The sequence below is a fragment of the Pantoea sp. Tr-811 genome (assembly GCF_011752535.1).
Classification (GTDB): Bacteria; Pseudomonadota; Gammaproteobacteria; order Pseudomonadales; family Pseudomonadaceae; genus Aquipseudomonas.
In genome coordinates this window covers 1-57,671 of the sequence record NZ_VWXJ01000027.1, presented here as the reverse complement: position 1 = coordinate 57,671, position 57,671 = coordinate 1, and the positions used below count along the sequence as shown (strand labels likewise).

Genomic DNA, 57,671 nt, shown 5'->3' with positions numbered 1-57,671 from the left:
GTGCAGTGTGATGCAGCCCCAGGCCTGCCTGATTTGTAGGGGAATACGGCTGAGCGGGCAACTAGCAGAAATGCTAGGTGGCCCGCTGCCGTTAGTCGCGGTAGAAAGTTTGCACCAGGTGATAGCCGAACTTGCTCTTGATCGGCCCGTGCACGACCCGCAGCGGCTTCTTGAAGATCACCTGGTCGATTGCGCCGACCATCTGGCCTGGGCGAATCTCGCCAAGGTCGCCGCCGCGCTTGCCCGAAGGGCAGATGGAGAACTTGCGGGCCAGCACGTCGAAGGCCTCGCCGTTGGCGATGCGCTGCTTGAGCTTTTCGGCTTCATCAGCGGTTTTGACCAGGATGTGGCGGGCTTGAGCTTTCATGGGGCACCTGTACTTCGGGGGCAAAAAAAGGCCGGTATTATGCCTGAACGCAGGGGTTTGTGCGGTTTCAGGCTTGGCCGTCACTGGGCCAGCCAGCCGCCATCGACGTTCCAGGCGGCGCCGCGAACCTGGCTAGCGGCCTCGCTGCACAGAAACAGCACCAATTCGCCCAGGTGCTCGGGGGTGACGAACGCCAGCGAAGGCTGTTTCTCGGCCAACAAGTCATGCTGCGCCTGCACGGCATCGCCGCCCTGGGCGGCGCGGTCGTCGATCTGTTTCTGCACCAGCGGGGTCAGCACCCAGCCAGGGCAGATGGCATTGCAGGTGACATTGCTGGTGGCCGTTTCCAGGCCCACCACCTTGGTCAGGCCAACGACTCCATGCTTGGCCGCCACATATGCGGCCTTGCCCGTGGAACCCACCAAGCCATGCACCGAAGCGATATTGATGATCCGCCCCCAATTGCGTGCGCGCATGCCGGGCAGGGCCAGGCGGGTGCCATGAAACACCGCCGAAAGGTTCAAGGCGATGATCTTGTCCCAGCTTTCCACCGGGAACTGTTCCACCGGTGCCACGTGCTGAATGCCGGCATTGTTGACCAGGATGTCGACGCCGCCGAACGCCTGTTCGGCCAGGGCGAACAGCGCTTCGATCTGCCCCACGTCGGACAGGTCGGCCGGATGGTGCAAGGCTTTTACCCCATGGGCACCGATTTGTGCCAAGGCCGGTGCCGGGTCGCCGAAGCCGTTGAGCAGGATGTTCGCGCCAGCGCGGGCCAGTACCTGGGCGATGCCCAGGCCAATGCCGCTGGTGGAGCCAGTGACGAGTGCGGTCTTGCCTTTGAGGGTCATGCGGTTACTCCTTAGCGTCTAGGGTCGAATGCCTCGCGCAAGGCATCGCCGATAAATACCAGTAGCGAGAGGATGACCGCCAGCGCGAAGAAGGCGGTGAAGCCCAGCCACGGTGCCTCCAGGTGCTGTTTGCCCTGGGTCACCAGCTCGCCCAGCGAGGCGCTGCCGGCCGGCATGCCAAAACCGAGGAAGTCCAGCGCCGTCAGCGTGGTGATTGCCCCGGTCAGCATGAACGGTACATAGGTTAGCGTCGCATTCATCGCATTGGGCAGAACATGGCGCAAGAGCACCTGTGTATCCGGCAAGCCCAGCGCCCGCGCCGCTTTCACGTATTCCAGGTTGCGCCCACGCAGAAACTCGGCGCGCACCACATCCACCAGGGTCAACCAGGAAAACAGCGCCATGATGCCCAGCAGCCACCAGAAGTCCGGCTCGACGAAGCCACTGAGGATAATCAGCAGGTAGAGCACGGGCAGCCCGGACCACACTTCCAGCAAGCGTTGCCCCAGCAGGTCGACCCAGCCGCCGTAGTAGCCCTGCAGCGCGCCGGCCGCAACGCCGATCAGTACGCTGGCCACGGTCAAGGCGAAGGCGAACAACAACGAGGTGCGGGTGCCATACAGCACCCGGGCAAGCACGTCGCGGCCCTGGTCATCGGTGCCCAGCCAGTTGCTGCTGCTCGGCGGGCTAGGGGTTGGCACCTGCAGGTCGTAGTTGGGGGTGTCGGCGCTGAACGGGATGGGCGCGAACCACATCCAGCCGCCCTGGCCCTCGATCAGCTGGCGCACGTAGGCGCTGCGGTAATCGGGCTGGAACGGCAGTTGGCCGCCGAATTGCTGCTCGCTGTAGCGTTTGAGTGCCGGCACGTACAGCTGGCCCTTGTAGCCCAGCAGCAGCGGCTTGTCATTGGCCACCAGCTCGGCGCACAGGCTAAGCACCAGCAGGCCGGCAAACAACCACAGCGACACCCAGCCCAGGCGGTTGCGGCGAAAGCGTTGCAGGCGACGACGGGAAACCGGCGACAGCATCAATGCGCCCTCGTGTCGAAGTCGATGCGCGGGTCGAGGACGGTGAAGGCCAAATCACCGATCAGGCGGAACAGCAGGCCGGCGAGGGTGAAAATGAACAGGGTGCCGAACACCACCGGGTAGTCGCGCGACACCGCGGCCTCGTAGCTCATGCGCCCCAGGCCATCGAGGGAAAAGATCACCTCGATCAGCAGCGAGCCTGCGAAAAACACCGTGATCAACGCCTGGGGCAGGCCGGCCAGCACCAGCAGCATGGCATTGCGCAGCACATGGCCGTACAGCACCCGGCGCTGGCTCAGGCCCTTGGCCCGGGCGGTCACCACGTACTGGCGAGAAATTTCGTCGAGGAAGGCGTTCTTGGTCAGCAGGGTGAGGGTGGCGAAGCCGCCAATCACCAGCGAACCCACCGGCAGTACCAGGTGCCAGAAGTAGTCGGCAAGCTTGCCCAGCAGGCTCAGCTGGGCGAAATCTTCCGACACCAGGCCGCGCACCGGAAACCAGTTCAGCGAGGTGCCGCCGGCGAACAGCACGATCAGCAGCAGGGCGAACAGGAACGAGGGCAGGGCATAGCCGACCACGATCAGCGCGCTGCTCCAGGCATCGAAGCGGCTGCCGTGGTGCACGGCCTTGCGAATGCCCAGCGGGATCGACACCAGGTAGGTGATCAAGGTCGCCCAGAAGCCCAGTGACAAGGTGACGGGCAGCTTGTCGAGAATCAGGTCGGTGACCTTGGCACCACGGAAAAAGCTCTGGCCGAAGTCCAGCCGCGCGTATTGGCCGAGCATCAGCCACAGGCGCTCGGAGGCGGTTTTGTCGAAGCCGTACTGGCGCTTGATCTCTTCGATCAGCTTGGGGTCCAGGCCCCGGGTGGCGCGCGATTCACCGTGAACCACCTCGGCCCGTGCGCCAGGGGCGCCGGCGCCGATGCCCTGCAGGCGCGCCACCGCCTGTTCCACCGGGCCACCCGGGGCAGCCTGGACGATGGCGAAGTTGACCAGCAGGATCGCCAGCAAGGTGGGAATGATCAGCAGCAGGCGCCGCAGGATATAGCGGGTCATGGCGTGCCCTTGAGCCGTTCGGCCATCTGCGAGTTGGTCAGCGCCTGGGGGCTGATTTCCCACCAGCTGTCCAGGCCTTCGTCATAGGCGGGCTGGGTGCGCGGCAGGCCGAAGCGGTTCCACCACACCGTCGAGCTGCCTGGCGGGTAGTAGTTGGGAATCCAGTAGTAGTTCCATTGCAGCACCCGGTCCAGGGCATGGGCGTGGCGCAGCATGTCGGCCTGGGAGTCGGCGCGCACCAGGCCGTCGATCAGGCGGTCCACGGCGGGGTCCTTGAGCACCATCAGGTTGTTCGAACCGGGGTCGTGGGCGGCTGCCGAGCCGAAGTAGCTGTACAGCTCCGTACCCGGCGACAGGGTGACGGGGTAGCCGGTGACGATCATGTCGTAGTCGCGGGCCATGACGCGGTTCACGTACTGCGCCGCATCGACGTTGCGGATGTTCAGGGTGACGCCGATCTGGGCCAGGTTGCGCTTCCACGGCAGCAGCAGCCGTTCCATGCCGGACTGGCCGTTGAGGAAGGTGAACTGCAGCGGCTCGCCCTGGGCATCGACCAGACGATCGCCTTCAGGCCGCCATCCGGCTTGCTGCAGCAGGGCCAGGGCTTGCAACTGCTGCGGGCGAACGATGCCTGAACCATCGGTCACCGGCGCCTTGAACACCTGGTTGAACACTTCGTCCGGCACCTGCCCACGCAGCGGTTCAAGCAGCTTCAACTCGGCGGCATCCGGCAGGTCGCGGGCGGCCAGTGGGGTATTGGAGAACAGGCTCTGCTGGCGGATGTACATGGAGCGCATCATTTGCCGGTTGCTCCACTCGAAGTCCCACAACAGCGCCAGCGCCTGGCGCACGCGGCGGTCCTTGAACGGTGGTTTGTCCAGGTTGAACACGAAGCCCTGGGCCGCTTGCGGCTTCGCCGGGCCCAGGTGGGCGCGTTGCAGGCGCCCGTCGTCCAGTTGCGCGCCGTTGTAGCCGAGGGTGTAGGCGGTGGCCGAGAACTCGCGGTTGTAGTCGTAGCCGCCGCCCTTGAGCACCTGGCGGGCAACCTCGGTGTCCCCGAAGTATTCGATGCGGATGCGTGCGAAGTTGTAGCGGCCACGGTTGACGGGGAGGTCTTTGGCCCACCAGTTCGGGTCGCGCTCGAAGGTGATGCTGCGGCCATTGTCGAGGGGGCCGATGCGGTAGGGGCCGCTGCCAACCGGCTTGTCGAAACCGGCGCCGTTGGCAAAATCGCGTGTGGCCCAATCGTGTTCGGGCAGCACCGGCAGGCTGGCCACGTCCAGTGCCAGGGTGCGGCCGTGGGGCTGCTTGAAGTCGAAACGCACCTGGCGCGGCCCTTCTACCGTGACATTGGCCACGTCGGCGAACTGGGTGCGGTACTTCAGGCTGCCTTGGGCCATGAGCGTGTCGAAGCTGAAGCGCACATCTTCGGCGCGCACAGGCTGGCCATCGGCAAAGGTGGCGCGTGGGTCGATTTCGAAGCGCAGCCAGGCATCGCCTGGGCCGCGTTCCATGCGCCGGGCGATCAGGCCGTAAACGGTAAAAGGCTCGTCGAACGAGCGCTGGGCCAATGGCGCATACAGCCAGCCGTCAACTTCACTGACGCCGGTGCCTTTGTCGATATAGGGCAGGATATGGTCGAACTGGCCGATCTCGATGGCCGAACGGCGCAGCAGGCCGCCCTTGGGCGCGTCGGGGTTGGCGTAGTCGAAGTGCTGGAAGGTGTCGGGGTAGCGCGGCGCTTCACCATAAACGGTGAGGGCGTGGGTGGGGGCTGCCTGGGCGATGCCGGCCATGCACAACAGCATCAGCCCCTGTAGGAGATCACCCAGCCCTTGCGGGCTAGGGACCATTGCTCGCAAGCGCGCCGCAATTACCTGTAGAAGCGGGCTTGCCCCGCGAACACCGGCGTAGCCGGTGCCATGCACCGCGGTGCTGGCTTCGCGGGTCAAGCCCGCTCCTACAAGGGGCATGATCAGCGGATCAGTCCTGGCGGCTGGTCACTTCCAGCAGGTGGTAGCCGAACTGGGTCTTGACTGGGCCTTGCACGGTGTTCACCGGGGCGCTGAATACCACGGTGTCGAATTCCTTGACCATCTGGCCCGGGCCGAACGAACCCAGGTCACCACCTTGGCGGCTGGATGGGCAGGTGGAGTTGGCCTTGGCAATTTCGGCGAAGTCGGCGCCGGCTTCGATCTGGGCCTTGAGTTCGTTGCACTTCTCTTCGCTATTGACGAGGATGTGGCGGGCAGTGGCGCGTGCCATGGGTACTACTCCTTAGGGTGAAAAGCGCAAGCCTAGCGCACTTGGTCGGGTCATGTCTCGCCAGGCTTGCCACGGCGCATCAAAGACGGGCGGCAGCCTCGCGCAGCAAGGCTTCGGTCGAGTCCCAGCCCAGGCAGCCATCGGTGATCGACACCCCGTATTTCAGTGCCCCCTTGCCCAGTGCCTGGCAGCCATCGAACAGGTGCCCTTCGAGCATTACCCCCACCAGCGAGCGGTCACCGGCCAGGCGCTGGGCCAGCACGTCCTCGAACACCGCCGGCTGGCGCGCCGGGTCCTTGCCGCTGTTGGCATGGCTGCAGTCGACCATGATCCGCGCCTGCAGCCCGGCCTTGGCCAGCCCCTGGCGGGCCTGGGCGACGCTGGTGGCATCGAAGTTCGGGCCCTTGTGGCCGCCGCGCAGCACCAGGTGGGTGTCCGGGTTGCCCAGGGTTTCGATGACCGCCGGGTAGCCTTGGGCATCCATGCCGAAGTGGCGGTGCGGGGCTGCGGCGCTGCGCATGGCGTCGCAGGCGATGCCCACGCCGCCGTCGGTGCCATTCTTGAAGCCGACCGGCAGCTCCAGGCCGCTGACCATTTCCCGGTGGACCTGCGACTCGGTGGTACGCGCACCAATGGCAGCCCAGCCCAGCAGGTCGTCGAAGTAACCGGCGGCCATGGGTTGCAGCAGTTCGGTGGCAATCGGCAGGCCGCGTTCGAGCATGCTCAGCATCAGGCCACGGGAAAGGGCGATACCTGAGTGCATGTCGTCGCTGCCGTCGAGGTGCGGGTCGTAGGCCAGGCCCTTCCAGCCCACCGTGGTGCGGGGTTTTTCCACGTAGGCGCGCATCACCAGCAGCAGCTTGTCATCGACGTCGCGGCTCAGGGCGGCCAGGCGGTCGGCGTATTCAAGGGCCGAGCGCGGGTCGTGGATCGAGCACGGGCCAACGATTACCAGCAGGCGCGGGTCGCGGCCTTCGAGGATGGCGCGGATGGCCTGGCGGTGCTGGTGGACTTGCTGGGCGAGTTCGGCAGACAGCGGCATTTGCTGCTTGAGCAGGTGCGGGCTGGGCAGGCGCTTGCTGACGGTGGTGTTGGCAGCGTGCGGCTGGGTCAGGGGCAGGGCGAGGTTCGAGGCTTGCATGGCGTAATTTCCCTGGGCGGACGGCGGGTTCTGGCCCGCGCGGTCGGCCCTATCGAGGTGTTCGACTATTCGTTGATTGATTCGCAGCATTGCCACCAGTGATGGACCGAACGGAGGCGGCAGGCTGGCCCGAACGGGATTGGCTAAATCGCCAGGCATAGGTGCTTGCGTAGTAATAAGTGGCGTAGTTCATGAATCTGTCCTCGGTATGAATCGGTAAAAGTGCTATGGCCTGAAAAGCAAAACCCCCGGTCGGGGAGCCGACCGGGGGTTTGAGTATTCTCATGTTCGGCGGCCCCTCGAAGGTGGGCGCCGTGTGGGTATTCGGCGCCTAGTGGCTAAACCAATACCCAAAATAAAAGCTGGCGGCAGCCTGGCAGCCGGCAACGGCCAGCACAGGGCGCAGGGTGCGACCGGTGTGGTTGGCGAGGTTGCGGGGGCGGTTAGACATGTTGCTCTCCAGTGAATGAGCCCGAGCTTACTTCAGGCGATGCTCGCTGTTCAATGGATAAATGCTATTGCCGCGATAATTGCAGAAAACGGATAGCGCTGTGCAGCCATTGGATAGTGCCACGCTTGGGCAAACCCTAACCTGACCGGGCCTGAACAATAACAATTGGAGACCCTGGCCATGTCCCTGGGATTCGACTACCTCAATGCCATGCTCGAGGACGATCGCGAAACCGGCGTGTATCGCTGCAAGCGCGAAATGTTCACCGACCCGCGCCTGTTCGACCTGGAGATGAAACACATCTTCGAAGGCAACTGGATCTACCTGGCCCATGAAAGCCAGATTCCCGAGAACAACGACTTTCTGACCTTGACCATGGGGCGCCAGCCGATTTTCATTGCGCGCAACAAGGACGGGGCACTCAACGCCTTCCTCAACGCCTGCAGCCATCGCGGCGCGATGCTCTGCCGGCACAAGCGCGGCAACCGCGCCAGCTACACCTGCCCGTTCCACGGCTGGACCTTCAACAACAGCGGCAAGCTGCTCAAGGTCAAGGACCCAGGCAATGCCGGCTACCCGGCCAGTTTCAACTGCGACGGCTCCCACGACCTGACCAAGGTTGCACGCTTCGAATCGTACCGGGGCTTTTTGTTCGGCAGCCTCAATGCCGAGGTCAAGCCATTGCGCGAGCACCTGGGCGAGTCGGCGAAAGTCATCGACATGATCGTCGACCAGTCCCCGGAAGGCCTGGAAGTATTGCGTGGGTCCAGTTCCTACATCTACGAAGGCAATTGGAAACTCACTGCCGAAAACGGCGCCGATGGCTACCACGTCAGTTCCGTGCACTGGAACTACGCCGCCACCCAGAACCAGCGTAACCAGCGCGAGGCGGGGGATGCGATCAAGACCATGAGCGCAGGCGCCTGGGCCAAGCAGGGCGGCGGCTTCTATTCCTTCGACCATGGCCACCTGCTGCTGTGGACCCGCTGGGCCAACCCCGAGGACCGCCCGGCGTTCGAACGCCGCGACCAGTTGGCCGCCGAGTTCGGCCAGGCCCGCGCCAACTGGATGATCGAAAATTCGCGCAACCTGTGCCTGTACCCGAACGTGTACCTGATGGACCAGTTCAGCTCGCAAATTCGCATCGCCCGGCCGATTTCCGTGAACAAGACCGAAATCACCATCTACTGCATCGCGCCCAAGGGTGAGAGCGCCGAGGCACGGGCCAAGCGTATTCGCCAGTACGAAGATTTCTTCAACGTCAGCGGCATGGCCACCCCGGACGACCTCGAAGAATTCCGCTCCTGCCAGACGGGTTATGGCGGCGGTACCGGCTGGAACGACATGTGCCGTGGTGCGGCGCACTGGGTAGAGGGGGCCGATGAGGCCGCGCGGGAAATCGAACTCAAGCCGTTGTTGTCGGGCGTGCGTACAGAGGATGAAGGCCTGTTCGTGCTGCAGCACAAATATTGGCAAAGCATGATGCTCAAGGCCCTCGAACAGGACGCGCAGCGCATTCCCGTGGAGGCCGTGCAATGAGCCTGCATGACACCGTGCGCGATTTCCTCTACCGCGAAGCGCGCTACCTGGACGATGGCCAGTGGGACCAGTGGCTGGAACTGTACGCCAGCGATGCCACGTTCTGGATGCCGTCCTGGGACGACGACGACACCCTCACCCAGGATCCGCAAAGCGAGGTATCACTGATCTGGTACGGCAACCGTGGCGGCCTGGAGGACCGGGTGTTCCGTATCAAGACCGAACGCTCCAGTGCGACCGTGCCCGACACCCGCACCTCGCACAACATCAGCAACATCGAGGTTGTCGAGCACGGCGAGGGCAGCTGCCAGGTGCGCTTCAACTGGCACACCTTGAGCTTTCGCTACAAGACCACCGACAGCTATTTCGGCAGCAGCTTCTACACGCTCGACCTGCGCGGCGAACAGCCGCTGATCAAGGCCAAGAAGGTGGTGCTGAAAAACGATTACGTGCGTCAGGTCATCGACATCTACCACATCTGATCCGAAGTCACGCAAGCCGCCCCAGTGCGCCATGAAAGGCCCACTGCGGCCAGGCTCGCCTGCGAGGTGCACCATGAGCTTTCAAATTGCGCTTAATTTCGAAGACGGGGTAACCCGCTTCATCGAGGCCAGCGGCCATGAAACCGTGGCCGACGCTGCCTACCGCCAGGGCATCAACATTCCCCTGGACTGCCGCGATGGTGCCTGCGGCACGTGCAAGTGCAAGGCGGAATCCGGGCACTACGACCTGGGCGACAACTTCATTGAAGACGCCCTGAATGACGAGGAAATGGCCGAAGGCTATGTGCTCACCTGCCAAATGCGCGCGATGAGCGATTGCGTGGTGCGTATTCCGGCCTCCTCGCAACTGTGCAAGACCGAGCAGGCCAATTTCGAGGCCGCCATCAGCGAAGTGCGGCAACTGTCCGCCAGTACCATTGCCTTGTCGCTCAAGGGCGAGGGGTTGGCGCGCCTGGCCTTTCTGCCGGGGCAGTACGTCAACCTCAAGGTGCCGGGCAGCGGCCAGAGCCGCGCCTATTCCTTCAGCTCGCTGCAAAAGGGCGGTGAGGTGCGCTTCCTGATCCGCAATGTACCGGGTGGGTTGATGAGCCACTTCCTGACCAGCCTGGCCAAGGCGGGCGACAGCCTGAGCCTGGCCGGCCCGCTGGGTAGTTTCTACCTGCGCCCCATCCAGCGCCCGCTGTTGCTGCTGGCTGGCGGTACGGGCCTGGCACCGTTCACGGCGATGCTGGAGAAGATTGCCGAGCAGGGCAGCACACACCCGCTGCACCTGATCTACGGCGTCACCCACGACTTCGACCTGGTCGAGCTCGACCGCCTGCAGGCCCTGGCCGCGCGGATTCCCAACTTCACCTTCAGTGCCTGCGTGGCCAGCCCCGACAGCCAGTACCCGCAGAAGGGCTACGTGACCCAGCACATCGAGCCGCGCCACCTCAACGAGGGGGATGTCGATGTCTACCTGTGCGGGCCACCGCCGATGGTCGAGGCGGTCAGCCAGTACCTGCGCGAGCAGGGCATCACCCCAGCGAATTTCTACTTCGAGAAGTTCGCGGCGGCAGCGGCCTGAGCGCGTCCAGCGCCTGCAGAGGCCTGTTGAATTATGGAGAAACAACCATGATGGCAAGATTCCACAACAAGGTTGCCCTGGTCACCGGCGCTGCCCAGGGCATTGGCCGTGGTGTGTGCTGGCGGCTCAAGGCCGAAGGTGCACGGGTGGTGGCGGTGGACCGTTCCGAGCTGGTTCACGAATTGGCCGGGGAAGGCATGCTGACCCTAACCGCCGACCTTGAACGCCACGATGAATGTGCGCAGGTGATGGCCACGGCAGTCGAAACCTTCGGCGGCCTCGATATCCTCGTCAACAACGTTGGTGGCACGATCTGGGCCAAGCCGTTCGAGCATTACGACGTGGCCCAGATCGAGGCCGAAGTGCGCCGGTCGCTGTTTCCCACCTTGTGGTGCTGCCACGCGGCGCTGCCTTACATGCTCGAACGCGGCCAGGGCGCCATCGTCAATGTCTCGTCGGTGGCCACCCGTGGCGTCAACCGCGTGCCCTACGGCGCCGCCAAAGGCGGTGTGAACGCACTGACGGCCTGCCTGGCCTTCGAAACGGCAGGCCGCGGCATTCGCGTCAACGCCACCGCACCGGGCGGCACCGAGGCGCCGCCCCGGCGGGTGCCGCGCAATACCGATGCACAAAGCGAGCAGGACAAGCGCTGGTACCAGCAGATCGTCGAGCAGACCCTCGACAGCAGCCTGATGCACCGCTACGGCAGCATTGACGAGCAAGTGGGCGCCATCCTGTTCCTGGCCTCTGACGAGGCTTCCTACATCACCGGGGTAACCCTGCCCGTGGGCGGTGGCGACCTCGGCTAAGGGCACCGATCTCGGCGTTGATCGGGCGGCGCTTGCAATATGCAAATTCGCACCCATCTAAGCGGGTCTTCCGTCAGCCCTGGACCTTGCCATGGAACCCAACCGCTTCGGCGACATCGCCGCCTTCGTCAGTGCCGTGAAGGCTGGCAGCTTCACCGCTGCCGCAGCCAGCCTGGGCCTGACCCGTTCAGCGGTGGGCAAGAGCATCGCCCGCCTGGAGGCGCGCATGGCCGTGCGCCTGCTCAACCGCACCACACGCAAGTTGAGCCTGACCGACGAGGGCCTGGTGGCCTACGAGCGCTGGCGGCAGATTCTAGATGACCTGGACGAGGTAGAAAGCACCATGGCCCTGCGCCGTGGCAAGCCCACGGGCACGTTGCGCCTGACTGCGCCGCTGTCGCTGGGGCAGCGTCATGTGCGGCCGATCCTGGATACCTACCTCAAGCAGTGGCCGGAACTGCGCGCCGATATCCGTTTTACCGACCGTTTCGTCGATTTGGTGGAGGAGGGCGTGGACGTTGCCGTGCGCATCGGCGCGCCAAAGGAAGACTCTCAGCTGCTCACCCGCACCGTGGGCTGGCAGCAGTTCGTGACCTGCGCCTCACCCGATTACCTGCGCCAGCACGGCACGCCAACGGTGCCCGCCGACCTCTACGGGCACGACAAGATTGCTTTCCTGGCCGGCGAGAAGTCGATGCCCTGGCGTTTTCACACCGCTGAAGGGCTGCACCTGTGCGAGGAGCCGGGGCGGCTCAACATAGACAGTTCCGAAGCGATGTTGGACGGCGCGCGGGCAGGTTTCGGGCTGATTCACCTGCCTACCTATATCACCGGCGACGACCTGCGCGCAGGTACGTTGGTGGAGGTGCTGCAGGAGTACCGGCCCCCGGCAGACCCAATTCGCGTGGTTTACCCGAGCAAGCGGCACTTGTCGCCACGGGTTCGGGGGTTTATCGACCTGCTGGTGGCGAGTTGGGAACAGCGGGTGCCTTGGGAAGATTGATAGACCTGCGGCCGAGCGCCGCTCGCACAATCCCGTAGGAGCGAGCGTAGCTCGCGATGCGGTCGCGCAGGTCAGGCGCGCTTGAGGAACGGGTAATCCGTGTACCCCTCAGGCCCGTTGGCATAGTCGAACTGCGCCCGGTGTTCGTTCAGCGGCGCCTGCAACCGCAGCCGCTCCACCAGGTCAGGGTTGGCAATGTAGCTGCGCCCGAACGCCACGGCATCGATCAGGCCACGGGCGATCAAGTCTTCGCCTTTCTCTGCGGTGTAGGCACCCGCTGCGATGATCACGCCCGGATAGGCCTCACGAATCTGCTCACGGAACGCCTCACGCAGCGGCTTGCCACCCGCCCAGTCCGGCTCGGACAGGTGCAGGTAGGCGAGGTTGCGCTTGGCCAGCTCACGGATCAGGTACAGCCCGGCGGCCTCCTGGTCTTCGCCGTTGTCCACGCCATTGAACCCACCCAGCGGGAACACCCGAATACCCACGCGCTCGGCGCTCCACTGGGCAACGGCTGCGTCCACCGCTTCAAGCACGATGCGCGCGCGGTTCTCCACGCTGCCGCCGTAGCGGTCTTCGCGCTGGTTCGAACTCGGGGTGAGGAACTGGTGCAGCAGGTAGCCATGGGCGGCGTGCAGTTCGATGAAGTCGAACCCGGCTTCGCGGGCATTGACCGCCGCCTGGCCGAAGTCGGCCACGATACCGGCGATCTCTTCCTCGCTCAGGGCCCGTGGCGTGGAGGTTTCCACCCGTACCAGGTTGCCTTGCTCGTCACGCAGGGTCGTGCGGGCGTTGGCGGGCAGGGCAGACGGCGCCACCGGCGCTTCACCACCCGGTTGCAGCGAGGTGTGCGACACCCGGCCGGTGTGCCACACCTGCACCGCACTGTGGCCGCCGTCGGCGTGGATGCCTTCGTTGATCACTTTCCAGGCAGCGATCTGCTCGGCGCTGTGGATACCCGGCGAGCCGGAGTAGCCCTTGGCCTGGAAGGAAATCTGCGTGGCCTCGGTGATGATCAGGCCGGCGCTGGCGCGCTGGCGGTAGTACTCGGCCATCATCGGCGTTGGCACGTCGCCCGGCTCCAGGCTGCGCAGGCGGGTGAGGGGGGCCATGAATACACGGTTGGGCAGGGTCAGGGGGCCGATCTGCAGGGGTTGCAAGAGTTTCATTGCTGCTCCGAAGGTGGGAAAACCAATGGGGCGCACGATACGCGGAAGATTGGGGAAAGGGGGGACCGGGACCCCGGCGTAGAGCTCCCCAATGGCGCTTGCATGTACCGGCCTGTTCGCGGGGCACAGGAGAACCTCCAGCGCCGCAATGGCTGACACACCTGTGTCACCCCTGCGCCAGCTGTGCCATCGCTGCACCAGCCCCGGCACCCCGCAGCCATTCTCGCTTTCGCCGCAACCCCTCTGTTCAGCGCCTCGCAAGCCATTCTCAGGCCCCTGGCACAGCGGTTGCTCTGTGCATAGCCGACGCCTGCCGCGGTGTCGCCATAACAAGAACGGAGAACCCAGCATGAACCGAACCGGCCCGTACCGCCTGCTAATGAGCTGCCTGGCCCTGGGCATGGCCTGCAGCACCCCTGCCTTTGCCGCCGAGGTCGATGGCCAGCGCATCATCGCTGCCGACAAGGAACCCGGTAACTGGATGAGCCATGGCCGAACCTACGACGAGCAACGCTTCAGCCCGCTCAAGGCCATTGACCAAAGCAACGTCAACCAGCTTGGCCTGGCCTGGAGCTACAAGCTCGATCTCGACCGGGGCGTGGAGGCAACGCCTATCGTGGTCGACGGGGTGATGTACACCACCGGGCCGTTTTCCGTGGTCTATGCCCTGGACGCCCGCAACGGCAAGCTGCTGTGGAAGTACGACCCGCAATCGGACCGCCACCGCGCCGGCGAGGCGTGCTGCGACGCAGTCAACCGCGGCGTGGCGGTGTGGCAGGGCAAGGTGTATGTCGGGGTGCTCGATGGCCGCCTGGAAGCCATCGATGCCAAGACCGGCCAGCGCGTGTGGTCGGTAGACACCCGTGACGATCACAAACGCAGCTACACCATCACCGGTGCGCCGCGGGTGGTCAACGGCAAGGTCATCATCGGCAACGGCGGCGCCGAGTTCGGCGTGCGCGGCTACGTCACGGCCTATGATGCCGAAACCGGCAAGCAGGCCTGGCGCTTCTTCACCGTACCGGGTGACCCGAAGCTGCCGCCGGAAAACAAGGCCATGCAGATCGCCAGCAAAACCTGGCACGGCGATGCCTTCGTCGAATGGGGCGGTGGTGGCACGGCGTGGGACTCGTTCGCCTACGACCCGGAACTGAACCTGCTGTACATCGGCGTGGGCAACGGCTCGATGTGGGACCCGAAATGGCGCAGCCAGGCCAAGGGCGACAACCTGTTCCTGTCGTCGATCGTGGCCGTGAACGCCGACACCGGCGAGTACGCCTGGCATTACCAGACCACGCCCGGCGATGCCTGGGACTTCACCGCCACCCAGCACATGATCCTGGCCGAGCTGCCGATCAACGGCAAGCAGCGCAAAGTGCTGATGCAAGCGCCGAAGAACGGCTTCTTCTACGTGCTCGACCGCGCCACCGGCGAGTTGCTGTCGGCCAAGAACATCGTGCCGGTGAACTGGGCCAAGGGCATCGACATGAAAACCGGCCGGCCGATCCTCGACGAGCAGGCAGCGGCCTACTGGAAGGACGGCAAGCGCAAGCTGGTGACCCCGGCATTCTGGGGCGCCCATGACTGGCACCCGATGTCCTACAACCCGCAGACTGGGCTGGTGTATATCCCGGCGCACATCATGTCGGCCTATTACGAGCACATTCCCGAGGCGCCCAAGCGCAACCCGTTCAAGAGCGTGTACCAGCTGGGCCTGCGCACCGGCATGATGCCCGAAGGGGCCGACGGCCTGCTGGAAATGGCCAAGACCTGGTCCGGCAAGCTGATCGCCTGGGACCCGGTCAAGCAGGCGCCGGCCTGGGAAGTGCCCTACATCACCATCTTCAACGGCGGCACCCTGAGCACGGCGGGCAACCTGGTATTCGAGGGCAGCGCCGATGGCCGGGTCATCGCCTACGCCGCCGATTCGGGCAAGAAACTGTGGGAATCGCCGGCGGCCAGCGGGGTGATGGCGGCGCCCATTACTTACTCGGTGGACGGTGAGCAGTACGTGACCTTCATGGCCGGCTGGGGCGGCGCGTTCTCCACCTTTGCCGGGGCCTTGTCGCTGCGGGCCGGGGTGCAGCCGTTCGCCCAGGTGCTGACCTACAAGCTCGGTGGTACCGCCCCGTTGCAGGAGCCCGCGCCACCTGCCGATGCGCCGGAACCGCCTGCGCTGACCGCCGATGCCAAGACCGTTGCAGCCGGCGCCGCGTTGTACGACGGCAACTGCTCGCAATGCCACGGCATCCATGCGGTCAGCGGCGGGGTGTTGCCAGACCTGCGCAAGCTCAGCAGCGAAAAGCACCAGATGTTCCTCGGCATCCTCTACGGCGGCCGGGTGCCGGACGGCATGCCATCGTTCGCCGATAACCTCAAGCCCGAGCAGGTCGAGCAGGTGCACCAGTACCTGATCAAGCGCGCCCATGACCTCAAGCGCGAAGGCAATGCCTGGCAGCAGTTCAGCGCCAAGCCGGCCGCCCAGTCGCCGCTGGCCGACAACCACCCACAGGAGTGACACGACCATGACCGATTCGGTTTACCAGAACTACATCGACAACGCGTTCGTCGCCAGCGAAGCGCTGATCGAGGTGTATAACCCGGCCAACGGCCAGTTGCTCGGCCGCGTGCCCGAGTCCCCTGGCGAGCAGGTCGAGCGGGCCATCGCCGCAGCGCGCAAGGCGCAGCAAGGCTGGGCGGCGAAGACGGCCATCGAGCGGGCCGGTTACCTGCGCCAGATCGCTGCCAAGGTGCGGGCCAACGCCGACCGCCTGGCCCGCCTCATCGTCCAGGAGGGCGGCAAGGTGCCGGGGCTGGCCCAGGTGGAGGTCAACTTCACTGCCGATTACCTGGATTACATGGCCGAGTGGGCACGCCGCCTGGAAGGCGAGGTGCTGACCAGCGACCGCGCCAACGAACATATCTTCTTGATGCGCAAGCCCCTGGGTGTGGTGGCCGGGATCCTGCCGTGGAACTTCCCGTTCTTCCTGATCGCCCGCAAGATGGCTCCGGCCTTGCTGACCGGCAACACCATCGTGATCAAGCCCAGCGAGGAAACCCCGCTCAACTGCTTCGAGTTTGCACGGCTGGTGGCCGAAACCGAGCTGCCTGCCGGGGTGTTCAACGTGCTCGGCGGCAAGGGTGCGAGCGTGGGCCATGGCCTGTCGAGCCACGCCGGGGTCGACCTGGTGAGCTTCACCGGCAGTGTCGCCACCGGCGCAAGGATCATGGCCGCAGCGGCGCCGAACATCACCAAGTTGAACCTGGAACTGGGCGGCAAGGCGCCTGCGATTGTGCTGGCTGATGCCGACCTTGCGCTGGCGGTGAAGGCCATCGTCGCTTCGCGGGTAATCAACACCGGCCAGGTGTGCAACTGCGCCGAGCGGGTGTACGTGGAGCGCAAGGTGGCCGATGCCTTCATCGACAAGGTGGCCCAGGCCATGGCCGCCACCCGCTTTGGCGACCCGTCGCTGCAGGCGGACCTGGACATGGGCCCGTTGATAAACCAGGCCGGGCTGGACAAGGTGGCGCAGATGGTGCGCACGGCGACCGGGCAGGGCGCCCAGCTGGTGACGGGGGGCAAGGTGGCCGACTTGGGAGCGGGGTTCCACTACCAGCCCACCGTGCTGGCCGGTTGCAAGGCGGACATGGAAATCATGCGCAAGGAAATTTTCGGCCCGGTGTTGCCGATTCAGGTGGTGGATGGCCTGGATGAGGCGATTGCCTTGGCCAACGACAGCGAATACGGGCTGACCTCGTCGATCTATACCCGGGATTTGAATGCGGCCCTGAAGGCTTGCCGCGAAATCGACTTTGGCGAAACCTACATCAACCGCGAAAACTTCGAGGCGATGCAAGGGTTCCATGCCGGAGCGCGCAAGTCGGGGATCGGCGGGGCCGACGGCAAGCACGGGTTGTATGAATACACCCGGACCCAGGTGGTGTACATCCAAGGGTAAAGCCGGTAGGAGCGAGCGCAGCTCGCGATGGGCTGCAAGGCAGCCCCGACACTGTGAGCTGCGAAGCTAAAACCGTGGGGCCGCTACGCGCCCCATCGCGAGCTGCGCTCGCTCCTACCAGGTCGGCGCAAAATCCGTAGGCTTGGGAAGAGGCCGGCCTGTTCAACCTCCCTGGTTCGGCTGAACGATCCCATACCGCTTCATCTTCCGGTACAACGTCGAGCGCGAAATCCCCGCCGCCTCGGCCGCGGCGCTCATGTTCCAACGCTCGCGCCGCAATACCTCCAGCAGGTGCCGGGCCTCGGCATCTTCGACCTGCTGTTCCAATGCCAAGGGCCTGCTCAACGCCACGCCTACCTGCAGGTCTTCCGGCAGGTCGTCCAGTTCGATCACGCCACCCTCGGCCAGCGCCACCGCCTGGCGCAAGGCATTGAGCAACTGCCGCACATTCCCGGGCCAGGCGTTGCCCAGCAAGCAGTCCCGCGCCGCGTCGCTCAGGCGCATCCCCGCCGACAAATCCGCCAGCAGCCGCTCGATCAACGCGCGCCGGTCGCTGCGCTCACGCAAGGCCGGCAGTTTCATGCGCAGGCCACACAAGCGGTAGTACAAGTCTTCGCGAAAACGCTGCTGGGCAATCATCGCCGGCAGGTCCTGGTGGGTGGCCGAGATCACCTGCACATCCAGCTGCACGGGGGTTTCGCCACCCAGCGGCAATAGCTCGCGTTCGGCCAGCACCCGCAGCAGCCGGGTTTGCAGGTGGGCGGGCATGTCGCCGATCTCGTCGAGGAACAACGTGCCGCCGTTGGCCTGCTCCAGCTTACCCTTCATGCCCTTGCGGCTGGCACCGGTGAAGCTGCCGGCGCGGTAGCCGAACAACTCGCTTTCGATCAGCGACTCAGGGATGGCAGCGCAGTTCAGCGCCACGAACGGCTTGGCGTGGCGCTGGCTGGCCTGGTGCAGGGCACGGGCGAAGGCTTCTTTGCCGGTGCCGGTTTCACCGGTGAGCAGAATGGCAATGTCCTTGTCCAGCACCTTGCGCAGCCGGCGCACGCCTTGTTGCAACTGCAGGTCCTGGCCGGCCAACTGCTCCAGGCATGGGTGCGTCTTGGCTGCAGCGCCGCCAGTGGCCCGCGGCGCCTGGCGATAGCCTGCCGGTGCCCGCAGGCCGACATCCAGCAACTGGCGTTCGTCATGGCTGCGCAGCTGCGTGCCACGCGCGCCACCGCGGGTAAGTTCCAGCAACTGGTCGATATTGGCGGGCAGCAGGCAGTCGATGCGCTGGCCGAGCAGGTCGGCGCCCTGGGCCAGGAACGCGGCGCGGTTGGCACCGATCACCCGGCCGCCCTCGTCCAGTGCCAGCAATTGCTCGGCGGCAAGGTCGGCGAAGCCGTCGTGGGTTTTCAGCGCCAGGGTCAGGTGGCCCCGAAAGCGTTGACGGAAGTGGCTGTTTTCGATCAGGCGGGCATACAGGTTCACCAGCTGCAGGGTCAGGTGCTGGGCCTGCTTGGGGCCGTCGTTGTACAGGCAGGTGGCGTTGAGGCAGCCCAGCAACTGGTTGTGCGCATCGAAGATTGGTGACACTGAACAGCTCAGGCGGGCGTTGGCGGCCAGGAAGTGCTCCTGGCGGTGGATGGTCAGCGCCTGTTGCGAGGCCAGGGCGGTGCCAATGCCGTTGGTGCCGGCGATGGACTCATCCCAGCGCGCGCCAACGATCAGCCCGGAGCGCGTGTAGCGCTGGGCGTCGGCGGGCAGCCGGGCGTCGAGGGTGATGCCGTCGGCGTCGCTGAGCAGCACCGCGAACCCTGCGTCGACCACACGCCGGGCCAGGCCGCTGACGCCCTGGCTGGCAATGGCCAGGTACGCTTCGTGCTGGGCCTGGTGCTGGCGGATTTCGGCGGCGCTGAGGATGTTGTCGACGTGGCGCAGTTCGGGGTCCAGGTGGTGCTGGGTAATGCTCCGGTACCAGGATTCGGCGATCACGGTTTCTGGCATCAGGCCACGGTCGGGGAAGTGGCAGTCAACGAAGGCGGCCAGTTCACTGGCGCGGGATTGAGCGGGCATGGGCGCTCCTTGGGTTCTTGTTATTCGATGTGGGGGAAACCATAGCTGGTTTTGCGAAGGCAGGGCCGGCCCTTCGTTTTGTATGCCCGCAATCGCACCGCCACCCTCAGTAGGAGCGGGCTTGCCCCGCGAACACCGGCGCAGCCGGTGCCATGCACCGCGGTGCTCGCTTCGCGGGTCAAGCCCTACAGGCGAATGGGCCGCAAATCTAACCAATCAACACCAAGGCCTCGTCCAGCCGCAACGCCCGCTTCATCCGCTGCGAAAGCCTTGCCATGGCATCCGAGTACCCGGCAGCCACCACCGCCACGACCTGGTCCCCTACACACTGCAACGCCACGAAGTCGCCCTGCTCCGGCGCCCCGACGAACACGATCCGCTCCCATGCCCGGGCATGCCCCAGCACCTCATAGGTGTGCCCATGCTGGTAAGTCCAGAAAAACGGCACGTCGTTGTAGCGGCGCTGTTCCCCAAGCATGTTCGCCGCTGCGATCACTCCATGCTGCTGGGCCAGGCGCCAGTGTTCGATACGCACCGGCTGCCCGGCAAGCGGGAAGGTGGCAATATCGCCAGCTGCCCACAGGCCCTCGGCGGCCTGCAGCTCAGCGCTCACCGGCAGCGACTGGTCGTTGGCCAATGCCACGCCCTGCACGAACGCCGTGGTGGGCTTGACCCCGGTGCCGAGCAGCACCAGCGATGTGGCCAACCGCTCACCATTGGCCAGCTCCACAGCCTCTACCCGTTCGCTGCCGACCACGCGCAGTACCTCGGTCGGGCCATGGAAAACCACGCCCTTGCGTTCATGCAGCGCGCGGATGCAGCGCCCGATGCGTTCACCCACCTGCTTTACCAGCGGCACTTCGTGGCGGCTGACCACATGCACCTGCGCGCCATAGCTGCGCAGGGCCGCTGCCGCTTCCAGGCCGATGAAGCCATCGCCGACGATCACCACCGGTTGCCCCGGTTCCGCCGCATCCAGCAGGCAGGCGGCATCTTCGCGCGAGCGCAAGGTCATCACGCCCGCCAGGTCGATACCCGGAATGTTCGGGCGCAGCGGTTTGCCGCCCGTGGCCAGCAGGGCGGCGTCGTAGTGCAGGTGCTGGCCATCGGCAAGGGTGATCTGGCGCCGTTTGGCATCCAGCGCCCGCACCTTGCCCAGGCGCCGGTCCAGGTGGCCTTTGCGCAGTTGGTCTGGTTCCAGCAGCGCTGGCACTTCGTCGGGCGGCATCTCGCCGGCAATGACGAATTTGCTCAGGGCAGTGCGGTCGTAGGCCGGCTGACGCTCCTGGTCGAGCCAGATCAGGTGCCCGCCAAACCCGTGGTCGAGCAGGGTGGCCACCGCCGCCGAACCCGCGGCGCCGGCACCGACCACCACGAAGGTGCGGGCGTCGCTGTGGCGTGGGAGTTCGCTGTGCACCTGGGGCTGGTCATCAACCCAGACTTCACCGGCCTTTATCCAGGTGCGATAACGCCGCAGCCCAACCAGCGCTGGCGGCTCGCACACCGCGCCTTCGTCGACCGCAAAGGCCGCCTTGTGCCACGGGCACACCAGCAGGCCATTGCAAATCACGCCTTCCTCAAGGGGCGCGCCGGAATGTGGGCAGTTGGCCTGGTAGGCATGCACCAAGTCGCCCTGGCGGATGAGGATGATTTCTTCGTTGCCAGCCTGGGCGCGCAGGGGGCGGTTGGGGTCGAGCTGGTCGAGGCGGGCCACGGCGTGCTGGGTCATGGGGCTGCTCCAAAGGGGGCCTTTGGAATCATTTGACGCCGAGGGAATGGGAGGGATGCGTCGGGCTGACGATCGGCTCACAGGGTTAACGCCAGCCTTGTAGGAGCGGGCTTGCCCGCAATGAGGCCGGCCCATGCAGCACAACCGCCAAATGGAAACATGCTGAAAGAAGTGAACAAGAACCAATAGATATGTAACGCAATCGACGACGTTCGAAACATCAGCCTGAGCCCTACAGAGAAGGAGAATCTGTATGGCTCAAAACACACTCAACGACAATTCCACGGGTGAAGTCGTCATCACCCCAGGCTCCTCGGGCTCCAGCAGCGGCGGGGGTGGTTTTTTCAGCATTGGCGGTGGCGGTGGCTTCGGCGGCGGTTTCGGTGGGTCCAGCCGCCGGCGCCGCAAGAAGCGGGCGAGGGCTCGCGCGGCTGCGCTTGCACAAGCACAGGCCGAAGACCAGGCACGCCAGGCGGCGGCAGCTGCTGCACATGCCCAAGCGCTGGCCCGCTCGCAGCAAGAACGCATGGCGGCCTTCAACCAGGCGCGGGATAACCGCCGCGCTCAACTCGACACCCACTACGCCGCCCAGGCGCAAGGCCTGGCCCAGGCGCTGCAGAGCGAGATCGATGCCGCCCGCACACGTCCGAACCATGAAGGTGGCGAGCGCTGGCAACTCTACCTGCTGACCAAGGCGCGTAACGAAATACAAGGGCTGATTGCCGCCAAGCAACCCGCGCTGGCCGAGTATCAAGCCCTGGCCAATGCCTTTGCGGGTGTCGATGCAACCGCAAGCAGCTATGCCTCACGGCTGGCTGGGCTGGCCACCGCCGAGCAGATGCAGCAACTGCATCGTGACTGGGAAGCAGCCTACACGGCAGCTCATCAAGCGCGGCTGCTGGAGGAGGCCATCCGGCAGTTGTCGCAGCGCTCGGCCGACTTGCTGGCTGAGCATGCCACGCAGACGCAGCTATGGCGGCAGCGAGAGGCACTTTGGGAGCAGCAGCGCCAGTACGCGGTACAGCGCGAAGCACGGGTTGATCACAAGCAAAAGGCCGACGAGGATCGGCGCCTGCAGCGGCTGGCTGAGGCTGCGACGCTCAGCGCGCCCGTTGCCGCAGCTAACGCCGGCGGTGTTTTGCTGACCCATAGCGGAGCGCGGGTCGCGCTGGAGCTCGCCAACGCCATTTCCCAGGCCATGCTCAATGCGCGCATCGAGCTTGCCAGGGTTACTGCGATCCGGGTTGGGCCAAAGGCACGCCTGTTCGTCTCGGCCATGGTGTATTCACCGAGGCTGGGCGATGGCGAGCTGACCGCCGAGCAGCGTCGGCAGCGCCTGGAGGGTGTGGGTGTAGGTGCCGACCTGCTAGGTGTGGAACCCGGGCAGGATTTGCAGGCCATTGCCGATGCGGGCGGTTCGGCGCGCCTTGCCAGTCGCATCAGGGTTGAGCAGCTGGCGGCAGGCACTGGCATCGCGGTGGCATCGACAGGCAGCGAGATTTCCCCCGAAGTTCGGGTCAGAAATGCCGTTTTCGACCCGCTTACCGAAACCTACCGAGTACAGGCCGAGACACCCGCAGGCAAATCCATCGTCCTGGGTGGCCCAGCGGCGCCTGCGGTAAGCGCTCCCGCCGGCAGGGTGCTTGCACTTGAGCCGGAGGTAAGCGCTATTGGCGCGGGCATGGACCTGCGGTTTGACGACTGCATTGTCTGCATACCCGGCCAACCTCCTCAGTACTTCTCGTTCACAGTGCCAGCGGCCGGAACCGGTGTCGTCAGTGGCAGGGGCGAGGTGGCGGCAGGTAACTGGTGGCCCGGCAACAGGGCCGCTGCCGGGGTTGCCCTGCCTGAGCAGGTTGGCAACCAGTTGCGTGGTCGGTTGTTCACGCAAATGGACGCCTTTGAAAGCGCGGTCTGGCGGGCCATTGCAGCGGACCAAGGCCTGCTCGGGCAATTTGATGAGCTGAACCAGCGCCGAATCTTGAGCGGATTTGCGCCCATCGCAGCGAAGGCGAGTTGGAGCGGCGCACGGCGCGCGTTCGAGTTGCGTCATGTGGCAGCAGTGGGTGTTGGCGCCGGGCTGTACAACCTCGACCAGATCAGGATTCACCCGCCGGCTGACACAACTGGTGTGCTGACGGCGATCCAGCCGTTCCAACCCTGGTTCAGCACCCAGGTGGCCTTGGCGTTCGATTCAACCGCCGTTCCAGGCCAACCCACCCGCACCTGGACGCCGCTGGTAGCGCCAGGCGCTGAACTGCTCGGCCCGACGGGGTTGCCGCAAGCGCCGCAGCTGCCCGGGATGCTGCCGGGCACAGCCACCGATCCGGTGGGGCCAAGTCTTGAAATACTTCCGGGCGAGAATCCGGGTGAAACCGGAGCCATAATCCCAGGATTCGGCGGCGACACCGATCTGCCCGCACCTGGGGTGGTGAATAATGAGCCTGCGAAGCCTTTGGAGGTTGGAGAGTACAGGGATCTTGCGCGTAGGAGCATTAATGATCGAATGGATGTGGATCATATTGTATCGCGGAAAGCATACGAACGATTTTTGGTTAAAAATAATCGCATGTTGGAAGCGCATGAGATCAAGTTTTTGCTGGAAACCGCCCCGAGTGTAGTGATTCCTGCAGCGGTACATAGAAAATATAGTGAGACTTATGGCGGTAGGAACAGTGTAGAGAGACAGTTAAAAGATGCTTCAGATTTGCGTGCGGCTGTTGATAGTAATATAGATGCGCTGAGGCCTGGGCTATTGGAATATGGTTTCAGTGAGCACGAAATAGAACAGGTTCGAAGGGAGCTGCACGCTCTTCACCAAAAGAAAGGAATATCCAAATGACACCTGAGAAACTGAGCGCATACTTAACAGGCCTGGGTAAACCTCATGACGAGCTGGTCCGGCAGGGGGGCCTACCGCCTGGTGAGTTCATCGAGGTGTATCCTGGAGCCTTATCCATTTATAGGGAAATTATGCCAGGCCTGGAACTACGTTTCTGGGCCGAAGATCAACGCTTTGAGGCATTGACGATTTCGCTCGCCGAGAAGGCTACTTCGTCATCAGTCTATTCGCATGAGCTCCCCGAGCCTTATGCTAAGTGTTTAAGTCGGGCAATGACATTGAGTGTTTTTGGTGAGCCAATTCAGTCGCAGTCCCCCTATGAAAAACCAGCGTCCCTGGGCAAAAGCGGCGGCTGGGATGAGTTTGATATAGCGGGCGGTGAATACGAAAAGCTGTGTGTTATCTTTGAATATGATGTGCTCATGAATGTAATTAGGCTGTGTTTTTCTGTGAAGGAGACTGGTTACGATCGGGACCGTAATGAGTTTCAGTGGTCTATTGATAGCTGAAAATACCCTTTAAAGTAAAAAAAGGTAAAAATTATGGATATCAGACCCCACCTGAACCAGTACGATGAACCTGCCTTTCTCGGGTTTGTAGAAGCCATATGGCAGCTTGAGGCCGACCAAGCCTCACATAATGAGTGGATCACCCACTTCAACCAGATTGTCGGCCACCCCGACGGTAGCGATTTGCTGTTCTATCCGAATTTGCTCGATGACGTCGCGCGGAACTCCCCCCAGCACATCGTCGAGACGATCAAGTGGTGGTATCGGCAAAATGGCCAGGCGGCCTTCAAAGATCAGTTGTTGCAACCCCCGGTCGTTCACCAAACCCTCAGCCGCGAGCAGCGTGCCAACCAGTTGTCCACCCGCAACTTGGAAAACGGGCGCAAATTGATAGCAGAGGTCCATGCTGCCGAGTTGCAGACCAGTCAGCAACTCGATGCTTTAGAGCGGTCCCTGGCCGCTGACCCGGCAGGTAGCACGCCAGAGCAACAGTTGGCCCTAAGCGTAGAGGCTCTGCGTACGCTGGTCACGGTCCAGCACCAGGCCAAGCGCGCCGTGTATGAGCTTCAGCGCTTGGAGATGGGGGTGAGAAACGCCCATCAAGCTGCCGTTCGCGAGGCCACGAGCCCGTTCTATAACGCCGCTATCCAGGCCGTGCTATTGCAAGAAATCACTGCTGGCAGCCAGCGTCATGCCGGAGCCCTGGCCGCTGCGCAGGCACGCCACCCGGGCATGTTCGCCCGTGGCGTAGAGTTGATCGAACGCCTGGAAGCCCGGGTTGCCCAATTGGCCAGAGCCACGGGCACCGGCCCGGGCCATGGCCCATTGACCTTGGCCGCTGCAGCTGCGACGGCAACGCTTCATCCGGCACTGCTCACGGCGCAGGGCTTGTCTCGTGAAATTTCCGAGCAGCAGCACCCGTTGATAAAGAGCGTTCGCTCCGCTGTGGCAGAAATGGAATGGCAGGCAACTTCCGCACACGGTGAACATCCAGGCACCCATGCCGATATCCTTCAGTTCGTGCTGGGCACCCCGAGCGACGACCCTCGTTTTGCGGTAACGGTGCCATTGTATGAAATGCTCGACAACGAGCGCTCGGACTGGGAGGCGTTGGCGGCGGAGCGGGCCGAGGTGGATTTGCCGGTACGCCTGTGTAGCGCGTTGCGCCCAGCCAGCGGCCCAGCCACTACCGGCGTCAAGCCGTTCACCCGTTACTCCCACGTGCTCATTACCTCTACCCAGGGAAGCACTGTTGCTTCGCGGGTAAGGGTGCGCCCGGCGGATTGGGATGCTGCGCGTCAGGCATTCGCCTTCAGCACTGACGGTGGCGGGCCGGTAACTGTGTTATGGCAGAAAGGGCGCAGCCCTCACAAACTGCTGGACCACTGGCAGCCCCCGACAATTGGGTTTCTGCGCATTCCCGAGGTGCCCTCGGAAGCGCGTTTCGCAGACCTTGCGCAGGTGCAGTTCGATGATTACATCGTCGTATTCCCTGCAGACTCCGGCCTGACGCCCCTCTACCTTATGTTCAGGGACCGTCGAGAGCTTTAGCCCCCCAGTCTGACGTGGTCAATGTAGGCGCGACAGGCTGTCGCGCCTACATCAATCCTCAATCGGCCCTTGCAGTGCTCAGTGCACCGGCCCGCGATACCCGCAAGGCCACCAAGCTACCCACCACGATCAATGCCGCCAGCGAATACAGCGCCGCGTCGGTCGAACCGGTCTGGTCCTTGATGAACCCGACCAGGTACGGGCTGAGGAAGCCGGCCATCTGGCCCACCGAGTTGATGATCGCCAGGCCCGCCACGGCGGCACTGGCGCTGAGCAGCGCGGTTGGCATCGGCCAGAACATCGGCAGGCCGGTGAGGGCGCCCATGGTGGCGATCGACAGGCCAAGAATGGCGATGGTCGGGTTGCCAGCGAAGTTGACCGCGATCAACAGGCCGACGGCCCCCATCAGCATCGGCACCACCAAATGCCAGCGGCGTTCGTTACGCAGGTCTGCCGAGCGCCCGCAGAGAATCATGAATACCCCCGCCAGCAGGTACGGGATGGCGCTCAGCCAGCCGATCAGCAGCGGGTTGTCGAAGCCCATGCTCTTGATGATCGACGGCAACCAGAAGTTGATCGCGTATACGCCGCTCTGGATGCAGAAATACACGAAACCGAAGGTCCAGATCAGCGGGTTGCTGAGCACCGCGAGCACGCTGTCGCCCGTGGTATTGGGCTTGCTGGCAGCGTCGGCGGCAAGGTCGGCGGCGATCAGCTGGCGTTCGGCAGGGCTCAGCCAATCCGCTTTCTGGTAACCGTCGCTGAGCAGTTTGATCGCCAGCACGCCCAACGCCACGGTTGGCAGGCCCTGGATCAGGAACATCCACTGCCAGCCGGCCAGGCCATGCTGGCCGGCGGCGAAGTGTTCGAGAATCCAGCCGGAGAATGGCCCGCCAAGCAGGCCCGATACCGGGATCGCCGACATGAACAGGGCCATGATGCGGCCACGGCGGTCAGCCGGGAACCAGCGCGAGAGGTACAGCACCACGCCAGGGAAGAACCCGGCCTCGGCGGCGCCGGTCAGCAGCCGCAAGGTGTAGAACTCGGTCGGAGTGGTGACGAACAGCAGGCAGGTCGACAGGCTGCCCCAGGCGATCATCATCGCCGCAATCCAGCGCCGTGGGCCGAAGCGGTTGAGCGCCAGGTTGCTGGGCAGGCCGCACAGCACGTAGCCGATGAAGAAGATGCCGGCGCCAAGGCCGTACACCGTTTCGCTGAATTTCAGCGCGTCGAGCATCTGCAGCTTGGCAAAGCCGACGTTGACGCGGTCCAGGTAGTTGAACAGGTAGCAGATGAAAATGAACGGAATCAGCCGCAAGGTGATGCGCCGGTACAGCGCGTTGCGGGTGGTGTCCGTGCCTTGGTCAGGGGCTGGGCTGTGTGCCATGATCGGGATCTCTGTTGTTATGGTTGTTGCCGCGTCGCCTGTGCCGGCGCTCGCTCCGTGGAGTCTCAGGGAGTACGGCGCACCTGTCTTTGTGCGTTTGCACAGCGTATGCTGCCGGGCGCTGTGCCGCAGAACAAAACCTCACCGTACAAGGATCGCCGCATGTTCGAACTGGACCACGACCTGGCACAGGAAATCGTCGACCGGGCGATGGCTATTCTGCCATGCAACGTCAACGTCATGGACAGCCAGGGGTTGATCCTGGGCAGTGGCGAGCCTGAACGCATCAATACCCGCCATGAGGGCGCACAGCTGGTGCTTGCCAATGGCCGGGTGGTGGAACTGGATGAGGATGCCGCCAAGTGCCTGAAGGGCGTGCAGCCGGGGGTTAACCTGCCGCTGATGCTCGATGACCGGCTGATCGGCGTGCTTGGCCTGACCGGCGAACCGCAGCAGTTGCGCACCTATGGTGAGCTGGTGCGCATGACCGCCGAGATGCTTGTGGCCCAGCGCCACTTGCAGGTGGAGCAGCAATGGCGGCGCCAGCGCTGCGACGACTTGCTGGCCTTGCTGTTGGGCGGTAGCGGTGATTCGCCACGGCTGCTCGACGAGGCCCGGCAACTGGGGCTTAAACCCCAGCTGCCACGGGTGCCGTGCCTGTTCGAGTTGCGCAGCGGCCCACCTGCCGAAGCGCTGTCGGCCTGGCTGCTGAACCGTTACCCCGACAGCTGGTGCGTAAGCCCCGCACGCGAGTCGTTGTTGTGGTGCCGCCCGGCAGGGTTGGTGCTGGACGAAGCGCGCCTGGTCGAGCGCCTGCAACGCCATGGTTGGGAGGTTGAGCGCCTGGCGCTGGGCTGCGCGGCGCATAGCCTGGAACAACTTCGCCGGGGCTACCGGCGGGTGCGCGACCTGTTGGCGTATGGCCGCGAAGTGTTGCCCCAGGCGCAGTTGTTGAGCTTGAGCCGCTATCGCCTGCCTGCGCTGCTCTGGCGCCATCGCCATGAAGATGCCCTGGACGAACTGCTCGAACCGCTGCAGCGCATCCGCGCCAGGGACGCCAGCGGCCAGCTGCTGGCCACCCTGCGTGCCTGGTGCGCCCACGACGGCCAGAGCCAGGCCTGCGCCGATGCTTTGGGCATCCACCGCAACAGCCTGCGCTACCGCCTGGAGCGGGTGGCCGAACTGGGCGAGGTAGACCCGCTGCGCCTGGAAGGCATGCTCAGCCTGTACCTGGGTTTGCAGTTGCTGCCGGCCGATTGATCCGCAAAAAGGCAATTGCCCAAATAACGCTTCCTGGCTTTTGTGCATTCGACTAAGGCCTCTACGCCAGACAGCTGTCAGCATGCCGCTTATCTGGACAGGAGAACCCCATGAAGATCGTCATTGCCCCCGACTCGTTCAAGGACAGCCTCGATGCTGCCGGCGTCGCCCGTGCCATCGCCAGCGGCCTGGCCGAGGCGTGGCCGGCGGCCACGCTGGTCGAGTGCCCAATGGCCGATGGTGGCGAAGGCACCATGGACGCGATTCTGGCCGCAAGCCACGGTGAGCTGCGCCGGCAGACCGTGCGTGGGCCCCTGGGGCAACGTGTCGAGGCCGGCTGGGGGTGGCTGGCAGAGAGCCGCACCGCCGTGATCGAGATGGCCCAGGCCAGTGGTATCCAGCTGGTGCCCAGTGGCCAGCGCGACGCCTGCCGCAGCAGCACGTGGGGCACTGGCGAGTTGATTGAGGCAGCGCTCGATGCCGGCGCCCAGCGTATCGTCCTGGCCATTGGTGGCAGCGCCACCAACGACGGCGGCAGCGGTATGCTGCGCGCCCTGGGCATGCGCTTGCTGGATGCCGACGGCCAGGCGCTGGAAGAGGGTGGCCTGGCCTTGAGCCGGCTCGCCCGTATCGACGCCAGCGCGCTCGACCCGCGCCTTGCGCAGGTTCAGGTCGAGGTGGCCGCCGATGTCGACAACCCGCTGTGCGGCCCCCAGGGTGCCTCGGCGATCTTCGGTCCGCAGAAGGGCGCCAATGCCCAGCAGGTGCAGGCCCTGGACCAGGCCCTGGGCCACTTTGCCGACCACTGTGCAGTGCTGCTGGGTGAGGACGTTCGCGCGTTTCCCGGTTGCGGTGCAGCCGGCGGCATGGGCTTCGCCGCCAAGGCTTTCATGGGCGCGCGCTTTCGCCCTGGGGTGGAAGTGGTGGCGGAACTGGCCGACCTCGACACCCTGGTGCAGGGTGCTGACCTGGTGATCACTGGCGAAGGACGCTTCGATGCCCAGACCCTGCGCGGCAAAACCCCGATGGGTGTGGCGCGGGTGGCCAAGCGCCATGGGGTGCCGGTGGTGGTGCTGGCGGGCACCTTGGGCGAGGGTTACCAGCAGCTGTATGCCCATGGCATCGATGCGGCGTTCGCCCTGGCCAGCGGGCCGATGACGTTGCAGCAGGCCTGCGCCGATGCCGCGCAACTGTTGCAGGCCAGGGCATGCGATGTGGCGCGGTTGTGGCGCTGCGCAAAGCAGGTTTGACTTGTAGGAGATCACCCAGCCCTACGGGCTGCGCTGTCGCGCAGGGAACAGTGCCAGCAGCCGCGCCGCAATGCCCTGTAGGAGCGGGCTTGCCCCGCGACCACCGGCGCAGCCGGTGCCATACACCGCGTTGCCTGCTTCGCGGGACAAGCCCGCTCCTACAGAAATACCATTTGAATCAGATAGTTACGATTTGTTCCGTAGGAGCGGGCTTGCCCCGCGAACACCGGCGAAGCCGGTGCCATGCACCGCGTTGCCTGCTTCGCGGGGCAAGCCCGCTCCTACAGAAATATGCGTTAAATCATAGCGTTATGATACGTGCTGGGCTTTGTGGGGAAGCCGGCCTGCCGGCGATGCCGCCGGAAGCGCCAGCACAAAGGCCACCAGCGCCGCCGCCACGCTGGCCAGTGGCAGGTAGCCCAAGCCCAGCCGCTCGATCACCCAGCCGCCCAGGCCACCGCCCAGCGCCGTGCCCAGGTTGAACGCCGCGATGCTCAGGCCCGAGGCCACTCCGGTGGCGTGGGGCGCCATCTGCTTGGCAAGGCCGATCAGGCGCAGGGTCGACAAGGTAACGATGGCGAAGAACAGCGCCCCCAGTAAGCCGATCAGGGCGACCACTGCCCAAGGCGTTTCCCGGCCCACGTAAAGCAGGGCCAGGTTGGCCGCAAGCCCCGCCAGCGCTACCTGAAGGCAACGCCCTGCCTCGAAGCGGTCTGCGCCAAGCCCGCCAAGCAGGTTGCCGAGCAGGGTGGCTGCGCCGAACATCAGCATCGCCAGGCTCAGCAAATGCACGCTGCCTTGGGTAACCTCCAGCAGGAACGGCGACACGTAGGTCAGAAACGAAAAGGTCGCCACGCTGACCAGCATGGCGATAGCCGCAGCCGCCAGGACGGGCCGCCGCATCAGCGCGGCAAGGCCCGCCATGCGCCCACCGGCGGGTACTCGCGGCGCCGCCTCGCTCGGCATCAGGCGCCACAGCCCCAGCAGGCTGAACAGGCCAAGCACGCCGAGGGCGACGAAGATCGCCCGCCACGACCACAGGCTGCCCAGCAGCGTGCCGGCCGGTACGCCCAGCGCCAGGGCCAGGGTCAAACCGAGCCACACCAATGACAGGGCGCGGCCTGCACGCGCAGCATCGACCCGCTTGACCGCCACATCCGCCGCTACCGCCATGAACACGCCGTGGGCCAGGCCAATCACGAAACGCACCAGGTTCACGGCCCACAACGGCTCGATCCAGGCGAACGCCAGGCTGCCGGCGGCCAGCACCGCCAAGGTCAGCAGCAGGCTGCTGCGCTCACGCCAGCCCAGCAGCACAGCTGTCAGCAGGGGCGCGCCGATGGCGGCGCCCAGGGCATAGGCGGCGATCGCCGAGCCCACCGCGGTGGTAGAAAGGCCGAGGTCGTCGGCCATGGCCGACACCAGGCCAGCGACCACGAACTCCGACAGGCCGAAGGTGAAGGTACACAGGGAAAACACATAGATGACGATAGGCATGGTGGCTACTGATTCTTCCGTGATCGTAGGGTTCAAGGGTGCTGTTGCCAGTTGCTGGCATCCAGGCTGACGCGCAAGGCCAATTCCATGGCCTGGTCGGCGTTCAACCGTGGGTCGACCTGGCTCAGGTAGCGCCGGCCAAGGTCGGCTGGCTGCAACCCGGCTGCGCCGCCCAGGCATTCGGTGACCGCATCACCGGTGGCTTCCAGGTGCAATCCACCGAGGGTCGAGCCGTGGCGGGCATGCACCGCAAAGGCAGCGGCGATTTCCGCAAGAATGTCGTCAAACGCTCGGGTTTTGGTGCCGCAGGGCAGGGTACGGGTGTTGCCATGCATAGGGTCGCACAGCCATAGCACCTTGGCGCCGTGCAGCTTGACGGTATCGATCAGTGCGCCAAGGCGTTGGTGCAAGCGCGGGCCCATGCGGTGGATCAGGGTCAGGCGGCCCGGTTCGTTGTGCGGGTTGAGCCGTTCAAGCAGCTGCAGCAGCTGCGTGGTGTCGGTGTCGGGGCCGACTTTTACGGCCAACGGGTTGGCCAGGCCGCGCAAGTATTCGACGTGGGCGCCGTCGGGTTGGGCCGTGCGCAAACCGATCCAGGGCAGGTGGGTTGCAAGGTTGAACCAGCGGCCATCGGCGTGCTGGCGGGTCAGTGCCCGTTCGTATTCGAGCAGCAAGGCTTCGTGGGAAACGTACAGCTCGCGGTACAAAAATTCCCCTGGCTGGGAACTGGCCAGGGTGCGCATGAAGCGCAGCGTGCCGTGCACCTCGTCCAGCAGGGCGCGCAGGCGTGGCGCATCCGCCGCCTGGTCGAGCCAGCCCAGTGACCATTGCCCGGCCTGCAGCAGGTTGTCGATGCCGGCTTTGTGCAGGGCCTGCAGGTGCTTGAGGGTGAGGGCCGAATGCGCGTGGGCCTGCAGCATGCGCTGGGGGTCGGCACGCCGGGCATCGGCGCTGAAAGCGGCATGGTTGACGATATCACCGCGGTACGCCGGCAGGCTCACACCGTTGCGCTGGTCCATATCACTGGACCGTGGTTTGGCATATTGCCCGGCCAGGCGGCCGATTTGCACGACGGGCAACTGCAGGCCATGCATCAGCACCTGGCTCATCTGCTGCAGCAACGCCACTTGCCGGGTAGTGCGCACCAGGGTGTTGTCGGCGAAGCGCTCGGCGCAATCGCCCATCTGCAGCACGAAGCGCCGCCCCTGCTGGGCTTCGGCGAGCAGGCAGCGCAGTTGCAGGATGCGTTCGGCACCTACCAGTGCCGGTTGTTGCCCAAGCGTGTCGAGCACTTGGCGTACGGCGGCCGGGTCATCGTAGGCCGGTTGCTGAAGGGCCGGGCAGCCACGCCACGAATCAATGGCCCAGGTGGCCTGGGCAAACGGCACGGCAGCGGAAGGGGGCAGCATGGTGTGTCACTCCTGAGAGGGTCATCGCTCGTTCTGGCCGAGGAGCAGGTGAGGGCGATAGTGCGCAGGGCGAACACGGCTTGGGAAATACCAAATATATCTTTGTCTGATATGTCACCGAAAATTGGGAACGATTCCTCAGTTCTGGGCAGAATAGGCTTACTGAGCGGTGCGTATTTGTCCGTTTCAAGGGGTGATTAATACCTTGTGACTCTCACCGCTGGTTGCAAATTAGTATTTTACTTGGCCCCGTCGCTCGCCAATTCTCTGCCCTGTTTATTCGAGAGGGCGAGTCGATGTTAGTTCACAGCGACCAGGATTACGGCGTGCTGAAAGACGCGGAACGCGAGCTTCAGCTGCACGTGGGGCACATCCCCGACGCCGCATTTTATGAACGCAAGTTGCAAGCTGTATGGATGCGAGCACAACAGAGCGCCCACTACAGTGATATTGGCCAATACAGCTTTGATGCATTCAGGGCATTGCCGCCGACGGCAAAGTCGCTGCTCAAGCGCGAGCCATTGAAGTTCTGCACCGTGGAACTGGGCGATGCTGCCAAGTACTACGCCACCACCGGCACCACAGGTGAACCAACGCCCACCCCGCGCTTGAAAGAGGACATCATCTGGAACGCCGTGAGCGTTGCCAGCCATTGGCGTTCGGTATTGCGCCCCGGTGCGCGGGTGGCCAACCTGATGCCATCGGACATCGTGCCGGTCGGCGACCTGATTGCCAACGTGTGCGAGTACCTGGACGTGTCCCATGTGCGGTTGTACCCGTTCACCACGGGTATCACCGACTGGGAGCGCGTGTGCAAGACCTTCGACACCTACCGCCCGACCGTGCTGTTCATCGCCCCGGGGGTACTGGTGCAACTGACCCGCTATTTGAAGCAGCGCGAGCTGTTGCAGGTGTTCGCCGCGTCGGTGCGCTCGATCATGCTGCTGGGCGAAGTCAACACCCGGCCGTTTCGTGAGCGGCTGGCGCGTTGGTGGCAATGTGAGGTATTCGATGCCAGTTACGGCAGCACCGAAACCGGCACCCTTGCGGCAGTGGGGGACGACCAGCAGATGCGCCTGGCCACGGCGACCAACTATTTCGAACTGCTGCTGCCCGACGGCAGCCTGGTCACCCCGGCCGAAGGCCTGACCGGGCGCCTCGTAGTCACCCCTCTGAACCTGCACGCACGGCCCTTGCTGCGCCTGGACACCGGCGACAGCGTGACCATCACCGCACCTTGGGACCCCGGGCGCGCCAGCCCGAGCCTGCTGATCAATGGCCGCGACAGCGACAGCATCGTGGTGGCCGGGGTCGACCTGGAAATCCGTGCGGTCGAGGAGGTGGTGTATGGCACCTGCGACGCCACCGGGTATGTCATCGAGGTGGATCGGCAAAGCGACAGTGCGGCGCTGATTCTGGAACGTGACGTCAACTGGGACAGCAGCCAGGAGGAGCACTTGCTGGCGCGCCTGCTGGAACGCTCCGAGCAGCACATGGGCCTGCGCTGGAGCCGGGTGTTGTTCGTCAACAACCTGTCGGCGCTGAACAAGAGTGGCGCTTCGCAAAAGAGCTGGAAGAAGACCAACCTGCGTTTCGTGGGAGGCCAGCCATGACGGCGCCGCGTTTTCCCGGCGGCCAAGGCCTGGGCAATGGCCAGCCAGACCTGTGGTGCACCTATGCCGCGATCCGCAGCCTGGCTTGGGTCGAGCGCCTGGACGGTGCCGACGCCCCGGCCTTGCAGGCGTACATCCAGTCGCGACGCAACCGCGACGGTGGCTTTGCCTGGAGCAAGGGCATGCCATCGGATGCCTGGGCCACGTTCTATTGCACCGAAACGCTCCACGACCTGGGCGTGGCGGTCGAGCGCCGCGAAGACACCGCCGAGTGGATCCACACCCTGTTCGACGGTGACGCCTATGCCATGTGCCCGGGCCAGACCGCCGACGTCTGGGCCAGCCACTATGCGCTGCGCACCTTGATCGAGGTGTGCCAGGGCCGGGTGCGGGCTGCCGAGCCGTTGTACACCTGGCTCGACGGTTTGCAATGTGCCAACGGCGGGTTGAGCTGGTCTGCCGACTTCGCCCGGCGCGACCTGGCCGATACCCGTGCCTGTTTCTACGGCGTGATGGCGGCCCGCGCCTTGGCCCGCCAGGGTTTGCCGGCACCGCGCTGGGATGTGCCACGCCTGGTTGGCTGGCTGCAAGCGCAGCAGCAGGATTGCGGCGGTTTCCGTTTCAGCGAAGCGGCGGATGTACCGTGCCTGTGGGCGACCTATCGCGCCACCGCCAGCCTTGCGGCCTTGCAGGCGCAACCGTTGCAGCGCAGCCGCTGCGTGGCATGGATCGACGGCCTGCGCGGCCCGACCGGCGCCTTCGTGCGCTGGGCCGGTTATGACGGTGAGGATGTGTGGGCGGCGTTCTGTGCCGTGGGCTCGCTCAAGGCCCTGGGTGAGCCGGTCGCGCACCTGGCAGACAAGGTGGCCGCCTATATCGCCACCCTGGCGATGCCCCAGGGTGGCTACACCTACCGCCGTGCCGACAGCGCCGCCGATGTGCTGAGCAGCGCCGCTGCCGTGTTGGGCGGGGCGCTGACGGCGGCGCAACAGGCCGCGGCGCTGGGCTGGATCGAAGGCTGCCAGATGCCCAACGAGCCGGGCATCATGTACATGCCGGGCCGTGGCGCAGAAGTGCGCTGCACCAACTGGGGCCTGGCGGCCGGTGCGTTCGCTGGGCAGCCGCGGCCGCGCCGGGCGATCGGCCAATGGCTGGCGTCGTTGCAGAACCCCGACGGTGGTTTCGGTTTCTGGGAAGGGCGCGGCTCGGACATGGTGTCCACCGCCTCGGCGGTGTCGATCCTGCGCCAGTTGGGCGACGCCAGCGGTGTCGACCTCAAGGCCCTGGAAGGCTATGTCTCAAGCTGCCGACAAGCACAGGGTTACGCCTCGTTCCCGGGGGGCGACAGCTCACTGCGCGCCGGCCTGCAGGCCCTGAGTTGCCTGGCCCATGTGGGCCATGACGTGCGCGAAGCCGCCGCCCAGCTACTGGCCGCGCACAAGGTGCGCCAGGGCGGTTTTGCCAACCAGGGGCAACGCATTCCCGATTTGCTCAGCACTTACCAGGCCGTGGCGCTGGCCAGCGACCTCGGCTTGCCGGTGGACCTGGCGCACCTGGGCGTGTTCCTCGACAAGGTGCACAGCGAGGCAGGCCACGCCTGGTCGCCGCTGTTCCTGCAAGGGGTAGACGCGCTGTCAGCCTGCCTGGGGCGCCTGCTGCAGGCGTTCGCCAGCGGCCAGCGCCAGCAGTTGCCCAGCCTGCAGCTGTCGTAAGGAGGCCCCATGCCAACCCTCACCGTTTCCTGCGCACCGCTGCAACCCCTGGACCGCAAGCGCCTGGCCTTGGCCTTTACCCGCCAGCTCAAGGCGCTGGGCGCCGACACCGCGCACTGCATGGTGTTCTTCACGCCGCTGGCCCAGGGCTGCGTATTCAGTGCCGGCATGCCACTGCCGGTCACCGACCGCGAAGGCCTGCCCGCGCAGTTTCATGTGCGCATCAACGTGGCGGCCAGCCGCGACCGGCTGGCCCATGAAAGCCTGGCCAGCGGGCTTACCCAGTGCCTGCGCACGCAATTCCCGCAGGCCTTCATCTACCTGCAATTCGACCCGATTCTGCCCGAGCACGTGTACTTCAGTGCCGGTGCGGACTTGATCAACGCTGCCAACCCACAAGGAATGACCGGCTCGTGAGCGACCTCAACATTGAACACCGTATTCGTCAGGCCCTCGGCCAACTGCTGGGCGAGGAAGTGACCCTGATCGACAAAGACGCCAGCTTTCGGGATTTTCTCGGTGAACGTTTCGACAGCCTGATGGCCGTGGAGGTGATCACCGTAATCGAAGGCAGTTTTGGCTTTGAGGTGGATTACCTGAGCGACGATGTGCGCTTCTGGTTCGAAACCCTGGCCAAGATGGAGCGCTTCGTCACCCAGAAGCTCGAAGACCAGCTGACCCTGCAGGCCGCCGAGTGAGCGCCGAGCACTGCTTTACCACCTCAGGCTCCACCGGGGCGCCACGCCAGTGGTGGCGCAGCGTGGCGCAAATGGAGCGCGAAGCGGCGCTGATCCTGCGCCGCTGGGCGCCCGAGGTGCAGGAGATTCTGGCGTTCGCCCCGGCCAGTCACAGTTACGGGATGATCCTTGGCGAGGTCGGTGCACGGGTAATGAATGCCCGGCTGCAAGCATGCTCGCTGGAGCAGCAGCGCCTGCCGCTGCTCGATGGCCAGGGGCCGTGCGTGATCCTCGCCATCGCCAGTACCTGGCGCCTACTGCCGGCCTTGCTCGGCCGCTTGGCACCCCGGCGCCAGGTGCTGGTGCTGCACAGCGCCTCAATGCTGCCGCCAGGGGCCTTGGCCACCGTGCGCCAGCATGCCGGGCCGCAGGTGCGTTTCGTCGAGTTGCTGGGCTCCACCGAGACGGGCGCCATGGCCTACCGCGAGCTCGATGCGCGCAGCGATGCCGAACAGCCCTGGACGCTGCTCGACGATGTGGCATTGCTGTGTTTGCCAGGCCAGCCCGCTGCATTGGCCGTCAGCAGCCCGCGTATCGCCCGCGCCCAGGGCGAGGCGCGGCCAGCACCGAGCCATCATTGCGATGACCAGGTGCTGGCGCTGGACGAGCGCCGCTTCCAGTGGCTGGGCCGGGCCAGCAGCCTGATCAAGGTCAATGGCCTGCGCCTGGACCTGGCGCGCCTGGCCGGCGAGCTCAGCGCGCGCCTGGGCTGCCCGGCCCTGGCCTGCGTCGCGGTGCCCGATGCTTTGCGCGGCGAAGCTTTCGAGGTGCTGTACAGCGATGCGGCGCTGACCGAGCGCGCGGTGCTTGAAGCCTTCACCGAACTGCCCCCCGGGCACCCACGGCCGGTGGCGGTTCGCCGCCTTGCCAACCTGCCGCTATCTGCCACCGGCAAGCCCCAACCGTGGGCGGCCACCCCTGCTGTCAAGGAATACACCCATGAGCCACGCTGATACCCAAAGCACCATCACCCACTACCTCGGCCAGTGCGGCGCCGACCCCAGCATTGGCCGCGAACAGCCGGAATACCTTGGTTTGGCGCTGCGCAAGCGCCACGAGCTGCTGGAGCGTAACCCCGCACTGGCGGCGGATTGGGCCGCCCAGTACGCCCACTGGCAGGTGCACGCCGACAGCCATTACCGCTGCCTGACCAGCACCCGCCCGGCCGAAGCACCCTGGTACCGCCTGGGGGTGAAGGACACCGTCGACGTTGCCGGCCTGCCGACCCGCCTGGGCCTGCGTGCCTACCGCCATTACCCGCAGCGCAGCGCCGATGCGCTGACTTTCCTCGACCCGCGCATCGCGTTGACCGCCAAGGTTGCCACCACCGAACTGAACATCGCTTTCGGCGCTGGCTGCCGTAACCCGCATTTCCCCACCATCGACCCGTCCGGTTCCAGCACGGGCTCGGCGGTGTCGGTTGCCGCTGGGCTGTGTGATATCTCGCTGGGCACCGATGTGCTGGGTTCGGTGCGCTGGCCGGCGTCGCATTGCGGCATGGTCGGCCTGCGCATGACCCAGAAAGCCCAGAGCCTGGGTGGGGTGTTCCCGCTGTCGCCGCGCATGGATGCCCTGGGCTGGGTAACCCGCAGCGCCGATGACCTGCAGCTGTTGTTCCCGATGCTGGGCCTGGATGCGTTGCTGGGCCAGCAACAACCGTTGAAGGAGCGCTACCAGGTGGCGATCCTCGAACACGCCCTGGACCCTGGGCTGACCAGCCCGGCGATGCTCGACATGCTCGGCCAGGCGCGTGGTGCACTGGCTGAACTGGGCATGGCCCCGAGCGAGGTGCGCATGCCTGAGCTGTGGGCGTGCCGTGGCGATGCCTGGCAGCTGTGCGCCCGCGACGCCTGGCTGGCCTCGGCCGCCTGGATGCGCCGGTTCGACTGCGAGCTGCACTGGTCGACATTGAGCGCCCTGGGCGTGGGCGAGGGCGTCAGTGACGCCGAGTACCAGCGCATTCAGCAGCGTATGGACAGCGTGCGCGCCGGCATCGACGCCTGGTTCGATGACGCCGGGGTGGACTTCGTGGTGTTCCCCATGGACCCCAACCGGCCGTTCGACCGCCGCAACCCGCAGCCGGGTGACTCGACCATCCCGTCACCTGCCGATGAAGGCTATTCGCAGAAAATCAGCTTCACCCCGTTGGCCAGTTTCAGCGGCTTGCCGGCAATCACCGTGCCGATCTGCTTGAGCAGCGACGGCAAGGCGCCACTGGCCGTGCAGGTGATGGGCCGCCGCGACAGCGAGCATCAGCTGCTGGACATCGCCCGCCGCCTGCAGGGTGTGACCGGCCTGCTGCCGACCCGTCGCTTGCACGTATAAGGAGCCAACCATGTGTGGAATTACAGGCTGGGTGGACTACACCCGTGACCTTGGCCAAGCGGGCGCGGCCCTGGCGGCCATGACCGACACCCTGGCCCTGCGCGGGCCGGATGCCGCCGGCGCCTGGCAGCACCGCCATGCGCTGCTGGGCCATCGCCGCCTGGCGATCATCGACCTGGCCGGCGGCGTGCAGCCGATGACATTCCGTTGCCCTGGCGGCGAGGAGGTGACGCTGGTGTACACCGGCGAAGTCTACAACCACGATGCCCTGCGCGAGCGCCTGCGCCAGGCCGGGCATGCGTTTCAAACCCGCAGCGACACCGAAGTGGTGCTGCACGCCTACCTGGAATGGGGCGAGCAGTGCACCGAGCACTTGAGTGGCATGTTCGCCTTTGCCGTGTTCGATGGGCGCGACGGCCATTTCCTGATGGTGCGCGACCGCCTGGGGGTCAAGCCGCTGTACTACGCGCGCCATCAGCAGGGCTTGCTGTTCGGTTCGGAGATCAAGGCGATTCTGGCCCACCCGGAATTCACCCGGGCGCTGGACGTGGTCGGCCTGGTGGATGCCCTGAGCCTGTCGCGGGGCACCACGCGCACCGCCTTGCGCGGCATCAGCGAACTGCCGCCTGGGCACCGGTTGTCGTGGCGCCCCAGCGGCCTGCCGAAAGTCAGCCGTTACTGGCAACTGCAACGGCGCGCGCACCTGGACGACGAGGCCACGACCGTGGCGCGTACCCGCGAGCTGCTGGGCAACGCGCTGGGCGAGCAGCTGTACGCCGATGTGCCGGTGTGCGCCTTGCTGTCCGGCGGGCTGGATTCGACCATCCTCACCGCCATGGCCCAACAGCGGCTGCACGCGGAGCAGGGCGGCACGGTCAATTCCTTCTCGGTGGACTTCGTTGGCCAGGCCGAGCAGTTCCAGGCCGATGCGTTTCGCCCTGAGCGCGACCAGCCCTATGCGCTGGCGGCCGCCGACTACATTGGCAGCCGCCACCAGACCATCCTGATCGACAACCGCGAGCTGGTGGCGGACCCTGCGCGCCTGGCGGTGTACCGGGCCAATGACTCGGCCGCCACCTTCGGCGATGTCGATACCTCGCTGTACCTGCTGTTCAAGGCCATCCGCGCGCATTCAACGGTGGCCATTTCCGGCGAGGCGGCGGACGAGGTGTTCGGCGGCTACGCCTGGTTCCGTGACCCGCAGGCCATCGCCGCGCAGCGCTTCCCATGGTTGTCGCGCATGCAGCTGCTGCAGCCCGAGCTGATCAACCCTGAGTTCAACTGCCTGTACGATTTCGCCCAGCACCAGGACAACTGCTACCACCAGGCCCTGGACAGCGTCGAGCATCTGCCTGGCGACAGCCCGCAGGAGCGGCGCATGCGCGAGGTGAGCCACATGCACCTGCAGCGCTGGTTGCCGATTCTGCTCGACCGCAAGGACCGCCTGAGCATGGCCGCCAGCCTGGAAGTGCGGGTGCCGTTCACCGACCATGCGCTGGTGGAGTACGTGTACAACGTGCCCTGGGCGCTCAAGGGCAAGAACGGTGAGGAGAAGTGGCTGCTCAAGCAGGCCTGTGCCGACATCCTGCCCCCGGCAGTGCTGCAGCGGCGCAAGAGCCCGTACCCGACCTCGGCCAACCTTGCCTACGAGCAGTTCCTGCGCGAGCGTGCCCGACGGCTGCTGGCCGATGGCGCAAGCCCGGTGTTCCAGGTGATCGACCGCACCCGCCTGGCCGCGGAACTGCAACAGCCCGAGGGTTACTTCAATTCGCAGTTGCGGCGCAACAACCTGGAAACCGCCCTGGCGCTGGAGGCCTGGCTTGGGGAATACCGGCTAGCGCTGTAGCTCATGGGCTTCGTTACCATCCAGGATCACCGGGTTCTGGATGGTATCGGCAAAGCGCCGCGGCGCGCCGAGGTCAAGCATGGAAATGAAGCTGCCCAGGGCCGGCGATGCGTTCTGCAGGTTCCAGTTCATGTACAGCCCCATGGTTGGAGTGGGCTGGTCCTTGATGGGCCGGATCGGACGAAAGCGCACACGGTCGCGCAAAGTGGAATAGGCGATTGACTCCGGCACCAGGGCCACGCCGAAACCACAGGCCACCAGGCCGATCAGGGTGTGGATCTGCGCTGCTTCCTGGACCACCTTGGGGTAGAACCCGGCCGACTCGCACAGCGCGATCAGCTGGCTGTGGTAGCCGCTGCCCAGCGCTTGCGGGGTGAAGACGAAATCCTCCTCGGCAAAATCACGCAGGTCGACCACCTGCTGCTGCGCCCTGGGGTGGTTGCTTGGCAGGGCCATGACGATCTGTTCGTTGAGCAACAGGCGCGATTCGATGACATCGGGCGGCATCGGCAGCTTGCGCATGAAACCGATGTCCGCTTCGCCGGCCATCAGCGCCTTGGCCTGGGAGGCCGACGGCATTTCACGAATGGTTAGCCGCACGTTCGGGTAGATTTCGCGGAATTTCTTCAGGGTGTTGAGCAGCGATTCGTAGTAGGCGATGGAGATGGCGGTGATGGTCAGTTTGCCGCAGATACCTTCTGACACATTGCGAGCATACTCGATGCCTTGTTCCAGCTCCTTGAGCGTGCGGTAGGCGGTTTCCAGGAACGCCATGCCGGCCGCGGTGAGCTTGACCCCGCGCTTGTTGCGCAGGAACAGGCTGAAGCCCAGTTTTTCCTCAAGGCGGCTGATCGCCTGGCTCAGCGGTGGCTGGGCCATGTGCAGGCGAATGGCTGCCTTGTGGAAATGCAGCTCCTCGGCCACGGCGATGAACTGCCTGAGCAAACGTGTCTCGATCATTCTACTTTCCTTCATCGAGTCGAACGGGGGGCCAGAAAGCGGTCTCCGGCGGTCGACCCTGCAAGGCGGCCATCATAGTGCGTGGCTTCGCGGCGACAAAGCCTCTGTGCAAAGGTTCCCTTCGGGCAGGCCGGTGATGATCGCGGCGCATCGCGCAAGGCGCTGGGCCCGTGATATTCCAGAGATATCAAAGTTGCATGCTTTTAATATTAAGTCATTGATTTTTTTATTGTTATCGTAAAAAAGGAGAATCGGAAGGGCCCTACAATGCCAACTACAGACCCATTCAAGGGCAAAGTCGCGATCGTCACCGGAGCCGCCCAAGGCCTCGGCCTGGATTACGCGATGGCCTTGGCCGAACGCGGCGCACACGTGGTGATCAGCGACCTTGGCACTGACCGTGCCGGCGAAGGGCAAGACCCGAGCGCCGCAAGAACCGCCCTGCAAACCATGCAGGCACTGGGATACAGCGTGGTCGCCCATACCGGCCAACTGGAAAACGAAGACGGCTGCCGCCAACTGGTGGAGCTGGCCGTTGAGCAGTTCGGTGCGCTGGACATCCTCATTCACAACGCCGGTTGGGTCGATTACCAGGGCATCGAAAGCCAGGAGCAGGCGTTTCTCGACCGCGCCCTGGGTATCAGCGTGCATGCCCCGGTGTGGCTGGCCAAGCACGCCTGGAAGTACCTCAAGCAATCGGCTGCCGCACGCATCGTGCTGACCACCTCGGACCGCGCCATGTACCAGCGCTATGCCCAGCCCGGCCTGGTGGCCTATTCGGCAGGCAAGATGGCCCAGGTCGGCATCATGAACGCCCTGAGCATGGAAGGCCTGGAACACGGCATCCTGGTCAACGCCATCTCGCCGGTGGCCAAGACCCGCATGTGGGGTGTGACCCAGCCACCGGAAGAACTCAAGCCCGAGTGGGTCACCCCGGGCGTGCTGTACCTGGCCAGCGCACTGTGCCGTGATACCGGCTACATCCTACGCGCCAGCAATGGCCAGTTCACCGCCACGCGCTTCAGCGAGAACAGCGGCGTCAGCTACCCGCGCGACCTGGCCCGGGTCGAAGCCTCCAGCCTGGCCGAAGTGGCCGAGCGCTGGAGCCGTATCAAGGAGTGCAGCTACGTGCCGGTAAAGGTCGCCAACACCCGCACCGACCTGGGCGAGAGCCCGGTGTGGGAGGCCCGCAGCGGCGCCCTGTATTTCGTCGATATCACCGGTGGCCGCATTCACCGGCTGCTGCCCGATGGCGAGGTGGAGCGGGTGTACGAATCGGCAGCGCGCATCGGTGCGCTGGCACTGACTGACCACGGCAACCTGATTTTCACCGAGGACGCCAGTGTGGCCATCCTCGATGTGGGGCCGGGCAAGGTGCGCCAGTATTCGATGCCGGTGCATCACCGCTCCAGCTTCCGTTTCAACGACGGAGCCTGCGACCCCCAGGGCCGTTTCGTCACTGGCCTGATGGACGAGGGGCCGAGCGGCAAGACCGGCGGGCTGTTCCGCTTCGATGCCGAACTTCATGACGAGGTGATTCACGATGGCCTGGCACTGCCCAATGGCCTGACCTGGTCAGCCGATGGCAAGACGGTGTTTTTCGTCGACTCGGTCGAGCGCGCCATCTACCGCGCCGAGTACCTGGAAGAAGGGCGCCTGGAGGAGGCCACCCTGTTTGCCGAAACGCCGGCTGAACTGGGCCGCCCGGACGGCATTGCCCTGGACCGCGAGGGTGGGCTGTGGGTGTGCCAGTTCAATGGCAGCTGCCTGCTGCGCTATGACCGTGACGGGCACCTGACCGACCAGGTGGTGATGCCCGTACCGCGCCCCACCAGTTGCTGCTTTGGCGGCGCGAACCTCGACACGCTGTACATCACCACGGCGCGCGTCGGCATGAGCCCGACCGAACTGCGGCACTTCCCGGATGCCGGCGACCTGTACAGCATCCGCCCGGAAGTGGGTGGCATCGCCCGGCACACCTTCACGGAATGAGGTGTTGCCCTGGGCTGGCCGGTAACACGGCCAGCTCGCCGAAGCGCTGCGCCGCATCGATGTAGCGCAGCGCCGACTTGGCGTCCTTCCAGCCCACATAGCTCATCAGCGATTTCAATTCCCAGCCGTTGGCCGTGGCCCAGGTGGCGAAGCCGCGGCGCAGGGAGTGGCCGGTGTACAGCGCCGCTGGCACGCCTGCGCGTTCGAGCATGCGCCGCAACAGGCCAACCAGGCTGTTGCTGTTGAGCGGCGTGTCGCTGAGGTTGCCCCAGCGGTCGAGTTTGCGAAACACCGGGCCGTGGGCGATGCCGGCGACTTCTATCCATTGCAGGTAGGCCGTGACCGGGCACAGGGCCTTCAGCGCCGGGGTGCGGTGCTGCACGCCGATGGCTTCCCGGTCCCCTTTGCTGCGCGGCAGGAACAGGCTGATGCCAACGCCGGCCTCGGCCTGGATGTGCTCCACGCGCAGACGCGCCAGTTCGTCGCCGCGAAAGCCCCGCCAGAACCCCAGCAGCAACAGCGCGGCATCGCGCCGGGCACGGCGCAGGGCGGGCAGGTCATGCTGTTCACGGGCCTGGTGCGCTTCGTGGTCGAAATGCTCGATGGCCGCTTGCAGGTGTTGCAGCAACAGTGGTGCTGCTTGTTTCGGTGGGGTCGGGTGCAGGGTGCGGATACCGCGCAGCACCTGGCGCACCAACGGCGCCTTGGTGGGGTCGGGGAAGCCTTGGCTGACATGCCACTGGCTCAGTGCCGCCAGGCGTTGGCGCAGGGTACTGACGGCGTGCTGCTCGGCGTGGTCGGCCAGGTAGCGGGCGATGCTGTCGGCGGTGGCCGGCAGGAACCCGCCCCAGTGGCTTTCGAAATGCTCGATGGCGGCCTGGTAGCTGCGCCGGGTGTTGTCACGGGTAGCGGCGCGGACGTAGCGCTCGATGTCGGTCATGGTGGTGGTGCCAGGTGCTGATAGCGATACCATACCCGTTAGTGCCTGGCCTGTCCTGGCCCTATCGCGAGCTGCGCTCGTTTCCCTGGGAATCTGATTTTGTAGGAGCGGGCTTGCCCCGCGAAGCAGATACCGCGGTGCATGGCACCGGCTTTGCCGGTGTTCGCGGGGCAAGCCCGCTCCTACAGCGGTATCGTGGCGCACACAACCTCTAGCGAGGTATTGAGGCGTCCATCATGCGCCGCAACGGCGCATATTCGGCCTGGGTCACTGGCACCAGGCCGCTGGCATCTTGGGAGGCGACAAACGCCGCCAGTGCCTTGGGGTCTTCCAGCATCGCTGCACGAATACGCTGTTTCACCGCTGGGCACAGGCTGGCACTGAACACATAGGGGTCGTAGTAAATAGGTTGCGAGCGCCACTGTACCTTGAGCGCGCTGGGTGCCAGGTGATGCTTGAGCAGGTAGGCATCAGCCCGCTCGCTGGCAACGAATGCCGCCTCCACGCGCCCATCGAGCAACGCTTCCAGCGCCTTGTCATGGGTGCCGGCATACACCAGCGAGGCGAAAAAGCGGGCCAACGGCGCGCCCACTTGGGCCGGGAACTCGGCACTGGGCACCAGGCTGCCCGACGTGCTGGCCGGGTCGCTCAAGGCTACCCGCTTGCCGCGCAAGGCTTCGATATCGTCGGGGCCATCGCCCCGGGTCAGTAGCAGCGCCTGGTAATGGCTGCCCGCAGGTGTAAAAGGCCCGGCGCTGAGGGTAAAGGTGGCGAAGGGCTCGATGCGTGGGTCGCGGCGCTGGGCCAGCACATAGGACGCCGGCCCCAGGCGGGCGATGTCGGCGCCTCCGGAAACGATGGCATCCACCACACTTTCATAGGACGCGGCAATCACCAGCTCCACTGGCACCCCAGCGGCCAGGCTCAGGCGCTGCAGCAGCGGTTGGTGTTCACGCACCATCTCCTCGGTGCCCTTGATCGGGATGACTGCCAGGCGCAGGCTGCGCACCGTGCAGTCGGCCATCGCGGCGTTGGCCAGCAGACTGGCCAGCAGCAGCCCCGCCAAAGTCTTCAGAGTGCGCATGGTTTTTCCTCGATGCCATTGAAGGGCGGGTACTCCAGCAACTGCGCCGGCGACAGGGGCCGGCTGAAGTGGTAGCCCTGGGCAATGTCGCAACCGGCAAGCTTCAGGCACACCACCTGCTCGCGGGTTTCGACCCCCTCGGCCACCACCTCCAACCCCAGGCGCTTGGCCAGGATGATGGTCGAGGAAACGATCGGGCTGTCGTCATAGCTGTTGGACAACGGCGCGATCAGCGAGCGGTCGATCTTCAGCTTGCTCAGCGGCAGCGATTGCAGGTGGGCAAAGCCTGCATAGCCACGGCCGAAGTCGTCCAGGCTGATGCCGATGCCAGCTGCGCGCAGCCGATGCAGGTGGTCGACCGCGGTGCCTTCGGGGTCCAGGATGGTGGTTTCGGTGATTTCCAGTTCCAGGCGCTGCGGAACAATGCCGTACAACTGCAGCTTGGCCAGCAGGCGAGTACTGAAATCGGCCTGGCGCAACTGCAGCGCCGACACATTCACCGCCAGGCGTGCATCGCGGCCCTGGGTGTCCCAGCGGGCCAGCTCTTCGCAGGCCAGGCGCAGCACTTCCCAGCCCAGTTCGATGATGAAACCGCTGCGCTCGGCCAGGCCAATGAAGCGGTCAGGGTAGAGCAGGCCAAACTCCGGGTGGTCCCAGCGCACCAACGCTTCGTAGCCAAGCACGCGCTGGGTGTCGAGGCGGATTTGCGGTTGGTAGTGCAGCACGAACTGGCGTTCGGCCAGGGCCGTGCCGAACGCCTGCTCAAGGGTGAACGACTGGATATCGGCCAGGTTCAGCGATGGGTCGAAAAAGCGGTACTGGGCGCGGCCGGCTTGCTTGGCCGAATACATGGCGGCGTCGGCGCTGCGGATCAGGCTGTCGATGTCCTGGCCGTCGCGCGGGCAGATACTGACACCGACGCTGGGGCTGGTGTTGACCTCCTGGCCATCGAGGGCATAGGTGGCGGAGAGTTTCTGCACCAGGCCGCGCACCCAGCTGTTGATCTGTTCTTCGCTGCGTTCCCCGGCCAGCAATACGACGAACTCGTCACCACCAAAGCGCGAGGCTTCATCGCCGGGTTCGAGCAGGCGCTGGATGCGGCCGGCCACGGCCTGCAGCAGCAGGTCGCCGATCTTGTGCCCGAGCGAATCGTTGATCGACTTGAAGCGGTCCATGTCGATGAACAGAATGGCCATCAGCCGGCGCTTGCCGCGCTGGCGGGTGAGCGCCTGCTCGGCGACTTCGACGAACTGGCGGCGGTTGTGCAGGCCGCTGAGGTGGTCGGTGGCGGCGGCGTGGCTGCTGCGCCGGTGTTCGTCTTCAAGGCGGCCGATCAGTTGCTGATTGACCTGCTGCGCGTGCTCCAGCGCATCGAAGGCTTCCTGGCGCTTGCGCAACAGGCGCAGGGTCCAGGCGAGGCTGGCGAGGATCATCAGGGTCATGCTCAGGTTGAGCCAGAACTGGCGCGAATAGGCGAGCACGGAGGAGGCGAGGATTTCATCGTAACGCTGGCTGACCACCACACTGAAGCCCCGTTCGGCCACGCGCCGGTACAGGCTCTGGTAGGGGTCGCCGGCGGCATACTGGGTCAGCTGGCCGGCATTGCTGTCGGCCTCGGTGAGGTCTGGCTCGATGCTGTCACCGGCGACCACTACGCCGCTGGCGTTGATGCGCAGGCGCTCCTGACCGTCGTCCTGCAGCAGGCGCACCATGCCGCTGTCGCCCAGGTCGATGTGCTGGAACAACACCGCCAGGTAGCCCACGTCCAACTGCACCACCAGGATGTTGTCGATCTCGCGCCCGGGCAGGTCGGTCAATGGCAACAGGAACGGCAGGCGCCAATTAGGCATCGCGCCCGGGGCCGTGTCGGCAGGCACGCGCGGCAGGAAGGGCTTGAAGCCGTAATGGGCGACGTGCACTTTCAATTGCTGCAGCCAATCGGCAGGCAACTGGGCGGCCTCATCGCCATGGCTGGACGACAGCAACCGGCCGTGCCGGTCATACAGGCTCATGCGCTTGAAGACCGGGTCTTCGGCCAACAGGCGCGCCAGGCTCAGGCTGCCCTGGCGCAGGGCCTTCATGTCGTCCTGGGTAACCCGGCCTACGGCCTGGGCGCGGTCCACCAATTGGCGCAGGCTTTCGGCGACAATGCTGGCCAGGTTCAGGTGCTCGGCGGCCTTGGCCGTGAGCGCATCCTGGCGCGACGCGGCCTTCTGGGTCAGGTGCAGGCCCCACAGGAAGGTCAGGGTGGCGGCACACAGCATCAAGATCAACAGGCGCAAAAGGCCTGCGGAAGAGAGAGAACGGCGGATCACTGCTGGTATTCCCGACCGTGGGTGATGGCGTTGAAAATACGACAGAAAGATGACAGCCTAATGACTGGTGGCGATTTGCCTCTAAGGTTTTCCCCGGTCCGCCAGGGGCGCCTGGATGCGCGTTGTCTCTTCATCCAGATAGCTCAACAACGCCGCGACTTCCTCGTCGCCCAGGCGCATGTTGGGCATGGCCAGGCGGTTGTACTGCTCATAGAGCAGGTGGGCCAGCGGGTCGTTTTCGGCCAGCATCTGGTCTGGCTCCTTGAGCCAGCGCGTCAGCCAGCGGGCATCACGCTGGCGGGTGACGCCCAGCAGGTCAGGGCCGATGCCACGTTCGTTGCTACCCACCGAATGGCAGGACGAGCAGCGGGTACGGAAAATTTGTTCGCCGCTGCTGGGCGGGCGAATGTCCGGCGCTTGGGCGTAGTCGTTGGCCATGGCGCTGGCCTGCTTCCAGTTGTGCAGGCTATTGCCCAGGCGGTCGGCCAATATGTAGGGGCTTTCGAAAGGCGAGGCTTTCATCCAGCGGCCGGTGGCCTGGTTGCCGATGATCAGGCTCAGGTTGTGGTCCTTGGAGCGGCCGTTTTCCAGGCCCTCGATGTACAGCCCCAGGCGCCGGCGCAACTGCTCGATGTCGTCTGGCTCACCGGTGAGCAAGGTCCAGCCTGGGCCGATGCCGAACTTCTCGGCATAGCGCTTGAGGGTGGCGGGGGTGTCGTTGTACGGGTCGATGCTGATGGAATAGAGGAAGATGTCCTTGCCGACCCGGTCACCAAGAATTTTCTGCACCTGGCGCAGGCGCGCGGTTTCCACCGGGCAGGAATCGGAGCAGCCGGTGAAGATGAAGTTGATGGCGACTACCTTGTCCTTTATCAGGTCGTCGAAGAAGTGCACCTGCTGGCCATCCTGGGTGACCAGCGGGGTGTTTGGGAAGTAGTCGGCGCCCCAGGGCGTGCTGGCTTCCCGGGCGGGTGCTTGGGTGGTCGGCCAGTAATGCAAGCCGGCGGCGAACAGCAAGATTGCGAGCAGAACACGCCATGACCCAGCCATGTTGTTTACCCTCGAACAGAAGTTACTGCATACGCCGATCGTTGTAGGAGCGGGCTTGCCCCGCGAACACCGGCGAAGCCGGTGCCAGGCACCGCGTCGCCTCCTTCGCGGGGCAAGCCCGCTCCTACAGGGATACCCGATACATCCCCACGTTTACTTCACGCTGATCGGCACCGTCACGCTTTGCCCCAGGGCCGAGCGCACGGTCACCGTTGCCGGTGAAGCCGGGCCACTGCCGGTGGTGGTCACCGACAGCCGCCAGCGCGCCCCACTGGTGGCCGCACTCAAGGTGGCCGTACCCAGGTTCAGCGGCCCGCTGGTGGTGGCGGCGGTGACCGTGATGCTGTTGCCGTTGGCCACCGAGGTGGTGCCGGACAGGTCCCAGGTGTTGCGGTTGCCGCTGCGCACCTGCACGGTGGCGCTGCTGACCTGGATGTCGTCCATGGCCACGGTCTGGCTGACCGCGATGTTCACCGTGGCCGGATTCAGCGACTCGGCGCCCTTGGCATCGCGCGCGGTGTAGTTGAAGCTGGCGGTGAACGGCGTATCGACGGTGGCCGGTGGCGTGTAGGTGACGCTGGTGCCGTCGGTGCTGACCGAGCCTTGGCCGGAGTCGGGTTGGCTCAGGCCCTTGACGGTCAACGGCAGGTTGCCCTCGGGGTCGGTGTCGTTGGCCAGCACGTTGAGCGTGATCGGCTTGCCGGCAGTGGTGGCGGCGCTGTCGTTGTTGGCCACAGGCGGTTTGTTGGCCGGGTCTTGCCCGCTGTTGCTGCTGGCGGTGCGGAAGGTCGGCAGGCCTACCGACGCCATGTACTCCACGCCATCCCAACCCGGCAGCGGGGTTGGCATCACCTGGAACTGCCCGGGGTGCTCGATGTCCCAGCGCAGCAGCATCGAGGAGTCCTCATGCTGGGTGTTGTGGCAGTGTTCCATGTAGGTGCCGGCGAACTCACGGAAACGGATGGCCATTTCCACTTCCTGGGAAGAGTCGGCGTCCGGGCCAATGCGGTAGACGTCCTTGCGCGCCCATTTTTCCCATTCCGGCGGTGCCTTGCCGTCCCGGCTGAGAATCACGCCTTCCTCGAAGTGCACATGCACCGGGTGGCTCCAGCCGTTGCCGCCGTTGCGGATTTTCCACACTTCCAGGGTGCCGTCGCCGCTGAAGCCGCCTTGAGTCGCTTCGCTGGCCAGCTGCGGCGCCGCGCTGATGCGGCGTGGGTCCATGCTGTAGCCGAAACCGCCGTCGGTCTTGATGGTCCAGGGGGTGCTGTCGGTGCCATCGGAGCGGCCGAAGACGAACTCACGGTGGCGGGCCTTGTTGATTTTGTCCTTGTCGGTGGCGGCGGTGCGGTCGATGGTCAGCGGGATCATCTTCAGGCCTTCGGCCTTGCCAGGCTTGGCAGGCTCGTAGGCGCTCGGGTCCATGCTCACGTCCTGGCCGCTGTAGGGCTGAACGATCAGTTGCATGAACTTGCCGACCACCGGGTCGCCCTTGTCCCACTCAGGCCCCTTGCTGGTCTGCTTGATCACGGCCTTGTACTTTTCCGACAGCACATCGGCCAGGGAAATGACCTGTTTCGGGCCTTTGCCAGTGTCGTGTTCCATGACGTTGACGAAGTACAGCTTGTCACCGACCTTGATGCCGTTCTTGGCGAAGTTGATGATGATGTCGTAGCGCTCGGCGATGCCCTGCAGCGGCAGGATACCGTTGTTGTCCTGCAGGTCGCCGTCGCCGTTGAGGTCCAGGGTGCCATCGAACGGCACGGCGTGTTCCATGATGTTGCCGTCGTTGGCGATCATGTGGAACGGCACCCGCGCGTAGGAAACGTTCGAGCCGGACGGCCCCTTGAATTCACCACCGTTGCCGGCGATTTCCCGGACCACGGCAATCTTGAAGTAACGCGACACCGAGCCATTGAGGATTCGGAAACGGTAGCTGCGTGCGCGAACCTTGAGCTTGGGCTGGTACTGCCAGTTGACCAGCACCTGGTCACCGAGGAAGCCATCGGTGTTGAACGGGTTGAACCACAGCTGCCCATTCTGATCCCAGGCCTTGTCGGCCACCACCAGGTTGACGTCGTAGTCGCGGTTGCCCCAGGCCATCCCCGAGCCGCTGGGCAAGCGCAGGTTCACGCCGTCCTGCAGGGCTTCGTTGCCGCGGTCGATGGCGCTGTAGTAGTTCATCATCACGGCGTTGCCTTTGTAGACGTTCTGCGCCGTGAAATCCATCATGTGGTCGTGGAACCAGTGGGTGCTCATGGTTTCGTGCCAGTCACCGCGAATCTTGATGCTGCCGTTGTCGCAGGTTTTCAGCCCTGGGTTGGCGTCGTTGACGAACAGGGTTTCACCGGGCGAGCAGGGGAAGGCGGCGCGAGGGTCTTCGGCACGGGTGTTGATGGTGTCGTAGCCAGCCAACTGGACCGGCCAGCGGTAGTCGTAATACTGGCCAGGGAAGAAGTAGGCGTTGGCGAAGCCATCGCTTTCGGCCGGGGAATGGCCGTTGTGCTCGTGGGTGGAAATGGTGTGCAAGCCGAAGCCTGCGTTGGCTGCCGGGTCGATCGGCAGCGCGTTGTAATGGCGCATCAGTACTGGCTGGCCGTAGCGCACCATCAGCAGCTTCACCGGGAAGGTGCCGTCGAAGGTCCACAGCGACTTGTGGTTCTGCAGCGGCATGTTCGGGTGGAAGCGGGTGTCGATGCCCTTGGTGGTGCCCAGCGTGGTGGGAATGTCCGAGGTTTGGTAATACAGGCCGCCTGGGCCGAACTCACCCACGGCGTAGTTGTGCAACTGCTTGCGGTCGCGCAAGCCCTGGTTGATGCGGGCGCCGGCCTGCGCGGTCTTGAAGGCGGCCTGGGGGTAGAACTCGTTCCAGCGTTGGTGCGCCCAGCCTTTTCCTGGTGGCCGGCCTTCGGCAGGCGAACCCACCGAGTTGCGGTTCAGGAACAGCTCGATCTGCGCCTTCCACGGGTTGCGGTCCAGGGTGTTGGCGTAGGGCGTGGGGAACGGGTACAGCCCCGGTTGCTTGAGGAAAGCTTCCAGCGCGTTGCCGTTGGGGCTGCTGCGGGCAACCACGTCCGGGTCCTGTGCGGGGGCCGCGCCCAGGGTGGGCGGCGGGAAGGCCAGGGCGGGTGGCGGCAGCGTTGGGTCGAGTTTTTCCGGGCCGAACTCTTCGAACAGCAGCAACTGTTGGGTGAAGGGTTGCGCACCGAACAGCGGGCTTGGCTTGCCATTGGTGGGGTAGTTGCGCGACGTCTGCAGCGACGGCGGCAGCACGTTGTCGACCCGGTTGGTCGAACGGTCGCCGTACACGCCGTCCTTGAGTTCCAGCGACCCTTCGTTGGCTTCGGGCAGGTTGAACAGGTTCAACAGGGCCGGACCAGGGTCCGCTGGCTGGTCATCGAAATGCGAAGGGTCCGTCGGCGATGGCGGGCTGACGTCATCGAGGGATGAGGCGCCGGCCGTCAGCAGCCCGAAGCTGAGCATCAGCGCGGTTACCGCCGAGAGTTGGAATGCAGGTCGTTTGGAGTGAATCATGGCAGGTGTTTTCATTGCCTGGTGCCTCGCTCGCGGCTAAATAGCTATGAGCCATCAATGGCCTCTGGACAAAGGGGCCGGAGCAACAGTTGTGCCAACAACTATTTCAGTAATGCTTTGTCAAACAAAACCTTGGAATTCCTGATGCGCGCTAAAGAACGGGGTGTCAAGCAATGGGGACTTTTCCCCGCAAGCGGGTCAACGATGGCCCAGGAACGGTGATGCAGCAGGTGACAACGGCGGTTCAGGCCTGTATACCTGTTGCCACCAAGGGGAGCCCGGCAACGGGCTGAGAAACCGCTGGCAACTGCAGCGCGGTGACCCTTCGAACCTGATCCGGATCATGCCGGCGAAGGGATGGGACTGCCGACCTGCCTTTTTGCCGGCCTCATTGCGAGGCCGCTCCATGCCCAGCTGCAACGGTCTCGCTGCCACCTTGTACAGGACAGCACCATGACCGAACGCTTCAGCCAAACCCTGCGCCAGCAGAACCTGCCGACCTGGTCCGCCGCCGTCGGCCACCGCTTCGTGAACGAGCTGTGCGCGGGCACCATCGCCGACCCGGTCATGGTGCGTTACCTGGTTCAGGACCACCGTTTCCTCGACAGCTTCCTGACCCTGCTCGGCGCCGCCATCGCTACCGCCGACACCTTCGAGGCACGCCTGCGTTTCGGCCGTTTCGCCGGCATGATCAGCAGTGACGAGAACACCTATTTCCTGCGTGCCTTCGAAGCCCTCGACGTAAGCCCTGCGCAGCGCAGCGAGCCCGCCGACACCGCGCCTACTGCAGGTTTCAAGGCAATCATGCGCGAGGCTGCGGCCACCCGGTCCTATGCCGCGGCGCTGGCGGTGCTGAACGTCGCCGAAGGCCTGTACCTCGACTGGGCGGTGAAGGCGCCGAAACCCTACCCTGAGCATTTCCTGTACGCGGAGTGGATCACCCTGCACGACAACCCGGCCTTCAACGATTTCGTGGCCTTCCTGCAGGCTGAACTCGACCGCGTCGGCCCCCAGGAAGCGGCACTGGCCAGTGATTTCTACGCCCGTACCGTGGCGCTGGAACTGGCGTTCTTCGACGCCGTCTACGCCGAGGAGGCTTGAGCATGGATATCTTCGACCGCCTCAAGGCCGCTACCGCCGGGCAGTGGTCCAGCTACGTGGACCACGCCTTCGTCCGCCAGATGGGTGAGGGCACGCTGCCTGAAGCTGCGTTTCGCACGTACCTGGTTCAGGACTACCTGTTTCTGATCCAGTTCGCCCGCGCCTGGGCCCTGGCCGCCTACAAGAGCCGCCTGCCGGCCGACATCCGCGCCGCCCAGGCCGGGTTGGCGGCGATTCTCGACGAAACCGAACTGCACTTGCGCCTGTGCGCCCGCTGGGGCTTGTCCCAGGCAGACATCGAGGCTGCGCCGGAGCACCAGGCGACGGTGGCCTACACCCGTTATGTGCTCGACTGCGGCGCAGCGGGCGACCTGCTCGAACTGCATGCGGCGCTGGCACCTTGCGTGATCGGCTACGCGGAAATCGGCCGGGCATTGGCCCAGCAAATTGGCGACCTGAGCAGCCACCCGTACCGGGAATGGATTGGTGAATACGCGGGCGAGGGGTACCAAGGCGTGGCGGCGGCAGCACGCAAACACCTGGATGAACTGGCGGCGCGGAGCATGACCGAGCAGCGCTTCGTGGAGCTGGCGGGGGTCTTTGGCCAGGCTTCGCGGTTGGAAGCGGACTTCTGGCAAATGGGGCTGGACAGCCTGAACTGACGCCGCGTGGGGCGCCTTGGTTGAGCGGGCGCCTCAGTTCAAGGTGCTGCGGTTAGTGTGCCAGTAAGCGGAGCACAGGTAGCGAATGGCGACCTTGTCGGTGCTGGACAGCTCGCGGAACTGCTCCACCAGGCGGGCTTCCTCACGGGTCAGGTGGTGGCATTTCGGGAAGTAGCGTTGCTGCAGGGCGCTGAGTACTTGCAGGGTGCGATACAGGAAGGAATCTTGGTTCATGTAGGGCTCGCTTGAGTATCATGCAGGCCGCTGGATGCGGGCTTTGTAGACGTTTTACTGGCTGACGGCGGCGGGGGCAAGGCATGGTGATGGCCATGTACAATTTTGCTGATTCAGGGCAAGGAAATCGCAGGTTTTGCTGTCGGTTTATTGCCCTGAGTGGCAGCGATTGATCTGGGGCTGGTAGGTCAGTCGATCAGCCAGCCGTGCTCGCCTTCGGTGATGGTTCCGCCGTGGCTGGTTTGGCTGCCTTCAATGGCAGCGGGCTGGCCTTCGATGATGGTGCAGGCAGCGCCGGTTTCGATTACAGCACCGCAACTGATCCGGTCGCCGACACGGGCGATGGGCCTGCCGTCGACGAAGGCTGCGCTGGCGCCGGTTTCGACCTTGCCCTCACCATGGAGTGGGCAGCTATGGCGATGGCCTACGAGTGCGATGGGGGTCATTTGCGTTTCCTCTGGGTGGTTTGTGCGGGGGCGGTTTCGAATGCCTCTGGTGGAGGCGGTGCTGCGCGGACGTTGAATAGGCGGCAGATGACGTACCAGCAGATGGCCAGGGACAGGTTGTAGGGGAAGAGCACGGCCCAGAAAGGCAGTTGCCAGTTTTTCTTGCCTTGCAGTTCTCCGGGTTCACCGGTTCGCCAAGGGGCGTAGTGGCGCCAGGCTTGGGCTGGGGTCAGGCAGATGGCGTGCAGGGGGATGTGCCACCAGTTGGGTTCGCCTGGTGGGGGAAGTTTGTTGGGGCCGTGATCCATGAAATGGCGCAGGTATTCCCAAACTTCGGCGACGTATTTTACGTCTGGCTCGGTGGGTTCGTTGCTGTCGATCCAGAGGCATTCTTTCAATTGCAAACCACCCTGTGCTCCGCAGGGACCGAATGCCAGGGCATACTGGGTGCTGAAAGATACGCCACCAAACTCGGTGCGTTTGAATAGACCGCCTCTGACAGTGTCCCAGTCGAAAGATATGAGCGTTCTGTTTCGCCGATAGTGGATTTTTTTTGAAGTGCGATTCAAGTAGAAGGCTGATAAGTTTTTTATGAGATATATTCTGTAGGCGAGGAAGGGCGTGAACAGGAAAGGTAATAGGGTGTCGAGGATAAGTAACTCCCTGTCTCGACTTAGTGTTTGCTCAAGGCCGGCGTGGAAGAATTCCGAGTAGATGGATAGTATTAATGCAGCGGACATGGCAGTGTAAAGCTTGCCCATAAATACAGAGTCTATCACCCACGGGTTGTGCAATTCCAAGGCTGTAGGCGAAATGCTTGTTACTTGGCCCCCTATGCGGGGTGCAGCGGCAGTATTTTGAGCGGGATTAAAAAGCCAGACTACTGACATTGCTTACCTCTCAAGCTTGAATGTGATAGTTGAGTGAGCTCGGTCGTAGAGGCCTTGATTTGGAGAGTATTTGATGAAAAGGCTTGCCGAATTTCCGTGCATTATTTCAATTTTGAAGTTGAGTACGAGTCCGAGCGCCGTAATATAACAGTCGGGGCTGAAGGGTGTTTCAATGGCGTGTTGGTCTCTATCGCAAATGCTGAGGGATCCAAACCATTCACTTTCTCCAACAATGAACTCCTTTAGCAGTACAGTGAACTCTGCACTCGGCTTTGGAGGGCGGGCGTCTGTATGGGCTAAAGTGACCCAGAGTGCTGGGGACCACGCGTTATTCTGTTTCCACTCGCTGGACAAACTGCCGAGTTGTAAGGCCTTGGCTTGCTCGGTTTCCAGGAGTACTGGTTGGTAGTATGAGGTTTGCCATTCAATGACCTCGTCTGTGACGGAAGGGAAGGCTGGTAGCTTCCCTGTTGGATCTAGGCTTATGTTGTCTCGTAATTCCCCATCATTAGATTTCGTTCCAAAAATACATCTTGCGGCCCACAGTTCAAGCGGTGTATGCAGTCTCTCACTTGCTTTGGCATGTAGGTGCACTCCTCCAGCTAAGATGGCGCCCCCAAGAAGTACTACCCCTGCAGCTGCCCAGCCAGCGAAGGGGATTGCACCGATAGACCCGGTAATTGCTAGGCTGCCCTCCAGAATAAGCACCGATCCTAAGGCAACAGTGATCCCGCCCCAGCGAGTATACTTTGACGCGATAGCGTCACCATTTTTTTCTTGGCGCTTTGACTTTTCACGATCAGCATATAATCCTAAAAGGATGGCGGGATATCCGGAAAGGCGTGCGAAAAGTTTGCTTTCGAGGAGTTTCGTGAAAGCATTTCCGAACGCCACTCCGGGCTGCGATGAACTCAGCCTGAACCGTAGAATGCTCTGCGTTGCGCGAGCACTTAACGCTGCCGCTGCCGCGGCGCCGATAACACCAAAGATCGACGCAGCAAACCCCAGGGTGTATTCCGGTGCATTGCTCTTCTGCAAACTGTTGTAAGCCGCTTTTAGTGCAATGACATTGAACCACAGCATCCCAACATTCAAACCTGTTCCCGTACCTGACGTTAGTAACCCCATCAACTTCGGCTTTACCCGCGCAGTCGTGGTCAGTTCCAGCGCCACCGTCCGGCTGCCCGTGATGCGCAGTGCCTTCATTTCCTCCACCTGCGCCATCCCGCTTTTCAGGTACTTATCGACCTCCTGGCTAAAGGGGTTTTCCCGGATCAGCGTATCGGTGACGGCGTACCGCGCCGCCAGCAGCCCCAACGCCTTCTCGGCATTGGCCTCGCTGGCGGCGGCCAGCACGTGCTGGCGCAGGCTGTTGCTGGCCGTCCAGCGGGCCTGCCCGTGCATGCGTTTGAGCACCACGGTAGTGACGGACTGGGCGGTGAGGTCGGTGATGTTGGCCAGGGCCGGGAATCGGCCGACCAGGCCTTCGATCACGTTGTCGCTGCCTCCGAGCAAGGTGCCGACCG

The 57,671-nt window shown here is 64.4% G+C and carries 45 protein-coding genes and 1 riboswitch; of the genes, 22 read left to right on the top strand and 23 right to left on the bottom strand.

What is annotated here, in order from left to right:
- Window positions 1–91: 91 nt before the first annotated feature.
- From F3J44_RS27440 to F3J44_RS27410, 7 genes are all read right to left on the bottom strand, one after another.
- Complete coding sequence (locus tag F3J44_RS27440; protein ID WP_167061156.1) at window positions 92–367, bottom strand: peptidylprolyl isomerase; 276 nt, start codon at window positions 365–367, stop codon at window positions 92–94.
- Window positions 368–447: 80 nt separating this feature from the next.
- Complete coding sequence (hbdH, locus tag F3J44_RS27435; protein ID WP_167277605.1) at window positions 448–1,218, bottom strand: 3-hydroxybutyrate dehydrogenase; 771 nt, start codon at window positions 1,216–1,218, stop codon at window positions 448–450.
- Between the two features lie 11 nt (window positions 1,219–1,229).
- Entirely contained in the window at window positions 1,230–2,249 is a 1,020-nt protein-coding gene (locus F3J44_RS27430; protein WP_205300217.1) for an ABC transporter permease, read from the bottom strand.
- Window positions 2,246–3,304 (bottom strand): microcin C ABC transporter permease YejB, encoded by a 1,059-nt coding sequence (locus tag F3J44_RS27425; RefSeq protein WP_167277602.1) that lies wholly within the window; start codon window positions 3,302–3,304, stop codon window positions 2,246–2,248. Before F3J44_RS27425 ends, F3J44_RS27430 begins: the two co-directional genes overlap by 4 nt.
- The gene (locus F3J44_RS27420) at window positions 3,301–5,256 is read right to left on the bottom strand and encodes an extracellular solute-binding protein (RefSeq protein WP_205300216.1); all 1,956 of its coding nucleotides are present in this window, start codon (window positions 5,254–5,256) and stop codon (window positions 3,301–3,303) included. Before F3J44_RS27420 ends, F3J44_RS27425 begins: the two co-directional genes overlap by 4 nt.
- A gap of 31 nt (window positions 5,257–5,287) precedes the next feature.
- The gene (locus F3J44_RS27415) at window positions 5,288–5,569 is read right to left on the bottom strand and encodes a peptidylprolyl isomerase (protein ID WP_054899523.1); all 282 of its coding nucleotides are present in this window, start codon (window positions 5,567–5,569) and stop codon (window positions 5,288–5,290) included.
- Between the two features lie 79 nt (window positions 5,570–5,648).
- Window positions 5,649–6,710: a 3-deoxy-7-phosphoheptulonate synthase gene (locus F3J44_RS27410; RefSeq protein WP_167061169.1), complete on the bottom strand. Its 1,062-nt coding sequence runs from the start codon at window positions 6,708–6,710 to the stop codon at window positions 5,649–5,651.
- A 631-nt stretch (window positions 6,711–7,341) separates the two neighbouring features.
- On the opposite strand from F3J44_RS27410, the gene benA reads away from it, so the two are divergent.
- The 5 genes from benA (at window position 7,342) to F3J44_RS27385 (ending at window position 12,081) form a co-directional block, all read left to right on the top strand.
- Window positions 7,342–8,700 carry a benzoate 1,2-dioxygenase large subunit gene (gene benA, locus F3J44_RS27405; RefSeq protein ID WP_167061172.1) on the top strand — a complete coding sequence of 453 codons (1,359 nt, stop codon included), beginning with the start codon at window positions 7,342–7,344 and terminating at the stop codon, window positions 8,698–8,700.
- Entirely contained in the window at window positions 8,697–9,182 is a 486-nt protein-coding gene (gene benB / locus F3J44_RS27400) for a benzoate 1,2-dioxygenase small subunit (protein WP_167061175.1), read from the top strand. The genes benA and benB overlap by 4 nt, the downstream gene beginning before the upstream one ends.
- Before the next feature lie 73 nt (window positions 9,183–9,255).
- The gene (benC, locus tag F3J44_RS27395; protein WP_167277600.1) at window positions 9,256–10,269 is read left to right on the top strand and encodes a benzoate 1,2-dioxygenase electron transfer component BenC; all 1,014 of its coding nucleotides are present in this window, start codon (window positions 9,256–9,258) and stop codon (window positions 10,267–10,269) included.
- Window positions 10,270–10,319: 50 nt separating this feature from the next.
- Window positions 10,320–11,078 carry a 1,6-dihydroxycyclohexa-2,4-diene-1-carboxylate dehydrogenase gene (locus F3J44_RS27390; protein ID WP_205300219.1) on the top strand — a complete coding sequence of 253 codons (759 nt, stop codon included), beginning with the start codon at window positions 10,320–10,322 and terminating at the stop codon, window positions 11,076–11,078.
- A 91-nt stretch (window positions 11,079–11,169) separates the two neighbouring features.
- Window positions 11,170–12,081 carry a LysR family transcriptional regulator gene (locus tag F3J44_RS27385; RefSeq protein WP_167061184.1) on the top strand — a complete coding sequence of 304 codons (912 nt, stop codon included), beginning with the start codon at window positions 11,170–11,172 and terminating at the stop codon, window positions 12,079–12,081.
- A gap of 71 nt (window positions 12,082–12,152) precedes the next feature.
- Here the strand turns inward: F3J44_RS27385 and F3J44_RS27380 are convergent, their stop codons facing one another.
- On the bottom strand, window positions 12,153–13,250 hold the full coding sequence (locus tag F3J44_RS27380) for an alkene reductase (protein WP_167061187.1): 1,098 nt from the start codon (window positions 13,248–13,250) through the stop codon (window positions 12,153–12,155).
- 349 nt (window positions 13,251–13,599) lie between these two features.
- Here F3J44_RS27380 and F3J44_RS27375 point away from each other — a divergent pair, with 349 nt between their 5' ends.
- On the top strand, window positions 13,600–15,768 hold the full coding sequence (locus tag F3J44_RS27375; protein WP_167277598.1) for a PQQ-dependent dehydrogenase, methanol/ethanol family: 2,169 nt from the start codon (window positions 13,600–13,602) through the stop codon (window positions 15,766–15,768).
- 7 nt (window positions 15,769–15,775) lie between these two features.
- Window positions 15,776–17,209: an aldehyde dehydrogenase gene (gene aldA / locus F3J44_RS27370; protein WP_167277596.1), complete on the top strand. Its 1,434-nt coding sequence runs from the start codon at window positions 15,776–15,778 to the stop codon at window positions 17,207–17,209.
- Window positions 17,210–17,371: 162 nt separating this feature from the next.
- Here the strand turns inward: aldA and F3J44_RS27365 are convergent, their stop codons facing one another.
- Together F3J44_RS27365 and F3J44_RS27360 are read right to left on the bottom strand one after the other, a co-directional pair.
- Window positions 17,372–19,270 (bottom strand): sigma-54-dependent Fis family transcriptional regulator, encoded by a 1,899-nt coding sequence (locus tag F3J44_RS27365; protein WP_167277594.1) that lies wholly within the window; start codon window positions 19,268–19,270, stop codon window positions 17,372–17,374.
- 208 nt (window positions 19,271–19,478) lie between these two features.
- Window positions 19,479–20,999, bottom strand: a complete 1,521-nt coding sequence (locus F3J44_RS27360) for an FAD-dependent oxidoreductase (protein WP_167277592.1) — start codon at window positions 20,997–20,999, stop codon at window positions 19,479–19,481.
- 253 nt (window positions 21,000–21,252) lie between these two features.
- Between F3J44_RS27360 and F3J44_RS27355 the strand changes: the two genes are divergently transcribed.
- Genes F3J44_RS27355 through F3J44_RS27345 form a run of 3 tightly spaced genes read left to right on the top strand, consistent with a single transcriptional unit; the run spans window position 21,253 to window position 25,901 of the window.
- Window positions 21,253–23,841, top strand: coding sequence for an S-type pyocin domain-containing protein (locus F3J44_RS27355; RefSeq protein WP_167277591.1), 2,589 nt, complete (start codon window positions 21,253–21,255; stop codon window positions 23,839–23,841).
- Window positions 23,838–24,350 carry a DUF6392 family protein gene (locus F3J44_RS27350; protein WP_167277589.1) on the top strand — a complete coding sequence of 171 codons (513 nt, stop codon included), beginning with the start codon at window positions 23,838–23,840 and terminating at the stop codon, window positions 24,348–24,350. The genes F3J44_RS27355 and F3J44_RS27350 overlap by 4 nt, the downstream gene beginning before the upstream one ends.
- Before the next feature lie 33 nt (window positions 24,351–24,383).
- Window positions 24,384–25,901: an S-type pyocin domain-containing protein gene (locus F3J44_RS27345; protein WP_167277587.1), complete on the top strand. Its 1,518-nt coding sequence runs from the start codon at window positions 24,384–24,386 to the stop codon at window positions 25,899–25,901.
- Between the two features lie 58 nt (window positions 25,902–25,959).
- Here F3J44_RS27345 and F3J44_RS27340 read toward each other — a convergent pair whose 3' ends face one another.
- Window positions 25,960–27,288: an MFS transporter gene (locus tag F3J44_RS27340; RefSeq protein WP_167061209.1), complete on the bottom strand. Its 1,329-nt coding sequence runs from the start codon at window positions 27,286–27,288 to the stop codon at window positions 25,960–25,962.
- Window positions 27,289–27,450: 162 nt separating this feature from the next.
- On the opposite strand from F3J44_RS27340, the gene F3J44_RS27335 reads away from it, so the two are divergent.
- Together F3J44_RS27335 and F3J44_RS27330 are read left to right on the top strand one after the other, a co-directional pair.
- Window positions 27,451–28,548, top strand: coding sequence for a sugar diacid recognition domain-containing protein (locus tag F3J44_RS27335; protein WP_167277586.1), 1,098 nt, complete (start codon window positions 27,451–27,453; stop codon window positions 28,546–28,548).
- A gap of 110 nt (window positions 28,549–28,658) precedes the next feature.
- The gene (locus F3J44_RS27330) at window positions 28,659–29,798 is read left to right on the top strand and encodes a glycerate kinase (protein ID WP_167061214.1); all 1,140 of its coding nucleotides are present in this window, start codon (window positions 28,659–28,661) and stop codon (window positions 29,796–29,798) included.
- Between the two features lie 309 nt (window positions 29,799–30,107).
- Here the strand turns inward: F3J44_RS27330 and F3J44_RS27325 are convergent, their stop codons facing one another.
- Both F3J44_RS27325 and F3J44_RS27320 read right to left on the bottom strand, forming a co-directional pair.
- On the bottom strand, window positions 30,108–31,295 hold the full coding sequence (locus tag F3J44_RS27325; RefSeq protein WP_167277584.1) for an MFS transporter: 1,188 nt from the start codon (window positions 31,293–31,295) through the stop codon (window positions 30,108–30,110).
- A 32-nt stretch (window positions 31,296–31,327) separates the two neighbouring features.
- Complete coding sequence (locus F3J44_RS27320) at window positions 31,328–32,704, bottom strand: 3-deoxy-7-phosphoheptulonate synthase class II (protein WP_167277582.1); 1,377 nt, start codon at window positions 32,702–32,704, stop codon at window positions 31,328–31,330.
- Window positions 32,705–33,000: 296 nt separating this feature from the next.
- On the opposite strand from F3J44_RS27320, the gene F3J44_RS27315 reads away from it, so the two are divergent.
- Genes F3J44_RS27315 through asnB form a run of 7 tightly spaced genes read left to right on the top strand, consistent with a single transcriptional unit; the run spans window position 33,001 to window position 40,937 of the window.
- On the top strand, window positions 33,001–34,317 hold the full coding sequence (locus F3J44_RS27315; RefSeq protein ID WP_167061222.1) for a phenylacetate--CoA ligase family protein: 1,317 nt from the start codon (window positions 33,001–33,003) through the stop codon (window positions 34,315–34,317).
- The gene (locus tag F3J44_RS27310) at window positions 34,314–36,029 is read left to right on the top strand and encodes a prenyltransferase/squalene oxidase repeat-containing protein (protein WP_167277581.1); all 1,716 of its coding nucleotides are present in this window, start codon (window positions 34,314–34,316) and stop codon (window positions 36,027–36,029) included. The genes F3J44_RS27315 and F3J44_RS27310 overlap by 4 nt, the downstream gene beginning before the upstream one ends.
- A gap of 9 nt (window positions 36,030–36,038) precedes the next feature.
- Window positions 36,039–36,446 carry a hypothetical protein gene (locus F3J44_RS27305; RefSeq protein WP_167277579.1) on the top strand — a complete coding sequence of 136 codons (408 nt, stop codon included), beginning with the start codon at window positions 36,039–36,041 and terminating at the stop codon, window positions 36,444–36,446.
- Window positions 36,443–36,727 (top strand): acyl carrier protein, encoded by a 285-nt coding sequence (locus F3J44_RS27300; protein ID WP_167061231.1) that lies wholly within the window; start codon window positions 36,443–36,445, stop codon window positions 36,725–36,727. The genes F3J44_RS27305 and F3J44_RS27300 overlap by 4 nt, the downstream gene beginning before the upstream one ends.
- Window positions 36,724–37,719: a long-chain fatty acid--CoA ligase gene (locus tag F3J44_RS27295; RefSeq protein ID WP_167277577.1), complete on the top strand. Its 996-nt coding sequence runs from the start codon at window positions 36,724–36,726 to the stop codon at window positions 37,717–37,719. The genes F3J44_RS27300 and F3J44_RS27295 overlap by 4 nt, the downstream gene beginning before the upstream one ends.
- On the top strand, window positions 37,706–39,091 hold the full coding sequence (locus F3J44_RS27290) for an amidase (RefSeq protein ID WP_167277572.1): 1,386 nt from the start codon (window positions 37,706–37,708) through the stop codon (window positions 39,089–39,091). The genes F3J44_RS27295 and F3J44_RS27290 overlap by 14 nt, the downstream gene beginning before the upstream one ends.
- Window positions 39,092–39,101: 10 nt before the next feature.
- Window positions 39,102–40,937, top strand: a complete 1,836-nt coding sequence (gene asnB, locus F3J44_RS27285; RefSeq protein WP_167277570.1) for an asparagine synthase (glutamine-hydrolyzing) — start codon at window positions 39,102–39,104, stop codon at window positions 40,935–40,937.
- Here the strand turns inward: asnB and F3J44_RS27280 are convergent.
- On the bottom strand, window positions 40,926–41,897 hold the full coding sequence (locus F3J44_RS27280) for a LysR family transcriptional regulator (protein WP_167061245.1): 972 nt from the start codon (window positions 41,895–41,897) through the stop codon (window positions 40,926–40,928). The two genes, asnB and F3J44_RS27280, sit on opposite strands and share 12 nt — an antisense overlap.
- Before the next feature lie 267 nt (window positions 41,898–42,164).
- Here F3J44_RS27280 and F3J44_RS30005 point away from each other — a divergent pair, with 267 nt between their 5' ends.
- Window positions 42,165–43,889, top strand: coding sequence for an SDR family NAD(P)-dependent oxidoreductase (locus tag F3J44_RS30005; RefSeq protein ID WP_167277569.1), 1,725 nt, complete (start codon window positions 42,165–42,167; stop codon window positions 43,887–43,889).
- Here the strand turns inward: F3J44_RS30005 and F3J44_RS27270 are convergent.
- The 5 genes from F3J44_RS27270 to F3J44_RS27250 form a co-directional block, all read right to left on the bottom strand.
- Window positions 43,879–44,829: a site-specific integrase gene (locus tag F3J44_RS27270; protein WP_167061292.1), complete on the bottom strand. Its 951-nt coding sequence runs from the start codon at window positions 44,827–44,829 to the stop codon at window positions 43,879–43,881. The two genes, F3J44_RS30005 and F3J44_RS27270, sit on opposite strands and share 11 nt — an antisense overlap.
- Window positions 44,830–45,040: 211 nt before the next feature.
- The gene (locus F3J44_RS27265) at window positions 45,041–45,913 is read right to left on the bottom strand and encodes a phosphate/phosphite/phosphonate ABC transporter substrate-binding protein (protein WP_167277567.1); all 873 of its coding nucleotides are present in this window, start codon (window positions 45,911–45,913) and stop codon (window positions 45,041–45,043) included.
- On the bottom strand, window positions 45,901–48,228 hold the full coding sequence (locus F3J44_RS30470; RefSeq protein ID WP_167061254.1) for an EAL domain-containing protein: 2,328 nt from the start codon (window positions 48,226–48,228) through the stop codon (window positions 45,901–45,903). Before F3J44_RS30470 ends, F3J44_RS27265 begins: the two co-directional genes overlap by 13 nt.
- A gap of 81 nt (window positions 48,229–48,309) precedes the next feature.
- Window positions 48,310–49,278 (bottom strand): SCO family protein, encoded by a 969-nt coding sequence (locus tag F3J44_RS27255; protein ID WP_167277565.1) that lies wholly within the window; start codon window positions 49,276–49,278, stop codon window positions 48,310–48,312.
- Between the two features lie 153 nt (window positions 49,279–49,431).
- A complete protein-coding gene (locus F3J44_RS27250) occupies window positions 49,432–52,827 on the bottom strand; it encodes an Ig-like domain-containing protein (protein ID WP_167277564.1) in 3,396 nt (1,131 codons plus the stop codon).
- Between the two features lie 245 nt (window positions 52,828–53,072).
- A riboswitch (TPP riboswitch) is annotated at window positions 53,073–53,187 on the top strand.
- 78 nt (window positions 53,188–53,265) lie between these two features.
- Here F3J44_RS27250 and F3J44_RS27245 point away from each other — a divergent pair.
- Entirely contained in the window at window positions 53,266–53,913 is a 648-nt protein-coding gene (locus tag F3J44_RS27245) for a TenA family protein (protein ID WP_167277558.1), read from the top strand.
- A 2-nt stretch (window positions 53,914–53,915) separates the two neighbouring features.
- Complete coding sequence (tenA, locus tag F3J44_RS27240) at window positions 53,916–54,575, top strand: thiaminase II (protein WP_205300215.1); 660 nt, start codon at window positions 53,916–53,918, stop codon at window positions 54,573–54,575.
- 33 nt (window positions 54,576–54,608) lie between these two features.
- Here the strand turns inward: tenA and F3J44_RS27235 are convergent, their stop codons facing one another.
- From F3J44_RS27235 to F3J44_RS27220, 4 genes are all read right to left on the bottom strand, one after another.
- Window positions 54,609–54,809, bottom strand: coding sequence for a hypothetical protein (locus F3J44_RS27235; RefSeq protein WP_167277551.1), 201 nt, complete (start codon window positions 54,807–54,809; stop codon window positions 54,609–54,611).
- 188 nt (window positions 54,810–54,997) lie between these two features.
- On the bottom strand, window positions 54,998–55,255 hold the full coding sequence (locus F3J44_RS27230; RefSeq protein WP_167277549.1) for a PAAR domain-containing protein: 258 nt from the start codon (window positions 55,253–55,255) through the stop codon (window positions 54,998–55,000).
- A complete protein-coding gene (locus F3J44_RS27225; RefSeq protein ID WP_167277548.1) occupies window positions 55,252–56,145 on the bottom strand; it encodes a DUF6708 domain-containing protein in 894 nt (297 codons plus the stop codon). Before F3J44_RS27225 ends, F3J44_RS27230 begins: the two co-directional genes overlap by 4 nt.
- A gap of 3 nt (window positions 56,146–56,148) precedes the next feature.
- Window positions 56,149–57,671, bottom strand: a 1,523-nt coding sequence (locus tag F3J44_RS27220; protein WP_205300214.1) for a hypothetical protein, incomplete at its 5' end; no start/stop codon positions are given.

Coding starts and splice junctions, on each gene's coding strand:
- F3J44_RS27330 (WP_167061214.1), top strand. CDS start 28,659: ATGAAGATCGTCATTGCCCCCGACTCGTTCAAGGACAGCCTCGATGCT.
- benC (WP_167277600.1), top strand. CDS start 9,256: ATGAGCTTTCAAATTGCGCTTAATTTCGAAGACGGGGTAACCCGCTTC.
- F3J44_RS27315 (WP_167061222.1), top strand. CDS start 33,001: ATGTTAGTTCACAGCGACCAGGATTACGGCGTGCTGAAAGACGCGGAA.
- asnB (WP_167277570.1), top strand. CDS start 39,102: ATGTGTGGAATTACAGGCTGGGTGGACTACACCCGTGACCTTGGCCAA.
- F3J44_RS27250 (WP_167277564.1), bottom strand. CDS start 52,827: ATGAAAACACCTGCCATGATTCACTCCAAACGACCTGCATTCCAACTC.
- F3J44_RS27320 (WP_167277582.1), bottom strand. CDS start 32,704: ATGCTGCCCCCTTCCGCTGCCGTGCCGTTTGCCCAGGCCACCTGGGCC.
- F3J44_RS27425 (WP_167277602.1), bottom strand. CDS start 3,304: ATGACCCGCTATATCCTGCGGCGCCTGCTGCTGATCATTCCCACCTTG.
- F3J44_RS27350 (WP_167277589.1), top strand. CDS start 23,838: ATGACACCTGAGAAACTGAGCGCATACTTAACAGGCCTGGGTAAACCT.
- F3J44_RS27440 (WP_167061156.1), bottom strand. CDS start 367: ATGAAAGCTCAAGCCCGCCACATCCTGGTCAAAACCGCTGATGAAGCC.
- F3J44_RS27415 (WP_054899523.1), bottom strand. CDS start 5,569: ATGGCACGCGCCACTGCCCGCCACATCCTCGTCAATAGCGAAGAGAAG.
- F3J44_RS27265 (WP_167277567.1), bottom strand. CDS start 45,913: ATGCGCACTCTGAAGACTTTGGCGGGGCTGCTGCTGGCCAGTCTGCTG.
- F3J44_RS27225 (WP_167277548.1), bottom strand. CDS start 56,145: ATGTCAGTAGTCTGGCTTTTTAATCCCGCTCAAAATACTGCCGCTGCA.
- F3J44_RS27280 (WP_167061245.1), bottom strand. CDS start 41,897: ATGATCGAGACACGTTTGCTCAGGCAGTTCATCGCCGTGGCCGAGGAG.
- F3J44_RS27345 (WP_167277587.1), top strand. CDS start 24,384: ATGGATATCAGACCCCACCTGAACCAGTACGATGAACCTGCCTTTCTC.
- F3J44_RS27235 (WP_167277551.1), bottom strand. CDS start 54,809: ATGAACCAAGATTCCTTCCTGTATCGCACCCTGCAAGTACTCAGCGCC.
- F3J44_RS27365 (WP_167277594.1), bottom strand. CDS start 19,270: ATGCCCGCTCAATCCCGCGCCAGTGAACTGGCCGCCTTCGTTGACTGC.
- tenA (WP_205300215.1), top strand. CDS start 53,916: ATGGATATCTTCGACCGCCTCAAGGCCGCTACCGCCGGGCAGTGGTCC.
- F3J44_RS27360 (WP_167277592.1), bottom strand. CDS start 20,999: ATGACCCAGCACGCCGTGGCCCGCCTCGACCAGCTCGACCCCAACCGC.
- benA (WP_167061172.1), top strand. CDS start 7,342: ATGTCCCTGGGATTCGACTACCTCAATGCCATGCTCGAGGACGATCGC.
- F3J44_RS27230 (WP_167277549.1), bottom strand. CDS start 55,255: ATGACCCCCATCGCACTCGTAGGCCATCGCCATAGCTGCCCACTCCAT.
- aldA (WP_167277596.1), top strand. CDS start 15,776: ATGACCGATTCGGTTTACCAGAACTACATCGACAACGCGTTCGTCGCC.
- F3J44_RS27305 (WP_167277579.1), top strand. CDS start 36,039: ATGCCAACCCTCACCGTTTCCTGCGCACCGCTGCAACCCCTGGACCGC.
- F3J44_RS27390 (WP_205300219.1), top strand. CDS start 10,320: ATGGCAAGATTCCACAACAAGGTTGCCCTGGTCACCGGCGCTGCCCAG.
- F3J44_RS27335 (WP_167277586.1), top strand. CDS start 27,451: ATGTTCGAACTGGACCACGACCTGGCACAGGAAATCGTCGACCGGGCG.
- F3J44_RS30005 (WP_167277569.1), top strand. CDS start 42,165: ATGCCAACTACAGACCCATTCAAGGGCAAAGTCGCGATCGTCACCGGA.
- F3J44_RS27380 (WP_167061187.1), bottom strand. CDS start 13,250: ATGAAACTCTTGCAACCCCTGCAGATCGGCCCCCTGACCCTGCCCAAC.
- F3J44_RS27255 (WP_167277565.1), bottom strand. CDS start 49,278: ATGGCTGGGTCATGGCGTGTTCTGCTCGCAATCTTGCTGTTCGCCGCC.
- F3J44_RS27310 (WP_167277581.1), top strand. CDS start 34,314: ATGACGGCGCCGCGTTTTCCCGGCGGCCAAGGCCTGGGCAATGGCCAG.
- F3J44_RS27410 (WP_167061169.1), bottom strand. CDS start 6,710: ATGCAAGCCTCGAACCTCGCCCTGCCCCTGACCCAGCCGCACGCTGCC.
- F3J44_RS27270 (WP_167061292.1), bottom strand. CDS start 44,829: ATGACCGACATCGAGCGCTACGTCCGCGCCGCTACCCGTGACAACACC.
- F3J44_RS27325 (WP_167277584.1), bottom strand. CDS start 31,295: ATGCCTATCGTCATCTATGTGTTTTCCCTGTGTACCTTCACCTTCGGC.
- F3J44_RS27355 (WP_167277591.1), top strand. CDS start 21,253: ATGGCTCAAAACACACTCAACGACAATTCCACGGGTGAAGTCGTCATC.
- F3J44_RS27375 (WP_167277598.1), top strand. CDS start 13,600: ATGAACCGAACCGGCCCGTACCGCCTGCTAATGAGCTGCCTGGCCCTG.
- F3J44_RS27340 (WP_167061209.1), bottom strand. CDS start 27,288: ATGGCACACAGCCCAGCCCCTGACCAAGGCACGGACACCACCCGCAAC.
- hbdH (WP_167277605.1), bottom strand. CDS start 1,218: ATGACCCTCAAAGGCAAGACCGCACTCGTCACTGGCTCCACCAGCGGC.
- F3J44_RS27290 (WP_167277572.1), top strand. CDS start 37,706: ATGAGCCACGCTGATACCCAAAGCACCATCACCCACTACCTCGGCCAG.
- benB (WP_167061175.1), top strand. CDS start 8,697: ATGAGCCTGCATGACACCGTGCGCGATTTCCTCTACCGCGAAGCGCGC.
- F3J44_RS27245 (WP_167277558.1), top strand. CDS start 53,266: ATGACCGAACGCTTCAGCCAAACCCTGCGCCAGCAGAACCTGCCGACC.
- F3J44_RS27385 (WP_167061184.1), top strand. CDS start 11,170: ATGGAACCCAACCGCTTCGGCGACATCGCCGCCTTCGTCAGTGCCGTG.